The 57,671-nt window shown below is 36.7% G+C and carries 61 protein-coding genes and 1 pseudogene; 54 read left to right on the plus strand and 8 right to left on the minus strand.

The genetic code is table 11. The annotated features are described in order from the left end of the window. From FBT53_RS14420 to FBT53_RS16400, 10 genes and pseudogenes are all read left to right on the plus strand, one after another. Positions 1-446 (plus strand): recombinase family protein (locus tag FBT53_RS14420; protein ID WP_136951895.1); only part of this gene is annotated, 446 nt, incomplete at its 5' end. A gap of 51 nt (positions 447-497) precedes the next feature. Further along, positions 498-2,309 carry a class I SAM-dependent DNA methyltransferase gene (locus FBT53_RS14425; protein WP_136951896.1) on the plus strand — a complete coding sequence of 604 codons (1,812 nt, stop codon included), beginning with the start codon at positions 498-500 and terminating at the stop codon, positions 2,307-2,309. After that, the gene (locus FBT53_RS14430; RefSeq protein WP_136951897.1) at positions 2,310-3,650 is read left to right on the plus strand and encodes a restriction endonuclease subunit S; all 1,341 of its coding nucleotides are present in this window, start codon (positions 2,310-2,312) and stop codon (positions 3,648-3,650) included. Positions 3,651-3,655: 5 nt separating this feature from the next. After that, entirely contained in the window at positions 3,656-5,317 is a 1,662-nt protein-coding gene (locus FBT53_RS14435) for an RNA-binding domain-containing protein (protein WP_136951898.1), read from the plus strand. A 49-nt stretch (positions 5,318-5,366) separates the two neighbouring features. Then, positions 5,367-8,375 carry a type I restriction endonuclease subunit R gene (locus tag FBT53_RS14440; RefSeq protein ID WP_136951899.1) on the plus strand — a complete coding sequence of 1,003 codons (3,009 nt, stop codon included), beginning with the start codon at positions 5,367-5,369 and terminating at the stop codon, positions 8,373-8,375. Positions 8,376-8,497: 122 nt separating this feature from the next. Continuing rightward, positions 8,498-8,968 carry a hypothetical protein gene (locus tag FBT53_RS14445; RefSeq protein ID WP_136951900.1) on the plus strand — a complete coding sequence of 157 codons (471 nt, stop codon included), beginning with the start codon at positions 8,498-8,500 and terminating at the stop codon, positions 8,966-8,968. Positions 8,969-9,027: 59 nt separating this feature from the next. Further along, positions 9,028-9,447, plus strand: coding sequence for a TIR domain-containing protein (locus tag FBT53_RS14450; RefSeq protein ID WP_136951901.1), 420 nt, complete (start codon positions 9,028-9,030; stop codon positions 9,445-9,447). A 5-nt stretch (positions 9,448-9,452) separates the two neighbouring features. Then, complete coding sequence (locus FBT53_RS14455; RefSeq protein WP_136951902.1) at positions 9,453-9,872, plus strand: TIR domain-containing protein; 420 nt, start codon at positions 9,453-9,455, stop codon at positions 9,870-9,872. Between the two features lie 4 nt (positions 9,873-9,876). Next, positions 9,877-10,473, plus strand: a pseudogene (locus tag FBT53_RS16395) (caspase domain-containing protein); the annotation flags it as partial. Between the two features lie 224 nt (positions 10,474-10,697). Then, positions 10,698-10,775, plus strand: coding sequence for a hypothetical protein (locus FBT53_RS16400; protein ID WP_363317941.1), 78 nt, complete (start codon positions 10,698-10,700; stop codon positions 10,773-10,775). Positions 10,776-11,016: 241 nt separating this feature from the next. Here FBT53_RS16400 and FBT53_RS16140 read toward each other — a convergent pair whose 3' ends face one another. Continuing rightward, positions 11,017-11,298 (minus strand): PH domain-containing protein, encoded by a 282-nt coding sequence (locus tag FBT53_RS16140; RefSeq protein WP_169630372.1) that lies wholly within the window; start codon positions 11,296-11,298, stop codon positions 11,017-11,019. 826 nt (positions 11,299-12,124) lie between these two features. Here FBT53_RS16140 and FBT53_RS14470 point away from each other — a divergent pair. The 7 genes from FBT53_RS14470 (at position 12,125) to FBT53_RS14500 (ending at position 16,989) form a co-directional block, all read left to right on the plus strand. Continuing rightward, positions 12,125-12,946: a hypothetical protein gene (locus FBT53_RS14470; protein WP_136951905.1), complete on the plus strand. Its 822-nt coding sequence runs from the start codon at positions 12,125-12,127 to the stop codon at positions 12,944-12,946. A gap of 70 nt (positions 12,947-13,016) precedes the next feature. Next, positions 13,017-13,391, plus strand: coding sequence for a hypothetical protein (locus FBT53_RS14475; protein WP_136951906.1), 375 nt, complete (start codon positions 13,017-13,019; stop codon positions 13,389-13,391). 3 nt (positions 13,392-13,394) lie between these two features. After that, positions 13,395-13,712 (plus strand): hypothetical protein, encoded by a 318-nt coding sequence (locus tag FBT53_RS14480; protein ID WP_169630373.1) that lies wholly within the window; start codon positions 13,395-13,397, stop codon positions 13,710-13,712. 232 nt (positions 13,713-13,944) lie between these two features. Next, positions 13,945-14,280, plus strand: coding sequence for a single-stranded DNA-binding protein (locus FBT53_RS14485; protein ID WP_136951908.1), 336 nt, complete (start codon positions 13,945-13,947; stop codon positions 14,278-14,280). Between the two features lie 239 nt (positions 14,281-14,519). Next, the gene (locus FBT53_RS14490) at positions 14,520-15,278 is read left to right on the plus strand and encodes a ParA family protein (RefSeq protein WP_136951909.1); all 759 of its coding nucleotides are present in this window, start codon (positions 14,520-14,522) and stop codon (positions 15,276-15,278) included. A gap of 4 nt (positions 15,279-15,282) precedes the next feature. Continuing rightward, a complete protein-coding gene (locus tag FBT53_RS14495; protein ID WP_136951910.1) occupies positions 15,283-15,522 on the plus strand; it encodes a hypothetical protein in 240 nt (79 codons plus the stop codon). 366 nt (positions 15,523-15,888) lie between these two features. Then, positions 15,889-16,989 carry a hypothetical protein gene (locus FBT53_RS14500; RefSeq protein ID WP_136951911.1) on the plus strand — a complete coding sequence of 367 codons (1,101 nt, stop codon included), beginning with the start codon at positions 15,889-15,891 and terminating at the stop codon, positions 16,987-16,989. 635 nt (positions 16,990-17,624) lie between these two features. Here the strand turns inward: FBT53_RS14500 and FBT53_RS14505 are convergent. The 5 genes from FBT53_RS14505 to FBT53_RS14525 all read right to left on the minus strand — a co-directional run bounded on the left by FBT53_RS14505 (position 17,625) and on the right by FBT53_RS14525 (position 20,079). Beyond that, complete coding sequence (locus tag FBT53_RS14505; RefSeq protein ID WP_136951912.1) at positions 17,625-17,837, minus strand: helix-turn-helix domain-containing protein; 213 nt, start codon at positions 17,835-17,837, stop codon at positions 17,625-17,627. A gap of 30 nt (positions 17,838-17,867) precedes the next feature. Then, complete coding sequence (locus tag FBT53_RS14510) at positions 17,868-18,596, minus strand: lytic transglycosylase domain-containing protein (protein WP_169630374.1); 729 nt, start codon at positions 18,594-18,596, stop codon at positions 17,868-17,870. Between the two features lie 118 nt (positions 18,597-18,714). Next, entirely contained in the window at positions 18,715-19,050 is a 336-nt protein-coding gene (locus tag FBT53_RS14515; RefSeq protein WP_136951914.1) for a hypothetical protein, read from the minus strand. 9 nt (positions 19,051-19,059) lie between these two features. After that, on the minus strand, positions 19,060-19,386 hold the full coding sequence (locus tag FBT53_RS14520; protein WP_136951915.1) for a hypothetical protein: 327 nt from the start codon (positions 19,384-19,386) through the stop codon (positions 19,060-19,062). Between the two features lie 3 nt (positions 19,387-19,389). Beyond that, complete coding sequence (locus FBT53_RS14525) at positions 19,390-20,079, minus strand: ParA family protein (RefSeq protein WP_136951916.1); 690 nt, start codon at positions 20,077-20,079, stop codon at positions 19,390-19,392. Positions 20,080-20,382: 303 nt separating this feature from the next. Here FBT53_RS14525 and mobC point away from each other — a divergent pair, with 303 nt between their 5' ends. Genes mobC through FBT53_RS16145 form a run of 3 tightly spaced genes read left to right on the plus strand, consistent with a single transcriptional unit; the run spans position 20,383 to position 24,005 of the window. After that, a complete protein-coding gene (gene mobC / locus FBT53_RS14530) occupies positions 20,383-20,775 on the plus strand; it encodes a plasmid mobilization relaxosome protein MobC (protein WP_136951917.1) in 393 nt (130 codons plus the stop codon). Next, positions 20,772-23,810 (plus strand): relaxase/mobilization nuclease domain-containing protein, encoded by a 3,039-nt coding sequence (locus FBT53_RS14535; protein WP_136951918.1) that lies wholly within the window; start codon positions 20,772-20,774, stop codon positions 23,808-23,810. Before mobC ends, FBT53_RS14535 begins: the two co-directional genes overlap by 4 nt. Before the next feature lie 54 nt (positions 23,811-23,864). Further along, positions 23,865-24,005: a hypothetical protein gene (locus FBT53_RS16145; RefSeq protein WP_167989890.1), complete on the plus strand. Its 141-nt coding sequence runs from the start codon at positions 23,865-23,867 to the stop codon at positions 24,003-24,005. 9 nt (positions 24,006-24,014) lie between these two features. Here the strand turns inward: FBT53_RS16145 and FBT53_RS14540 are convergent, their stop codons facing one another. Both FBT53_RS14540 and FBT53_RS14545 read right to left on the minus strand, forming a co-directional pair. Continuing rightward, a complete protein-coding gene (locus FBT53_RS14540; protein ID WP_136951919.1) occupies positions 24,015-24,461 on the minus strand; it encodes a helix-turn-helix transcriptional regulator in 447 nt (148 codons plus the stop codon). Positions 24,462-24,474: 13 nt separating this feature from the next. After that, entirely contained in the window at positions 24,475-26,811 is a 2,337-nt protein-coding gene (locus FBT53_RS14545) for a type IV secretory system conjugative DNA transfer family protein (protein WP_136951920.1), read from the minus strand. Between the two features lie 74 nt (positions 26,812-26,885). Here FBT53_RS14545 and FBT53_RS14550 point away from each other — a divergent pair, with 74 nt between their 5' ends. The 34 genes from FBT53_RS14550 to FBT53_RS14715 all read left to right on the plus strand — a co-directional run bounded on the left by FBT53_RS14550 (position 26,886) and on the right by FBT53_RS14715 (position 57,523). Beyond that, entirely contained in the window at positions 26,886-28,052 is a 1,167-nt protein-coding gene (locus FBT53_RS14550) for a hypothetical protein (RefSeq protein ID WP_136951921.1), read from the plus strand. A gap of 10 nt (positions 28,053-28,062) precedes the next feature. After that, the gene (locus tag FBT53_RS14555) at positions 28,063-29,475 is read left to right on the plus strand and encodes a toprim domain-containing protein (protein ID WP_136951922.1); all 1,413 of its coding nucleotides are present in this window, start codon (positions 28,063-28,065) and stop codon (positions 29,473-29,475) included. Positions 29,476-29,576: 101 nt separating this feature from the next. After that, entirely contained in the window at positions 29,577-29,816 is a 240-nt protein-coding gene (locus tag FBT53_RS14560) for a hypothetical protein (RefSeq protein WP_136951923.1), read from the plus strand. 3 nt (positions 29,817-29,819) lie between these two features. Further along, positions 29,820-30,140, plus strand: a complete 321-nt coding sequence (locus tag FBT53_RS14565; RefSeq protein WP_136951924.1) for a hypothetical protein — start codon at positions 29,820-29,822, stop codon at positions 30,138-30,140. Next, a complete protein-coding gene (locus FBT53_RS14570; RefSeq protein ID WP_136951925.1) occupies positions 30,112-32,610 on the plus strand; it encodes a hypothetical protein in 2,499 nt (832 codons plus the stop codon). The genes FBT53_RS14565 and FBT53_RS14570 overlap by 29 nt, the downstream gene beginning before the upstream one ends. A gap of 19 nt (positions 32,611-32,629) precedes the next feature. Then, entirely contained in the window at positions 32,630-33,274 is a 645-nt protein-coding gene (locus tag FBT53_RS14575) for a hypothetical protein (RefSeq protein WP_136951926.1), read from the plus strand. Between the two features lie 8 nt (positions 33,275-33,282). Then, positions 33,283-34,161: a hypothetical protein gene (locus tag FBT53_RS14580; RefSeq protein WP_136951927.1), complete on the plus strand. Its 879-nt coding sequence runs from the start codon at positions 33,283-33,285 to the stop codon at positions 34,159-34,161. Positions 34,162-34,185: 24 nt separating this feature from the next. Continuing rightward, positions 34,186-34,830: a hypothetical protein gene (locus FBT53_RS14585; protein WP_136951928.1), complete on the plus strand. Its 645-nt coding sequence runs from the start codon at positions 34,186-34,188 to the stop codon at positions 34,828-34,830. Continuing rightward, a complete protein-coding gene (gene traM / locus FBT53_RS14590) occupies positions 34,827-35,813 on the plus strand; it encodes a conjugative transposon protein TraM (protein ID WP_136951929.1) in 987 nt (328 codons plus the stop codon). Before FBT53_RS14585 ends, traM begins: the two co-directional genes overlap by 4 nt. A gap of 5 nt (positions 35,814-35,818) precedes the next feature. Continuing rightward, the gene (locus FBT53_RS14595; RefSeq protein WP_136951930.1) at positions 35,819-36,802 is read left to right on the plus strand and encodes a DUF4138 domain-containing protein; all 984 of its coding nucleotides are present in this window, start codon (positions 35,819-35,821) and stop codon (positions 36,800-36,802) included. Positions 36,803-36,829: 27 nt separating this feature from the next. Beyond that, positions 36,830-37,369 carry a conjugal transfer protein TraO gene (locus FBT53_RS14600; protein ID WP_136951931.1) on the plus strand — a complete coding sequence of 180 codons (540 nt, stop codon included), beginning with the start codon at positions 36,830-36,832 and terminating at the stop codon, positions 37,367-37,369. A 33-nt stretch (positions 37,370-37,402) separates the two neighbouring features. After that, complete coding sequence (locus FBT53_RS14605; RefSeq protein WP_136951932.1) at positions 37,403-41,659, plus strand: TraQ conjugal transfer family protein; 4,257 nt, start codon at positions 37,403-37,405, stop codon at positions 41,657-41,659. Positions 41,660-41,699: 40 nt separating this feature from the next. Further along, a complete protein-coding gene (locus FBT53_RS14610) occupies positions 41,700-42,275 on the plus strand; it encodes an Ig-like domain-containing protein (RefSeq protein ID WP_136951933.1) in 576 nt (191 codons plus the stop codon). Between the two features lie 204 nt (positions 42,276-42,479). Continuing rightward, entirely contained in the window at positions 42,480-42,956 is a 477-nt protein-coding gene (locus FBT53_RS14615) for a RadC family protein (protein WP_167989859.1), read from the plus strand. Between the two features lie 54 nt (positions 42,957-43,010). Then, positions 43,011-43,217, plus strand: a complete 207-nt coding sequence (locus FBT53_RS14620) for a hypothetical protein (protein WP_136951935.1) — start codon at positions 43,011-43,013, stop codon at positions 43,215-43,217. After that, a complete protein-coding gene (locus tag FBT53_RS14625) occupies positions 43,210-43,413 on the plus strand; it encodes a hypothetical protein (RefSeq protein WP_136951936.1) in 204 nt (67 codons plus the stop codon). Before FBT53_RS14620 ends, FBT53_RS14625 begins: the two co-directional genes overlap by 8 nt. 206 nt (positions 43,414-43,619) lie before the next feature. Beyond that, positions 43,620-43,934: a hypothetical protein gene (locus tag FBT53_RS14630; RefSeq protein WP_136951937.1), complete on the plus strand. Its 315-nt coding sequence runs from the start codon at positions 43,620-43,622 to the stop codon at positions 43,932-43,934. A 94-nt stretch (positions 43,935-44,028) separates the two neighbouring features. Beyond that, complete coding sequence (locus FBT53_RS14635) at positions 44,029-44,226, plus strand: hypothetical protein (protein ID WP_136951938.1); 198 nt, start codon at positions 44,029-44,031, stop codon at positions 44,224-44,226. Positions 44,227-44,923: 697 nt separating this feature from the next. Continuing rightward, the gene (locus FBT53_RS14640) at positions 44,924-45,325 is read left to right on the plus strand and encodes a DUF6876 family protein (RefSeq protein WP_136951939.1); all 402 of its coding nucleotides are present in this window, start codon (positions 44,924-44,926) and stop codon (positions 45,323-45,325) included. Positions 45,326-45,669: 344 nt separating this feature from the next. Continuing rightward, positions 45,670-45,975, plus strand: a complete 306-nt coding sequence (locus tag FBT53_RS14645; RefSeq protein ID WP_136951940.1) for a hypothetical protein — start codon at positions 45,670-45,672, stop codon at positions 45,973-45,975. A 3-nt stretch (positions 45,976-45,978) separates the two neighbouring features. Then, positions 45,979-47,694 carry a DUF4942 domain-containing protein gene (locus tag FBT53_RS14650; protein ID WP_136951941.1) on the plus strand — a complete coding sequence of 572 codons (1,716 nt, stop codon included), beginning with the start codon at positions 45,979-45,981 and terminating at the stop codon, positions 47,692-47,694. Positions 47,695-47,838: 144 nt separating this feature from the next. Continuing rightward, positions 47,839-48,255 (plus strand): ArdC family protein, encoded by a 417-nt coding sequence (locus FBT53_RS14655; RefSeq protein ID WP_136951942.1) that lies wholly within the window; start codon positions 47,839-47,841, stop codon positions 48,253-48,255. A gap of 486 nt (positions 48,256-48,741) precedes the next feature. After that, complete coding sequence (locus tag FBT53_RS14660; protein ID WP_136951943.1) at positions 48,742-48,945, plus strand: hypothetical protein; 204 nt, start codon at positions 48,742-48,744, stop codon at positions 48,943-48,945. Positions 48,946-48,996: 51 nt separating this feature from the next. After that, positions 48,997-49,221 carry a hypothetical protein gene (locus tag FBT53_RS14665; protein ID WP_136951944.1) on the plus strand — a complete coding sequence of 75 codons (225 nt, stop codon included), beginning with the start codon at positions 48,997-48,999 and terminating at the stop codon, positions 49,219-49,221. Positions 49,222-49,428: 207 nt separating this feature from the next. Beyond that, positions 49,429-51,105, plus strand: coding sequence for a ParB/RepB/Spo0J family partition protein (locus FBT53_RS14670; protein ID WP_136951945.1), 1,677 nt, complete (start codon positions 49,429-49,431; stop codon positions 51,103-51,105). Positions 51,106-51,371: 266 nt separating this feature from the next. After that, positions 51,372-51,662 (plus strand): hypothetical protein, encoded by a 291-nt coding sequence (locus FBT53_RS14675; protein ID WP_136951946.1) that lies wholly within the window; start codon positions 51,372-51,374, stop codon positions 51,660-51,662. 64 nt (positions 51,663-51,726) lie between these two features. Further along, a complete protein-coding gene (locus FBT53_RS14680; RefSeq protein WP_169630375.1) occupies positions 51,727-52,005 on the plus strand; it encodes a hypothetical protein in 279 nt (92 codons plus the stop codon). A 143-nt stretch (positions 52,006-52,148) separates the two neighbouring features. Beyond that, positions 52,149-52,787 carry a DNA-processing protein DprA gene (locus tag FBT53_RS14685; RefSeq protein ID WP_136951948.1) on the plus strand — a complete coding sequence of 213 codons (639 nt, stop codon included), beginning with the start codon at positions 52,149-52,151 and terminating at the stop codon, positions 52,785-52,787. Next, positions 52,784-53,158 (plus strand): hypothetical protein, encoded by a 375-nt coding sequence (locus tag FBT53_RS14690; RefSeq protein ID WP_136951949.1) that lies wholly within the window; start codon positions 52,784-52,786, stop codon positions 53,156-53,158. Before FBT53_RS14685 ends, FBT53_RS14690 begins: the two co-directional genes overlap by 4 nt. 15 nt (positions 53,159-53,173) lie before the next feature. Then, positions 53,174-54,061, plus strand: coding sequence for a phosphoribosyltransferase (locus tag FBT53_RS14695; protein ID WP_136951950.1), 888 nt, complete (start codon positions 53,174-53,176; stop codon positions 54,059-54,061). Between the two features lie 309 nt (positions 54,062-54,370). Continuing rightward, complete coding sequence (locus tag FBT53_RS14700) at positions 54,371-54,853, plus strand: hypothetical protein (protein WP_136951951.1); 483 nt, start codon at positions 54,371-54,373, stop codon at positions 54,851-54,853. 414 nt (positions 54,854-55,267) lie between these two features. Further along, complete coding sequence (locus FBT53_RS14705) at positions 55,268-55,654, plus strand: hypothetical protein (RefSeq protein WP_136951952.1); 387 nt, start codon at positions 55,268-55,270, stop codon at positions 55,652-55,654. Positions 55,655-56,774: 1,120 nt separating this feature from the next. Next, positions 56,775-57,218: a hypothetical protein gene (locus tag FBT53_RS14710; protein ID WP_136951953.1), complete on the plus strand. Its 444-nt coding sequence runs from the start codon at positions 56,775-56,777 to the stop codon at positions 57,216-57,218. Between the two features lie 5 nt (positions 57,219-57,223). Continuing rightward, positions 57,224-57,523: a hypothetical protein gene (locus FBT53_RS14715; RefSeq protein ID WP_136951954.1), complete on the plus strand. Its 300-nt coding sequence runs from the start codon at positions 57,224-57,226 to the stop codon at positions 57,521-57,523. The last annotated feature ends 148 nt before the right edge of the window (positions 57,524-57,671 follow it).

The raw sequence follows: 57,671 nt of genomic DNA on the forward strand, positions 1-57,671 counted from the left end.
CAAAGTTGGTAGAAGAGTTTGAACAAAAAGGCGTACATTTCAAGAGTATTCAGGAAAGTTTTATCGACACCACTTCCCCCCATGGTCGATTCATATTTAACATTTTTGCCTCCGTGGCCCAATTAGAAAGAGATATCATAATAGAAAGAACACGAGCGGGCTTGGAAAGCTCCAGGCGTAGGGGCGTTAGAATAGGCAGAAAACCTGGACTAAGCAAAAAGGCAGAACAAAAAGCTATTTTGGCGGAACGCTATTATAGAGATAACGAATTAAGCGTTGAAGAAATCATGAAACTTATTGATGTGGGCTCCAAGAAAACTCTTTATAAATATCTTGCCATTCGTGGACGTAGGACATGTAAAGAATGTGGTTCTTTGTTTTGGGATAAAGAACAAGAATTGGATAATTCCTATTGTAAAGAGCATTTTAAAATTAGGAAGAGTTAAATAAGGAAAACATGTCGCTTAAATGTGATTTTATAAAACTTAGAATTGAAAATGAACTTAGATACACAAAGCTTACAACCAATCATAAATTTCATCTGGACTGTTGCAGATGATGTTCTGATAAACAAATACCTTGAAAATCAATATCAAGACGTAATACTACCAATGACCGTTTTGAGAAGGTTGGATCTCGCTCTAGAAACCACAAAAGACAAAGTGCTGAAAACTCACAACAAGTTTAAATCCAAAATGGACAATTTGGATGGACTTTTAACAAGTGAAACTCACGGTTCTGGATTGGCGTTTTACAACACTTCGCCATACACAATGAAAAAGTTGTTGGATGACCCTAAAAACATTGACAGCAACTTTGAAGATTACCTAAACGGATTTTCTGAAAATGTACAAGACATCATTTCTAAATTTAAGTTTAGAAACCAATTAGAAACTTTGGAAAATGGCGGAATCACTTTTTCGCTCATTGAAAAATTCTGTAACCCAAAAGTAGAATTGCGACCTGAAAAAATATCACCTATGGCAATGGGTTATATGTTTGAAGACTTAATTCGCAGATTTAACGAAAAAACCAATGCAGCAGCAGGACGTCACTTTACACCAAGAGAAATCATTGAGTTAATGACCCATTTGGTGTATTTGCCTGTAAAAGACCAAATACAAAACGGAACGTTTTTAGTATACGACCCTTGTGCAGGTTCTGGTGCAATGTTGACGCAATCTAAAAAATATGCCACCAACCCTGATGGCGAAATAAAATCAAAAGCAACTTTTCATTTATACGGACAAGAGAATACCGGCGAAATGTACGCCACTTGTAAATCGGATATGTTGCTTAAAAATGAAGACCCAGATAAAATAAAATTTGGCTCAACATTAAGCGAATACGGTTTTGAACCCAACTTGAAATTCAACTTTATGTTGACCAATCCACCTTATGGTACAAGTTGGAAGCAAGACATAGAAAACCTAAATGTGGGTACAGGCAAAAAAGTAGAAATAAACGACAGACGTTTTAACCTACCTATTAAAAACTTTAAAGGCGAACTAGAAGAAAAATGCTTGACCTCTCGTAGCAATGACGGACAGTTAATGTTTATGTTACATATGCTCTCTAAAATGAAAGACCCAAAAGATGGTGGTAGCCGCATTGCTTCTGTTCATAATGGTTCTGCACTATTTACAGGAGATGCAGGAAGTGGCGAAAGTGGCATACGCCAATACATTTTAGAAAACGATTTACTAGAATGTATTATACAATTGCCAAACGATATGTTTTACAACACAGGTATTGCCACCTATATCTGGATTTTAAGCAATGTAAAAGAAGATAAACGAAAAGGAAAGGTACAATTGATAAATGCTTCTTCCAAAGATATTTTCACTAAGAAGATGAGAAAAGGTCTTGGAGATAAAAAAGTAGAATTGACTTCTACTCATATTGAAAAGATTCAAAAAATCTATTTTGATTTTGAAGAAAATGAATATTCTAAAATATTTGACAATGAGGATTTTGGCTTTTATCAAATAACTACACATCAACCAGAAAGAAACGAAAACGGAACTATTGTAACCGATAAAAAAGGAAATCCAAAATCGGATAAAGACCTAAAAGATTCAGAGAATGTACCAATGAAAGAGAATATAGACGACTATTTTGCGCGTGAAGTATTGCCTTTTGCAGAAAATGCTTGGTACGACAAAAAGAAAATGAAAGTAGGCTACGATATTGCTTTCAATAAATATTTTTATGAATATGAAAGTCTAAGAAGTCTTGAAGATATTTCTAATGAAATTGTTGCCTTAGAAGCTGAAACAGATGGTTTGTTAAAGGAAATTGTTGAGTAAATGAAGAAACTAAAGCAATATCCAGAATATTATGATTCAGAGGTCGAATGGCTTAGATATGTTCCGAGTCATTGGGAAGTTGTTAAGTCAAAACGAATTTTTGTTGAGACTTCAATTAAAGGTTTTCCAGATGAGGAGTTACTAGCCGCAACCCAAACTAAAGGTGTTATTCCTAAATCGTTATATGGCAATACAACAGTTACTGCTACAAAAAACTTTGAAACCTTAAAATTAGTTGAAAAGGGAGATTTTGTCATTAGCTTGAGGTCTTTTCAAGGAGGTATTGAATATGCTCATTATAGAGGAATTATTAGTCCTGCCTACACTATCTTAAAACCACAAGAAGAAGTTGTTCATAAATACTACAGATACCTTTTAAAATCTAAGAGGTACATTAGTGGACTTACCCTTTTAGTAACAGGAATTAGAGAAGGTCAAAATATTGATACTTCGAAGTTTAAAGATTCCTATTTACCACTTCCACCAAAACAAGAACAAACCATCATAGCCAACTTTCTCGACTACAAAACCGAGAAAATAAACCGTTTTATCAAAAAGAAAAAACAGCTTATCGAATTACTTAATGAGCAAAAAGCGGCCATTATCAACCAAGCAGTTACCAAAGGTATCAACCCAAATGCACCAATGAAAGATTCTGGTATAGAGTGGTTGGGCGAAATTCCTGAACATTGGCAAGTTTCTCGTTTTAAGAATATATGTAAAGTCAGACAAGGACTTCAAATTGCTCAATCAGACAGACTAGATTCAAAAGAGGATAATTGTTATGAATACATCACTATCAAATCAATTAATAATCCAACAAATCCTAAAGAATATATTCAAAATCCAAGCAAAAATGTTATTTGCGCTAAAGATGATATTCTAGTAAGTAGAACAGGTTCAACAGGAGAAATTGTAACTAATGTTGAAGGTGTATTTCATAATAACTTCTTCCTGGTAAATTATTATAGAAATAAGGTAAAAAAAGAATTTCTCTTTTATTATTTGACATCATCTTTAATTAAGGAGCACTTATTACTTGTAGCAGGTACTACAACAGTTTCTGACTTAAATCACGGTGAATTTTACAAAACCCCATTTTTCGAATTTCCGTTAGAAGAACAAAAACAAATCGTCAATTATATTGAAACCGAAACTCAAAAAATAACCAAAACCATTTCAACCATTGAAAAAGAAATCACTTTAGTAGAAGAATACAAAACGGCATTAATAGCAGAAGCAGTTACAGGGAAAATAGATGTAATAGATTTTAAACTACCAACCCAAGAAACACCTTTGGCAATGGTAGCAGAAGAAGCTGCTAATTACAACAAGCGTTAACAAAAATGAGTACCGTACAAAACATACAACACAAATTACAAGAGCTTATAAACCAAGGCTATGAAAATGAGATAGTAGAGTTTAAAGAAGCTAAACGTAACTATGATTTTAGTAAACTGGGCAAATATTTTTCGGCATTAAGTAATGAAGCCAACTTAAACAACAAAAGAGTTGCTTGGTTAGTATTTGGTATGAAGGATAGCGATAAATCTTATGTAAATACTCAGTTTAGAACAAATCCAACAGACCTTTTAAGCCTTAAAGCAGAGATTGCTAACCATACCACAAACCGCATAACATTTATAGAGATACACGAAATCAATGATACCAAAGGGCGTGTGTTATTATTTGAAATTCCTGCCGCACCACAGGGTATCCCCGTAGCTTTTAAAGGGCATTACTACGGTAGAGATGGTGAAGAATTACAACCGCTTAACATAGAGGAGTTAGAACGTATACGTAAACAAGCCATAAATATAGATTGGAGTATCGGCATAGTTGAAAAAGCCACCCTTGCAGATTTATCTGAAGAAGCCATTGCAAAAGCAAGACAATCTTTTAAAACTAAAAACCCAAACCTTATAGATGATATTGATTCTTGGAACGATAAGACATTCTTGAACAAGGCAAAAGTTACTATACAAGGAAAAATTACAAGAGCGGCAATTTTGTTATTGGGAAAACCAGAATCGGAGCATTTTTTAAATCCAGCTACAAGTAAAATAACTTGGATTTTAAAGGACAGAGATAATATAGAGAAGGATTATGAGCACTTTAGATGTCCACTAATTTTAAGTGCAGAAAAAGTGTATGCTAAGATTAGGAACCTTAAGTATCGCTATATTCCAGATGGCACTCTTTTTCCCGAAGAAGTGGACCAGTTTGATCCTTATATTATTCGAGAAGCCTTAAATAACTGTATTGCCCATCAAGATTACACATTGGGCGGGAGAATTACAGTTGTTGAAAACGAAGATGGTGTCCTCATTTTTAGTAATGTAGGAAAATTTATTCCCAAAAATGTTGAGGAAGTTGTTATTAGTGATGCACCAGAACCTAAGTACAGAAATCGGTTTTTAGCAGATGCTATGGTAAATTTAAATATGATTGATACCATAGGAAGTGGCATAAAAAAGATGTTTATCATCCAAAAACGAAAATACTTTCCACTACCAGAATATGATATTTTAGATAATAAAGTAAAAGTTACTATTACAGGTAAAGTAATTGACATTAATTATGCCCGAAAATTAGCTACGGTGAGTGACTTAAGCTTGTCAGATATTATTTCTCTCGATAAAGTGGCAAAAGGGAAGCCTTTAGGTAAGATAGAAATAAAAGAGTTAAAAAAGAAAGGCTTGATTGAAGGTAGAAAGCCAAATTTTCATATTGCTGCTTCTGTAGCTGTAGTTACTGGAGAAAAAGGAAGATATATCAAGCAAAGGGGTATTGATGATGATTATTGCCAAAAAATTATAATTGATTATTTAGAAAAATTTGGCGAAGGAAAACGTTCGGATTTTGAAGGCATACTTTTAGACAAACTGCCGGATGTTTTAGACGAAACTCAGAAGCAAAATAAAGTAAAGAATAATCTACAAAAGCTTAGGAAGGAAGGAGTAATTGAGCCAGATGGAAAAATTTGGAAAATGTCTAAGGCGAAATAGTTTAGACATTTTTTAGACATTTTTTAGACAAAACTTAGACATTCTAAAAATGAGTAAAATCACCAATACAAAAGAAAACGGCTTTGAAAAGCATATTGTTGATTATTTAGTTGACAACAATAACTATGTAGAAAGAGAAAACACCAACTACGATAATATTAATTGTATTGATGAAGCGTTGTTATTTCAGTTTTTAGAAGCTACGCAACCCAAAGCAGTTGAAAAATTAAAACGCTACCATAAAGACCTTTACCAACAAAAAATAGTAAAACGCTTAAACGACCAAATAAAACAAAAAGGCGTTATTGAAGTATTACGCAAAGGCATTGTAGATGGCTTTACAGATACTAAGCTACGCTTGTTTTATGATAAGCCAGTTTCTGCATACAACCAAAAAGCAAACGCACTTTACCAAGCCAATATTTTTTCGGCTATGCGACAAGTGTATTTTTCGCCTCAAAATAAAAAGTCACTTGACATTGTTACGTTTATCAATGGTTTGCCAATCATCAGTTTTGAGTTAAAAAATGAACTTACCAAACAAACGGTTGAACACGCCATTAAACAATATAAAACAGACAGAGACCCAAATGAGGAAATTTTCCGTTTTGGTCGTTTGGTAGTCAACTTTGCAGTAGATACCGAAGAAGTTTGGATGTGTACAGAATTAAAAGGTCAAAAATCGTTCTTTTTACCATTCAATAAAGGCTATAAAAACGGAGCAGGCAATCCGCCAAAAGATGGTATTCGCACAGACTATTTATGGAAAGAGGTATTAACCAAAGATAGTTTAACTAACATCATTCAGAACTTTTCGCAAATCATTACCGAAGAAAAAGAGTATGTAGATTCCAAAGGCAAAAAGCGAATTAAAAAAGTTAAGAAACTCATTTTTCCAAGGTTTCATCAATTAACCGCAGTTCGTCAAATTTTAAAAGATGCTCAAGAAAACGGAACTGGTCAAAAATACTTAATTCAACATTCGGCAGGTTCTGGTAAAAGTAATTCTATTTCTTGGTTGGCGCATCAATTAGTAGGCTTACACAACAAAGCTGGAGACCAGACCATTTTTGATACGGTTATTGTAATTACAGACCGTAGAGTTTTAGATAAACAAATACGAGAAAACATAAAACAATACCAACAAGTAAAAGGTGTTGTAGAAGCCATAACAGAAGGAAGTAAACAGCTAAAAACGGCTTTAGAAGAAGGTAAAAAAATCATTATTACTACTATTCAAAAGTTCCCTCATATTGTAGAAGATATTGCAGATTTACCAGGAAATAATTTTGGAATCATCATAGACGAAGCTCATAGTAGTTTGAGTGGTCAAATGGCTAGAAAACTAAATGAAACGTTAGCCAAAGTTTCAGACGAACAAGAACTACAAGAAGATTTGCAAGACTATGATGAAAATGAAAGTAGCAAAGTAACAGGCGAAGATTTAATTAGAACAATGATTAAATCTAGAAAACTGTTAGACAATGCAAGTTATTTCGCCTTTACTGCAACACCAAAAAATAAGACTTTAGAATTATTTGGCGTTCCTTATCAAGAAGATGGTAAAACCAAATTTAGAGCCTTTCATTTATACTCAATGAAACAAGCTATTGAAGAAGGTTTTATAAAAGATGTATTGCAAAACTATACAACGTATCAAAGTTATTATGCCTTATTAAAACGTATAGAAGAAGACCCAGAGTATGACAAAAAGAAAGCTCAAAAGAAACTAAAAGCTTACGTAGAAAGTCACGAACACGCCATAAAAAAGAAAGCCATTCTAATGATTAATCATTTTATGGATGCTGTTATTGGTCAGAAAAAAATGGGTGGTAAAGCCAAAGCAATGATGGTTACAAGTAGTCGTGCCAATGCTGTAAAATATAAAAAGGCTTTTGACCAATATTTAAAAGACATCAATAGTCCGTATAAAGCAGTTGTAGGTTTTTCTGGAGAAATTGATGGAGAAACAGAAAGTTCATTAAATGGTTTTCCAAGTGCAAACATTCCAGATGAATTTGAAAAAGACGACTATCGTTTTTTATTAGTAGCAAATAAATTCCAAACAGGTTTTGACCAGCCTTTGTTACACACAATGTTTGTAGATAAAAAATTAGGTGGTGTAAATGCGGTTCAAACATTATCTCGTTTAAACAGAAGTCATCCTTTAAAACAAGATACTTTTGTTTTAGATTTTGCCAATACAGCAGAAGAAATTGAAAATGCTTTTAAACCTTATTTTGAAAGCACAATTTTGGGTGAAGAAACAGACCCAAATAAATTGTTTGATTTACAAGATGCTTTAGACAATTATCAAGTGTATTCACGTGAGCAAGTAGAAGAATTTTCAAATAAAATACTTGCTAATGTTCCTGTTGACCAGTTACACGCCTTATTAGATGAATCAAGCGATATTTTCAGAAACGATTTAGAAGAAGAGCATCAAGCAGATTTTAGAGCAAAAGTAAAAACCTATGTTCGTTTGTATATTTTTCTTTCTCAAATTGTGGAATTTGAAAATGCGTATTTGGAAAGACTTTATATTTTCTTAAATCACTTACAAAATAAATTAGGCGGAGATACTTCTGTAGATTTAGCTCAAGGAATTTTGGATAATATTGATATGGATAGTTATCGATTGCAATTGGAATCCACTACCAATGTTGTTTTAGAACAAGGTGAAGATTTAAAGCCTATTCCGACTGAAATGCGTGGTGGCGTAAATGAACCTGAAATTGACCGACTTTCAAGCATTATTCAAACTTTTAATGACAGATATGGAACTGAATTTGAAGATACAGACAAAGTGAGAAAAATGGCTGTGGATATTGCAGAAGGAGTTATGAATAATGAGGAAATGAAAAACTCAATGGCATATTCAGATGAACAGAACGCAAAAATTACGAATGACAAAGTTGTAGCTGACGAAATGCTTAAACATATAAACTCGAATTTCAATTTTTACAAACATTATTCTGACAACAAAGAATTTAAAGAAGATGTGAATAATATGATTTTCGGACTAGTAAAAGAAATGTTGAGAGAAGGACTTCGGTAAGTTTGATATAATTAAATTGAAGACATATGGGATTTATAGCCTGTTTTAAGATTTAGTAGTTTTATACAAAAAAGATATACATTATTACGTATATCCACGAATGATAAGTTTACATCCGTAAAATGACGGATATTCAATTGTTGGTAGTAATTAAAATGACGTGGTTTAAAAACATATTCAAGAAAATGACCTCCAGTAACTACGAAGAAACTTTAGATTTTATCTGGTGTTTGATAGGTAACGCTGTTGAGGAAAGAGAGTATGGCGAAGAAAAAGAATTAAAAAGTGGAACCAAACACTTTAGACCTGGAGCAAAATTATATTGTTTTCCTCCTCTTTGGGGGGATGGTTATGAAAAAATCAAAGTCATTGGACTTCCCAGAAAAAGTAAAAAGAAGATAACTGTAGTAATGAAATCTAACCTGGTTACTAATTGGAGGAAACAAAAGGTATATGATCAGTATATTATTGATACTATGATTGAGAATGGTGGATGGGATTACAGTGCAGATTCCCACAAACGACTGGATATTTTAGTTGATTCATTAAAAAAAAAAATAGAACTACTACCAACACTATGTAAAATGCATTAAAACGCATCTTACATTAAACGTTGTGGTGCATTTAGAGAAACATCCTGCTGAATAAGAATATGGGTTTATTAGATTTTATTTTCGGAGCAGAAAAAGAAAGACGGAAAAGAATTTTTATAAGTTTTGCAATTGAAGATATTGAATATAGAGATTATCTGGTTAGACAAGCGAGAAAAAACAATTCCCCATTTGACTTTATTGATATGTCTGCAAAAAAGGCTTGGAAACAAAGCGAATGGAAACAGAAGTGTAGAACTAAGATAAAAGGTTGCGATGGAGTAATTGCTTTAATAAGTAAAAGAACCTATTTAGCAAGTGGTGCAAGATGGGAAATAAAATGTGCTTTAGAGGAGAAAATACCAACTATTGGTATGCAAATAAAATGGAACGATAAAGGTGCTAAACCTAAAGAATTAAAAAACAGAAAAGTAATCCGATGGACTTGGGATAATATCTCTAATTTCATTGACAAAATTTAAAATATATGTCAAAAACTCACAATTTATTTATTAGCCATTCTTGGCAGTATTCAGATGCTTATGCCAAATTATGCGGACTTTTAGATAATCGAGCTTACTTCGATTACAAGAACTTTTCTGTACCTAAAGACGACCCAATACATACAAATGGAACAGATAAACAATTATTAGAAGCCATAACTAATAAAATGAGACTTAGTCACGTAATTTTGATTATGGCTGGAAAATATTCCACTTATAGTAAATGGATTAATAAAGAAATAGTTGTTGCTAATGAAGGATTTATAAACCCAAAACCGATTATTGGAATTAAACCTTGGGGAAGTACTGTGGTATCAAGTGTGGTAAAAAACAATGCAGTAGAAATGGTTAATTGGAATACAGAATCCATTGTAGATGCTATAAGAAGACATTCAAACGCATAAAATTATGAGAAAAGCACTAATTGTAGGTATAGATTATTATTCAAACGTCTCAGAACTTTATGGATGTGTAACTGATGCTTATTCCATAAAAACTGTGTTAGATAGACATAGTGATGGGACTATAAATTTTGGAACCAAACTTGAAGTAGCGACAAATGAGAAATCTGCAATTACTAGAAAAGAGCTTAAAGAATTATGTATTGAGTTATTTAATGATGATTCAGACGTAGCATTATTTTATTTTTCTGGACATGGTTATGTAGAAAATACTGGAGGATATTTAATTACAAGTGAGTGTTCAGACGGAGATGATGGTTTTCCAATGACTGAACTTTTACAAATAGCGAATGATTCAAAAGCAAGAAATAAAGTCATTATTCTTGATTGCTGTCATTCAGGTTTTGTAGGTAAATCAACTGGAGCGGACACGAACGCATCTTTGAGTGAAGGAATGACAATTCTAACTGCATCAAGTGAAAGTCAATACGCTATTGAAGAAAATGGTTCGGGTGTATTTACAAGTCTTTTAGTTGACGCTTTAAGTGGTGGAGCATCAAATTTAGTTGGAGAAATTACACCTGGTAGTGTATATGCACATATTGACCAATCATTAGGTCCTTGGGAACAACGACCTATTTTCAAAACTAATGTTAGAAGTTTTACAAGTCTTAGAAAAGTTCAACCACCAATTTCATTATCTGACTTAAAACAAATCACAGAATTATTCCCAAACAAAGAAGATATTTTCAAGCTTGACCCAACTTTTGAACCTGAATTTGAAGGACATATTGAAGAAAATACAGAGAAATTTGCAATACTTCAGAAATACAATCGAATAAACTTAGTTATTCCTGTGGACGAAGAGCATATGTATTTTGCTGCAATGAATTCGAAAGGTTGTAAAATGACAATATTAGGGGAACACTATTGGAACTTAATAAAGAAAGACAGGTTATAAAAACGCACCACAACAATGGCTCCTATGAAAAGCCATAGTCCAGTGTCTTAAAGATAGTTAATATGTAATTTTATCTTAAACCACTTTTTTCTTTTTAGTATATTAGAAAGTTTAAAAAAAGGATTTTCTGCCAATTCTCACTTATTACGGACACAACCTCACTAATGAAAATCCCATATTAATGCATTAGCTATCAATTTCATGAACCCGATTTCTATGGCGTTGATCCAAGATGTTTTGTCTTAGGATACCTATGAAATCATTTTTTCTTACGCCTTTAAGTGTGGTGTATCTGGAGAACTTTTGAGAGGTAATCAATTCAACATTCATTACTCCAATAAGACGTAAAAAGAATGGTCTGGATTCTCTAATATCTTTTATTCTGAATAATTCGATTGTTTTCCTTTCTCTGGAAAATACGCCTTTAGTAATGGTTATATAATCTTCGTTGAAATCAAACCTTACCATATAAACTTTAAGAATAAAATATAGGTTAAAAAGGCAAACAAATGCAAAGGGAAATAGTATCGGTATTTTGGCTACAGATGCTATCCTAAATAAAAAGCCCATTAAAAAGAAGGACCCTATATAGATGGGTATACATTTTATAAATGCATAAAGAAAGCTTGGTCGTGCTGAAAAAGACATTGGTGATATTCTTACGATTGTTGGTAGACAATTTAATAATTTATTTCATCCTAAATAATAGTTTTAATGAGATACTATGGAGTAAGTAAAAAAGGTATTTCTATCTAAGAATTATTATTTTTATTCGAAACAGAGAGTTTTCTTATGGCCAATATTTATAATAACGATAAAGACTTTTTAATCATTAAAATGTCTCGGGAAGAGTTCCTATCCATAGGAGGGCTTTCACGATGTGATGGATGTAATACTCCAATGGACGGAGGTTACTATATAGCCGTGCTCAACTATGCCTATTGTGAAAAGGATTTCCATTCATGGTATCAAAGGGCAGAGAGGTTTCCAGAGGATGCTTCTTTTGAAAGAAGAAATTTCAACCGTATGTGCCAAATAATGAACATACACTCCTTAAATTGATTCCCACCCTTTGTTCAATAGGTAGTTACGCCCCATTATAGCATTTTATACACTTCCATTCTCCCGATGGAAGGAAAATCCTATAACGGATCCAGGCGTAAAAGTCTGCTGGTAAGATTTGGGATAGAAAGGAACGTTGCACTAAGCCTTATTAATATTGTGAATTGCTTTCAGTAGTTGTTTTTTATTCGTATATTGAAGTGTTCAAATAAGTTATTTTATACATACAATTATGGAAGAATTAATTAAGCAAAATCAAAATGTTAACGGTGGTGGTTTGGCCATATCTATCACTGGGAGATTTGAAAGTAATCGAAATGCTCTAGCTAGATATGATGTAGATAAACGTACTGCAGGTGAAGTCGCTAAATCTTTAAGAAAAGCAGGTTACTCCATTTACGCAAAAGAAGTTAAACAAGTCTGTGAAGAATGGCACCATGCAGGAGCTTTGCCGAAAGAATTTGGGAGAAGAATGGCAAAAACCTACTACACCCGAAAAACAGATAACACAGTTTTATCAGAACTTAAAGCATTACAAGAAAAATGCGAGAAAGAACATATTGAGAGAGAATTGAGTCCAACGGTATTCACACTCTCCTGGTCATGGTCAAAAGACGGAAAGAGATGGGCTAAAGAAGCTATTTTTGAAACCCAAAAAAAAGTAGATGTAAGTGATAAAACTAGCATCATTTCTCAAGAACAATATAATGAGTTTAAGCACAATCAAGGCATGTTATTTTACGGTTGGGAGGAACCATCTTTAGATAAAATGAAATCCTTATCATGTTTAAAAAAAGAAAGAGAAGAACAAAAACGTTTGAATCGTAACGCTAAAAGAAGATTGACTTATGCAGCTAAAAAACAACAATTAAAACAAGAAGAACAAAGGAATAAAATTAATGTACTGGTAAATGAGGGTGTTGATAATGAAGATAACTTATTGCTGCAATTCTTCACTAATGAATTACATCCTGCGCCCAAGCAGATATTTGATATAAAAGAGAGATTAGGGATATCTTGGAATCAATTACGTAAACAATATAAAAAAGAATAACTTACAAAGAGAGGCTGTCAATAGCATTGGCAGCCTCATTTGTTCAAATAAGTCGTATTATCATACAACTATGGTGCAAAATAAAAAAAATAGTGGAAAGCTTGGTTCCATACCAAATACAAGTATAGAATATAAGGAACCAATTTCTTTAGATGATTTAATGTATGTTTTTAGCGGAAAGAATACTATAGAAGCGCTCTACGGTAAGCTAAGATTAGTTTACGATAGAAGCCTACATCAAAAGAACGATTTAAGCTATACGGAATGGTCAAAAAAAGTGAAGTTATCTACTAGACTTATGCCAGCAATGAAAAAGTTTGGTTATTGTAATGAAGATTCTGAATGGCAATTACCAAATCCACCCAGAAAGGGGGATGCAATAATATTGCAACTAGCAATACGTAAAAGCGAAAGATTAGCTAAAGAGAAATCAAAAGATAAATAAAGGATGACCATGGAAGAATTTGACCTACCCGAATTTATTTTCGGGGAGTTTCCGATAAAGGACGGAGGATTCAACGACGAGCGACAATTTATATTCCACAAAGGAGTTTCCCTTATCGAAATAATAGCGTTCGATGAATTTATACACGTAATCGATAGCTCTAAAATATCCAAACAATATTCGTATTTTGGAGAAGATTTTTCATTAACATACCATACCAATAATACAGAACATCTTGGATTGAACCCTATGGAGGTTTTGGACAAGGCTTGGGAGTTCTATAGAGATTACCTTATATGGGAAGATACAAATGAACATTAAAGTATTTGTATTGTTAACATTTTACTACGAGTAAGATTCGAATAGCTACCTATCCCCCATCCATGTAGCCATCGGTTTATAAGCACACATCCATGGATGACCTATCTGTTAAACTACTATACGAATACCTTTTTAATATTTTTTACATTTTTAGTATTTTTTACATTTTTTACCTTGTTTTATTGTCTTTTTATTACTATATTGTATTAGTAATCAATTAATTATATTTATTATGTCAAGTATTAAAAACAAGGTACAATTAATAGGTAACCTAGGTGGTGACCCTGAAATTGTTAACATGGAGGGCGGTTCTAAACTGGCCAAGTTTACCATTGCTACCAATGAGAAATGGAAAGACGCCAACGGTGAAAAACAAGAGGAAACACAGTGGCACAATATTGTGGCCTGGGGAAAGACTGCAGAGATAGTAGAGAATTATCTAGTCAAAGGAAAGGAAGTTGCTATCGAAGGTAAACTTACACACCGAAGTTATGAGAATGATAAGGGTGAAAAAAGGTATGTAACCGAGGTGCGAGCCAATGAGATATTAATGTTAGGCAAAGCCTAAGAAGTATTAAAGAAGCTCTTCTTTTAAGTAAATACCTTTCTAATGGCTTCTAGACGGGTAGGGACGCCCCCGGTCCAACTCAATTAATCATACTTTTATTAGGACCCGTTTTTTTGTATTGAAACAATAAACATGTATATTCGTTACACATTTTTTACAAGGTATAAAATGTGTGTAATGTTTAAAATATTTATAAGGTAGACAACTTATTAGTTAATAGGATTATTTAATTATATATCATGCCAATTATATCCCTGATGAACCAAAAAGGTGGGGTGGGAAAAACCACAACTACCATTAACTTGGCAGCCCAGTCGGCAATCAAAAACAGAACGTTGATGGTAGATGTCGATAACCAAGCCAATCTTACCAAACAGTTTTTGTCCGAAGAACCGGAAAAGACTGTTGAAGAATTGTTCCATGGTAGATATCTTGAACCTATAGAAATTAAAAAGAACCTTTTTTTATTACCCTCCAGTTTGGAGCTCACAGGAATAGAGAATAAAATTGCCGATAAGATATCAAGGGAATTTTTTCTCAAAAAAGCACTCAAAAAGTATCAAGAAGAATTTGACAATATCTTTATAGACTGTCCGCCAAACGTCAATTTGGTGACCATAAACGCATTAACGGCAAGTGACCACATTATATGTCCTATTATAGCTGATGCCTTTAGTGTGGAAGGTATAGAGGGAATGATAAGCGTTTGTAGTTTATTAAAAGAACAGGTCAATCCAGACTTGAACATATTAGGTATCGTTGTCACCCAATACGATGAACGTCTTAGTATATCTAAACATATTTTAAAGGACTTGGAAGACAGGGGATGGGCCGATGATATCTTCAAGACCAAGGTCCGTGTCAACACGGCCATAAGACAAGGACAATATTATCGTAAGGATATATTCCAATATGACCGTAAATCTCACGGGGCAATGGACTATGCCAAACTTGGACAAGAAGTAATGAAAAGAATTAATAACTATCAAAAATTATAATATCATGGGATTGAACGATATGCTTACAGATAGCAAACGACCATCTAGCAAACCTAATAAGACCAAGAAACAAAAAGTTGAAAAGTCTTATAAGAGCTATCTTGTTTCTGATGAAACCTCTGGCCTTATCAAAAAAGTGACCTACACCTTGAAGATACAAGGGAAGAAAAAAACCACTAGCGACGATATCCTGAACGAGGCCATTACATTGATGGCAAAAAAGTATAAAATAGATGTTGATTAATAAAATGGAAATATTCCTATATTTAGGATTTATTCCATTTTATGAAAGATAGAGAAATCGTGTTCGAGAACAGAGATTGGAAAAAAATAAAGGAACTCTTATTGGAGATAGGCAACTACAGGTATGAATCGGCACTGGAGAACATGAAGCTTTCACATCACAGGCCATTGACCATGAAGTATTTTTTTCTACAAGCAACCGAGCACTGCACCTTTTTATGTATACTTTATCCCTCTGGTTATTCTGCACGACTTATGAAAGTTGATGAATATCGTAACTTACCGAAAGATGGTTGGACCAGAAGGGAAATTAAGTATGGGGTTTAAACGTATTTAAAAGGTTTTCAAAGCCAAAATTTAGAACTGTATGAAAATGGAAAAAAACACTCAAAAAATAACCCGGCATTACACCAGCCGAAAAAAATCGGATATAGTCAATTTTCCGGTTCCATTTAGAAGAAGTGCCTTAAGTGGTGCTGATAAAGGCTTGGCGCAACTTCCGGTTTCTTCCTTTCGTATACTGTTTAAAATTTTAAACGATATAAGCTATGACCAGTTCCATCCAAAAAAGCAAAAACAGCAGCTAAATCTCTTCGAAGAAGATATGCTAACTGAGAATAATACTTTTGCTAGTTTTTCCTTTCCTGCCAAAGAGGTCGACGAACATTTGGATTATAGGGCTATTGAAAAGGGCCTAGAGTCTCTTGAAAATCTAAGCAAAGGATGGCATGAGTCCATTACCTCCAAAGGTAAAAAGGTAAAATCCCTGGGCGGGGTAATAAGTAGTCCCCAACTCTCAGAGGGAAAAGTATCCTTTTTAATGTCTGCTTACTGGATACGCCAACTTATGCAGCTACCACATTATAACAAAGCACTTTTAAGAACCCCATGGGAACTAAGTAAGGGGAAGCACGTATTATTTTATTTATGGCTCTTAGAGTTACCTGATGAAGGTACTAGGGTTAATTTTCATAATTTTCAGACCTATTATGACTATAATTATAAGGATGCACAAAGTTTAGCCAAGTTTGCTTTAAAACCCTTAAAAGCTTTGCTTGACAAGGTTTCAAATCGCTCATTCAATTACAAAACTTCAGGAGACCTTATATTTTTTACTCCATATTATACAAAAGACGTACAAATAGAATTAAAAGATAAAACTGTAACTAACCAACAGATTACTCAAAAGTTACACTATTGGAAGGTCAGACATAAATTAGAAAAAACTCATATCGACACTTTTCGCTCTTTTATAAGTAAGGATAAAGGAAGCTATCAATTGTTTGTAAAAGCCTACGATTTTTTCATAAAATCGTGCAAGAAGGAAAAGATTAAAGCCACAACTTATACAGGAAATGATTTTTTAGCCTTGTTTCAAAACAATATCGAAGAATATTATAACTCAACGGAATTAGGCAAAGTAATTCCAAATGGATTCCCCAAAGTATATACTGATGAAAAAGTATAATCTAAACTTTGGGATTACACCACCATTTTATTCGGGATTACACTACCATTTATTCGGGATTACACCTCTATTTACTCGGGATTACACTACCCTTTGTTCGGGATTACACTACCTTTTACAAAATTGGAAACCCATAAAACAGCTTAAAAGCTTCAATAATTCGGGATTACACCACCTAATGTTTTTCGGGATTACACCACCCTTTGATTTATATAAAAGCATGAAATACAGTAAATTAATGTTTTTGCTTAAGGATTATAAGGTGATTATAAAGGCTAAAAGACCGTTTTTTTTCGGGATTACACTACCATTTCGGGATTACACTACCCCGATATTCGGGATTACACCACCCTAATACTCGGTATTACACTACCATTATGTTCGGTATTACACTACCCCTTAAAAAACAAAATTAGTGCGTTAAATAACTAAATTACAATGAATTAAAATAAGTTTTATGAGGCCGTTAAAACTATATTTAGAACTATTTTAAAACTCTTTTATATAGATCTTACATTAATTAGGTCTTTTAAAAGTCATGATTTTTACAAAAAATCACGCCTTACAAAGGGAAATAAAATATTTGTTTTCGAAATATGGAGCTTACTATAGATAACATCTATTATCAGCTTTTTTTATTTAAAATCGTAGCCATCGATAATTTCGTTTAAATCGATACCGGCTTTACTTAAAAACTTTAAATAAGCAAGAAAGGTAGTGCCCAGAACCCTGCCCGATTCGACCTTACTTATAGTGCCTTGATCAACGCCTAGTTTTTTCGCAACATCGGATTGTTGTAATCCAAGTTTTTTTCTTGCATCCGAAAAGACATTATCTTTCTTTGCCATGTATGCTGATTGCTGGGGATAAATATACTATTATAAACTATAATAGATTGTACCTGAAGGCACCTGCTCTCCGATAAGGTGAGGATTAAGAAATGCAAATACTTCTTTTTTTACTCCCTCTTGAAGTGTGGATTTATGGGCTGTTTGTGTTGTTTTATTAATGCTCATTTTTTGCGGGCTTAATTTGAGCTTCATTGGTTGAATACCGTGGTATTCATAAAAATTAAAAATGTATTGAACCGCTAAAAAGGAAGGAACATAGGTTTTGGTTTCTTTAGGAAGAAATTCCTGCAGCTGCCAAAATGTTTTTTTACCTGTTTTCTTTATCAATTTTAAAAGCCTACCCTCTCCATAATTATAAGCGGTAAGTACCAGTTCCCAATCTTTGAATTTTTTATATAAATATAAGAGATACCTACAAGCGGCATCGGTAGAAGCGATAGGGTCATAAAAAAGTGAAACATTATCAGCATGGTATAATCCATATTGTACGCCAGTACTCGGCATGAATTGCCAAAGCCCCATAGCACCAACCTTACTTTTAGCCCTAGGATTCATGGCCGATTCAATTACAGCCAAATATTTAAGCTCTTCTGGAAGTCCGTATTTACGTAGTTTTTTCTCAAAAAAATAAAAGTAGAAATCCGCTTTACCCATAGTATAGGGCAGGGAAGAAAAGCCCAGGTATCTTTTGACTTGCTTAGCTACAGAAAGGTTTTTTCGGATTTTAATGGTGTTGATGGAATTTATGGTTTCCAAACGTTGGAAATATAATTCTTTTTCCGATTGAGAAACTTTTTGCCCAGGATCAAAACCCTTAAAATCATTTTTATCTTGTTGGCCATTTAAACAAAAGCAGCACAACAAAAAAAAAGTGCTAATCCTCCAACAGCTTTCGAATCTTGTCATCGATGATATCATCATTGTTATTTTCTCCAAAATCAAGAAAATCATTTTCTGTTTTTTCTTCATAAGGCGATGCTATTTCGAAAGATGCTATTTCATTATCTATTTTGTCGGCAGCGGCCATTTCAAAAATATTAGTTTCCATTTCCAATTCTTCTAAAACGGATTTACTTTCGTTACTATCGAAATTGCTTTCACTTTTTTGTGCTGGCTTTTTCTTTATCCAATACTTGGTGACCACTAGGTATACCCCTATGCACATAATTACATAGGCTAACATGATGATGATTATCCTTTCCTGGCTCATGATGTACGATTATTTCAATCCCATTTTTTTAAGACCTTTAGCTATAAACTCATCCACAAGCGAACTATTGCTTATTTTGGTATCTCCTTTCAATTTTTGTTCCAGAACGTATCTTTTGAGCACATCCATAGATTCTTTACTGACATAGAAATGTTCCCTTACTTTCTCTACAGCAGCTACATTAGTTTTAGGTTTATTTGCTATTTTTTTATCCCCTTTGCTTTTTTGTTCAGGTTTCTCCTTTTTGGTTTGTTTTTCGTCGTTAAACATTACACTGTCCAAAGCGTTTTGAGTCAGGTCGGCTGATGTGTCGAAGTCAAATTCTTTTTTAGCCATATCTTATGCCAATTGTTTTAAAAATTCGTTAGCGAAGCTTATATAGCCTCTATCGTGTTCTTTTTCTTCTGTTTTATAGTCCAATGGAGTTATAAAACTTCTTTGTTCTGGATATCTAACTCTTTTTAATATTACACTTTGATAATGTTCGATATCGTGTTTTTCTTTTAGATGCTCTCGTATATCTTCCATTTTATGAAGTATCTGTTTTTCTACTCGGAAGGTTACGGTTTTAATGTTTTTTTCGGGATAACGTTTTTTTATGGTTTTAATAAGCTCCACCGCTTTTCTTATTTCTTCTTCATCTCTGGAGTAGGGCACCACCATGTGGTCCAAGTGTTTTATAATGGGACCAACTTCATCTAAGGCACGTTGGCCAATGTCAATGAAAAGAATATCAAATTTTCCCGAAGCTTTGAATTTTTCTATTAGTGTAGGAACGTCTTTAGAAAATGCTTTGAAGACTTTAATATCGGATTTAGGTTTTTCTTTTTGGGAAAGTTCTTGCTGGTTATTTATTGCATTTTTTTCTTGCTCTTTTACATAGATAGAATAGGTACTCCATTGATGGTTATCGCAATCAATAAGCGCTATTTTTTTTTCATAATACGCATTTAAAAATGATGAAAGCAAAATGGTATTTGTGGTTTTTCCCACCCCCCCTTTGTTGTTGAATATCATTGCCGTTTTCATTCCCTGCTTTTTTATTGTGACTTTGTGCTTTTGTTACAGTGTGTCTTTGTGATAGTGTTCTATGGTGCTATTGTGACGTTGTGCTATTGTGACACTAAGGTATCAATTAATTCTTTAAGGGTATAGTAGTGAAGTTCTATTTTATCTCTTAGGGTTCTTATGTGTAACTATTTTCTTATATTCGTAACTGGCGACTACGCCTTGGCGTAGTTTGCAAGGTGGATAAAAGTAATACTTTTATTAATTTATCACAGATAATCGATTTTGAAACACAAGACCATAAAAAACGTTGGCCGTCCCAAAATGGACGACAACAAGAAATGCAAACGCATATCCTTTACCTGTTCACCTGAACTTTTTGAACAGATAAAAGAGCGTTCTGAAACTTATTTTGGAGGTAAAACCACAAAGTATATTGTCCATAAATTAAGTCAAGACCACAACTCTCAAGCTTTAAATAGTCCTTCTAGAATACGGAATAACCCGGTTGAATTTGACCGTATAGAACTCTATAAGTTAATTAAAGAAGTAAATAAAATTGGAACCAATATCAACCAGATTGCACATAAAACCAATCTGGGTTTCAGGCGTGACCAAGCCTTAAAAGAAGCCCTGGATATTACCCAAGAAAAACTGGACCAGACTGTTTCAACCATTAACCAATTGTTGCAGCTTAACAATCCCAATTTCAAATGATAGCTCAAATTTCACATACATCAAATACGAATGGTATTGTGACCTATCATACTAAAAAGATAGAAGAAGGAGTTGCTGAAATAATCTCAGAACGGCATGTAAATACCAGTACCAAATCCAATATTACCGCCTCTATTAATAGCTACAATGTTTTTTCAAAAACCGAACGTCCTACCGTTCATATTAGTATTAATTTTCCTGTAGGGGATAGAGGTGTGTTAAGCCAAGAAATGTATGTGGAAATAGGGGAGCGTTATCTTAAGGAGTTAGGTTATGGTGAGCAACCCTATGTAATGGTCAAGCATATGGACCAAGCTCACCCGCACATTCATATCGTAACTACAAAAGTTACTGATAACGGTAAGACTATAGCTACCTGGGGAGAGCGGTACCGTTCTCAGAACATATCAAGAAAGATTGAACTTGATTACAATCTTACACAGGTTTCTAGTATAAAAAATAGTCCGGCTCAGCGTCAAGAGGTCTATGAGCAAAAGGACTATAAAAACCTGCTAAGGAACAGTGTCAAAGAGGCGCTTTCCCTCAGGCCGAAACGTTATGAGGATTTAGAGCTTTTACTACGTGAACGCTATGGTATAGCGATTTACCGTACAAAGCAGAATGGAATAGGATTTGCTGCTTTAGGTAATGAGCATGAGCGTTATATAAACGGGTTCGGAACCAAGGGGGTTGCAGGTTCCAATTTGGATAAGGCCTATTCCGGAAAGGCCATAAGGGAAACCCTTTCCAAAAACTTTAAGGAAGCGCCTAAGCGTTACCGCAACCTTAAGGCGACCGAGGACATCCTGGTGGAAAAACTAGCCTATTTCGATTCCATCAGCAGCCTTGACTTTAAGCATATATTCGAACCGTTGGGAAAAGAGCTGCAGGGAGAGGAAAAGTTTATCGTAGTGGACACCAAGGGGAAAAACGTATTTTCTGAGCGTGATTTAAAGCAAGTTGATTTTAAAAAAATTCAACGTACTACTCAACTAAAGCATCCTGTTGGAAGCGGTCTGTTTAAAGTTATAGCGGATGAAACTTTTCGGGTATATAAAAGCAGTACCTCTAGAGCACTTAAAACTTCAAAATTTATATCAGAAATAGCCACAAAGGAGGGACTTTTAAAACACCTGCAGGAATCTAGTACGCTAAAGATTTTTGAACCTTTACTTAGTGAATCACAACTGAAAGAACTCCGTAGTTTTGTTGAGGAGTATTTAGGGGTGTTGAAATCAGAACTGCCAGATATTATTTCCAAGGAAGATTTCTACCAGAATAAGGAAGTAGCATTATTACATGATTTTGCTAAATCCAATGGATTAAACCCTCAAGATTTATTATCCTTATTTCGACTAAATACCTTTCATAAGCAATATGTTCACACCAAGGCAGAACAGAGCGTATTATCCCTAATTGAAAGAACGCTGAATCATATCTCAGGAGAGGATAATCCAAAGAAGAACGACAGGGTAGGGGCTACCACCTTATTTGATGTGCAACGGTTTATATCCTTGTCCAATCTTGTTCCCGAACAACGGGAGTATATGGAGAAGGAGCTTGTTGGCAAATATCTATCCCGAGTATCCAATGAGTTAAAGCGAGAGGTAATAGACCCAAAATCATTAGTAGCGGCTTACAATAAAAAAGGTTTTATGTTATCCCTTGAAACCTCTGGTAATAAGAACATTATTAAAGCAAGAATGATGGATATGGGTAGCGAGCATGTTGTAAAGGGATTGGGGAGTTTTCTAGACAAGCAGCATTTAAAGCAGCAGCAGTTACCAGAGCGTATGGACGATATTCGTTTTAACCATGCGATGGATACCGGTTCCTATGGATGGGCTTATAGCATGATTAGGGATAATATGGTAAGCCCTGGGATACTATCCGAATTCAAGGACCATAAAGCATTCGAACCGTTTAAACAAGAAGAGGCTAATAAGGAGCTCATTGGCAAGCTATTGTACGAATATAAGTTGGAGGGCGGTTATCGATATACTTCTGACCTAAAGGAATATCTTATCGGGGATAAGGAAGATTTCAAAGCCTACCTTAAGGAAAAGGAACAGGTATTGCCGGAAGCCTTCGTGGATGATTTTTTAAAAGGGTATACCTCACAGGAATCACTCAATGAGTCGATACGCTCGGAACGGGAGCGTTTTGCCAATACCCTTAAACTAGCCGAGGGATTTGCAAATCCGAATATGGCAGCACTTTTAGGGATACGTTTCGATTCGAGCGGAAGGGCAATGGACCTTCATGGAAAGTATACGGCGGATACCACCCTTACGGGCAGACAACAGGTACTTTTGGTGAACCTGCAGAAACAACCCTATTTCGAATACTATTCCAATAGCTTCCAACAGGTTACCCATTCTTTATATGGAGACAAACGGGAACTTTCGGATATCGGTTACGACAAGCTTATGGCGTTCGAATTATTCAAGGACCATATTCCCGAAAAGCACAGGGAACGATACCAAGTCAGTTTCGAAAGACCTTATATCGAGCATTTCGTGGAGAAACTGGCTACATTACCAGGGAATCCCTTACAGAAAATTGATTATCTTAACAGTAAAGGAATCCGGGCTGTTGACACCAAGGAGGGAGTACAATTTAAGCTAGGGGGAACTGATAAATTATATTTGCTTAGTTCGAATCACGGAATTGATAATCCTAGCTTAGGAAGTCAGGTATTAACTATGAGGGAGCATGGTTTTACTCAACAAGGTAGTGCTCGTAGCGAACAATACCGTTTTGTCATTGCTATGGAAAAAGGAAATTATAATGAGGCGGCATGGTTATTGTTGACCAATAAAGCGAAAGCCTCTGTTTCTGAATTAGAGCCTATGGCGAATAAAAAACTACAGGAAGAATTAAGTAAATTAAGTGATAAGGGCTTTAAGATGGATGATGTGTTCCAGAGCACCGCTAGATTATTAAAGGATGATATTGGTGGTGATGGACATTATTCTGGTAAGAAAAGCAAAGGAAAGCGAAAAGGCCCAAAACATGGCCCAAGAATCGGATAATGGTTGTTTGTCCCTTTCTTTTGTGAGAACAAACAACAATTAAATTCTAGTATTATGAGAAATGTAGAAATAGTGCCAAAGGACAAAAGAAACGAGTTAAGAACCGTTAAGGTTCCAACTACCCAGAAAAAGAAAAAGAAAGGTTTTCTTTCTCACTTCTTAGGATACTTCTTGTTTTTTAGTCTTTTTGATTAGACCAGAACCTTACGAGGTTATCTGTTTTTTGAAGCGTTCAATAGCCGTATTCGTTTCTTCTTGGATGGCTTTAATATCCTGATTGAGTTGATTAAATGCGTTATCTACATTGGAACGATTTAATATAAACTCAGATTGGTGATTCTTTTTTGGTATAAGTAGATTGTCCTTGCTAATTATCCATAAGGGATTATATCCCATAAGGGTAAAAAAATGAATGATTTTAAATACTACCCTAAAGGAGGTTCCAGCTCTATTATTTTCTAAAGAATTAAAAGCAGCGGCGGACATGCCTAAAGCTTCCGCAAACATTTTTTGGTCGTAAAGGTCTTCTTTTGTTTCCTTTTGTAATTCTCTTCTTATCATTTTGAGCCTTTCCGGAATATATCCGAAATCTTCGTTTTCCATTTGCTTTAGGAATATTGCCCCTTTACCTTCATTTGTCTGGTCGTACATGCTCGCAAAGATATTAAAAAGGCACTTCTGTTAAATCATCAACTTGGAAGTCATTAAGATTGAATAAATCCCCATCGATGGATTCTCCAGTTACTTCTTTGTATTCTTTTTTTATCCAAGTTTCTACCTCATTGTACATGCGTTCTAAATGAGCAGAAAGAAACTGATGTTTTTCATTTTCAATAATGACAGTTTCTAAGCGGTCTGAAAAATACTCCGCCAAGAACTTTTGTTGCGCAAATTTGGAATTATCTTTTATACCTTTTTTACTTTGTTTACCTTTTATACCTTTTTCATGTTGTTCCTTATCTTGTATCTTAGTATTCTGTTGTTGAATAGCGTTATTCTTTTTAATCAAATAATTCAAGTCTTCTTTAGAGAGTCTTAGAAAGCGAATGTAAAAGTTAACACTCTTAGAGATAAAGACCATATCGCCCTTATCTAGTGCATCGATAAAATCTACGAAGAATCCAGTACGCATCATTTCTTTCCAGTGCTCTTTAAAGAGCTCCTGTGCTTCATTGTTCCAAAAATCATGAATCAATGGCATGTTTTTTTGTTTTTTGGTATTGTGGCAATGGTGTTTTTTAAATTTACCCCAGAAGCGTTTTTGTTCAATAGGGTCTTCTAAGGTATCTGCTACCACTCCACAGAACTCTCCTTGTGAGAAATTACTAATGCGGTCTATTGGAATTAATTCGTTCATAAAAAAACTATGGCTTAGGGTTTGTCCTCCTTCAAGGTTTTGATTTAAGCCTGTCTTTTTCTGATTGGTTCGACCAATTCGTTTACTTACTTCGGTTGCTGTTTTAACCCCACTCATCCCACAGATAATCGTACCTTGAATACCAATAATACTATTGGCTTCAGCTCTAGGGTATTTTTTTTCTAATTGTTCCATACCTTGAATGCCTGCAACTAGGGCACAAAGGTTTTCACGACCACTTTCTAGATAATCTACTAATCCACCATAATAAAATGAACTAAGCTCATCCAATATAGCCGCAAAAGGGGCTTTATTTGGTTTGTTGGCTTCCTTTCCTACGGTCTCTACAATCATAGATAGATACGGAGCCATTACTTCCGCTTTATCCTTGTCACAGCCTACGGTAACTACTTTTTTTTGGTCGGGTTGGTTTAGGTCCAACGAAAAGTCACCACTACCTGAAAATATATAAAAGGCGTCGAGTTGATACAACCTTGATAGTTTTTCTTGTAAGGAAGCTGTGATACCTACAAGTTGCTCCATTGCAGCCCCTCCTTCAAAAGCATCCCTAAGGGATGATACCTTCATAATAATGTCTTTTTTGGCTAATAGTAAAGGCAATAGGTATTTAGCTTTAACGGAGGCTAATATGCTCACATGAGGAAGGGAACAGACCTCTAATCCGTGTTTTTCTTCCATTTCTTTGGAAAGGGCGACCAATCCCACAAATAGCCCCATAGCAGTTCCTTTAAAAAAAGCACTTTCACTTTCATCGGGTCTTTTAAGATTGGTCATCACATTATCGCATATTTTTTCAATTTCCGTGATACTGGGAATATATCTGGGTGCAATAGGATTACAGCGATGACTATAACGCATATCGGTTGTGCAAATCTGATAAAAATCAAGCTCTTTAGGTGCTGCTGTTTGATAGTACCCATAGACCTTAGAGGATAAGGACGGAAATTTAAGGTCGTATACCATCATGGAGAAATCCTTTTGTATCAACTCGTAGATGATTGGACTGATAAATGAGAAGGTTTTACCAGATCCCATAATACCCCAAACAAAAACCGAACGAAATATATTTACAAAGTTGAGTTGACCTGTTCTTTTTTTACCGTTTAGATAGAAATCGTATTCCAAAGCAAAATTATACTTCCCTTCATACTTACGTGTGGTTTGTGGAAAGCTCTGGTTTTTTTGATTGAATTGATCCTGTTCTAATCGTTTACTAAAAAACCAAATTGAGAGGCGCATCAATGACCTTATATATAAGAGAAACCCAACTATGATAAGGGGCATACCAACAAGGACAGGTAGATGTACTAAATTTTTGAAGGGATAGAGTATAATTAATAATCCAATTATAGTAAAGGCCAGTGTTTTTTTTACGTTTATCTTTCTATCGGAATAGAAACGATAAAGATAGGCGGCCAATACAGGGGCTACAATGATGACCAATTTTAGATTTTTTTCACCCATGCCCTTTGAAATGAGATAGGCCACTATTGTTTTAAGAAGTGGGGGTTCTTGAATCCATTGTGTTATCCCGCTATCGAAAACGACTCTAAAATACAAGGACATTGCTAAGGTTGCCGCAGCCAGTAAGGTAATGACGAACTGAATCCTATCGTTTTTCATGCCAAATGTTTTAGTATATTTGTGTAAATATAGAATAATATAATTTTTTAAAAAGATAAAGTATTCTTTAGTTTATGATTGTTAAAGATATAATGGCTCTTTTGGGCTTTAAGGAGGGGGAGACCTTACAATCTCGCTTTTTTATGCATTTCCATAAAAATGGGGATAATCATTTATTCCTATACCAGCCTATGGGAAGCAACGCTTTGCGGTTTTGTTCCCCATCGGCAGAATGGGACGGTAATCTGATTGATGTGATTACCTTTTACTATAATGCTGAAAATTCTAGCGAGTTCAACGAAGGAGACAGAATAGCCCTATTTTTAAGGGAAAATAATATTGATTTATCCCAGCTTCATTTTGATGTAGAACTTTCTCCAGTACAACATTTTAATCTTTATCGCATTCTATTGCAGGAGTATGGTTCTTGTAAAGACCTTACCCTAAATAATGCTCTTGAATCCGATTCCCATCTGTATTTTTTCTTTATGGATGAAGATGTGACTCCTGGTAGGCAACATAACATATTAGGGGTAGTAAGTTATGATAAGGCCAAGCAAACTGAACAAACTATTAGTTTTTCTGACCTTGGTCGAAGCATCTATTTTTCCAATCCTTCGATTTCAACCACAGAAGCTGTTGTTTTTGATTCTTTTAGGGAGATGATAGCCTTTAAATCGCGAATGAAGACGGACTATTTTTACCTTGTTTTTAAAGGAGAATTTAATACCAATAAGGCTAAAACGATTTCCTTAATTTGTGGTGCCAAGTCAATTGTACAAACCTTTCTGGCTTTCCCGGACCATTTGGGCGGATATCAGCGCGATATAGAATATCTAAGCGTTCATGCCAATGTAGATTTAAAGAAGAAAACAGGCTATTTAAAATTAAGCGTTCCACAGAGCAAGGATAGTGAGCTATTTATAAGCCGATTGAAAGACCTAAAGACAAGCATCGAAAAGGACCTTGACCAAAACAGTATAAAAAACCTAATCCTTATCAAGGCAGGTAAGGATTTAACGGGAGTACCCGTCTTTATCATTGAGGTAGCCCTAATTGCTAATGTACTAAAGGGGCTTTTGGTTCTAGCCTCTAAACACCTATTATCCGAACGTAATTTCCGCATTATAAAGCCAAAAGGGGTTCATTGGTCTGAGGATAGAGCAAATATTAAAAACGCAGGAAAAGAATTCAAACTCAACATCTACGATACCATAGGAAAAGTTTATCAATACAATTAACCTTCTATTTATGTCTGTTTATACTAGAATCAACGAATTATTTGATATAAAGACCCTATTGCAAACTAGAAATCCTATACGGGAAGCATTAGGTATAACCAAGGTAGAACTAGACAAAGGAAAAGGTTCCAACTCCATACAGCTGCATATTGAAGAACAAACAAGGGGGAGACAGCGCATATTGCTTTATGATACTGATAAGGAAGGAAAGAGTTATGGATATTTCAGGTACGATAACCGTACCTATACCAACGACTCGGGAGATGTTATCCAATTCATCGCTAACCGTTTGAAGAGCAAAAAAACGCATGATGCCATATCTTTTTTAAACCGCTATCACTATAGAAGTCAAGTGGAAGAATGGAAAAAGCATGAAGATTTTGCCATTACAACTAAAAACAGAAATGGTTCGAAAAGTATGCCTCTTCAATTGGATGAGCTCCATAACTTAAGAGATATAAGCCAGACGATACTAGCCGAAGCAGAACATTATTTGGAAACCCATCGAAAGATTGAAAATGACGTTATCATGTCCCCTTTGTTTGTTGAGACTATAATGCTCTATGAGCATACCGTAGAAACAGAAACAGGGCCTATTGTTTTTACCAATACCTTGTTTCCTAAGTTCGATATTCAAACCAATGAAATAAAAGGAGCAGAAGTCAAGACTGCAGCCCGTACCAATAACAACCTTTGCCTTGGCAGAGACGAAATGCTTTGGCATTCCAATAAACCTGAGACAGTAAATAAAATTGTGGTTTGTGAATCCGCTATAGATGCGCTTTCCCATTTTCAGCTCAACCCAAAGGACAATCAAAATACCTGGTACTTTTCTACTAACGGCAATTTCTATCCTTCCCGTCAAGGTTGGTTATACCAATGTATTTCCGCTGAAGGGCTCCATCCTGAGGAATATTCCCTTGTTCTGGCTTTTGACAGAGACCATCAAGGCTTTCAATACGACCTGTCCATGATAAATAAAGTTTTAGAGGATAGGCATCCCTCTACTTCGGTCGGCGTACAGGAGTTCTTTACCTTAGATAATATTGATGGAAAACCCTGTCTTCGTTTTCATTGTACTAACCAAACCACAAATCAAGCCGTTCAGCAGTGGTTTTTTAATATCCAAGACCACTTTAATGAAAACGCATTGGCCAAGAGGGAGAATGGTATGATTCACATTCATAATTCTAATGACCGTTTAAATTTAGTCTTCCCATCTGTAGGTAAAATGAAGGATGTTACCATGCGACTTTCTAGCTCTCTAGTGCGCAATATTCCAATTCTATCCAATTCTAATATTAAAATAGAAAAGGCAAATTTTAAAGGAAAGGGTTTTAAGGATTGGAATGAAGTAGTGCAAAAAAACACCCAAAAACAAAAGGTGGAAGGCAAAAAACAAGCTAGAAGTAAAAAAGTATAATAAATACAGAATACTTTATTTTATATAATATTTATAGTATTCTAGTTTTTTTATTGATTTTAATTTTTATATTTGGCCTGTAACCATTTATAAAAATTATAATGAAAGAACTTCAGAATTTTTTCAGCGAAATGGAATCGGGTCTCGGCTCTATCGCACAAAGCTTTGTTAGTATTATCGAATACTTACTTTTCTTTTCCGCTCTAATCCTAGCTGTAACCATGTTAATCACAGAACGCCGAGGTGATAATATTGGTTTTAATGCAGGAAGATGGGCGCTTATCGTATTTATAGCAGGGGTTTCTATAGCATTAGCTAAAGAGGTTTTTGGAATAGCATAACCTATGAAGACTTATAAAATTTATAAGACTTTACAACGCAATGCGAAGCTTTTTGGAATGGAGCGTACCATTGCGATGCAATACATGGCCAGTCAAGGAGGATTTATCGCTCTTTCCTTCTTTTTATTTGGAGCAAATACCCTAACGGTCTTATTGATTTTTATGTCCTTTCCTTTATTCCTGTTCATTTTCAAATTGCGCGATAGAAGGAATCGGGTACGTAATTTTAAAAAAACCAGCATCAATAAAAAAAAGCCATCAACGGTTAAATACCACTCATTAAAAATCATCCCAAATGAACAAAGCATTATTGATAAAGGATGAAACTTTGCCTATCCATGGCATTGAATCGGATGTTCTAATATCTAAGGAAAAAGGATGTTTATCTTATGGGTTTAAGGTGTCTTATCCTGCTATATACCAGAAAGATATTGGGGTTATTGAACAAATGTCTGAGGTATTGGAAAGTATTTTTTCTGTTTTGGAAAAAGACTATTTGATACACAAGCAAGATTGGTTTTTTAATCAAGATAATTACAATCCTGAACCTTTAGTTAATGAAAGCGCTATGCAGCGTTATAATCGCATTCATTTTACAGGTAGAAAGGTACGAAAGCAATTTTCATATCTATTTATTACCAAGGTTCCATCCAATTATATAGCCTATTCCGCATCCAATACCAATGCTTTCCTATACCGGAAAAAAACAGGAAAAGCTATTGAAAAAGACTATATAACTAAAAAGGAATTGGATGTTTTTATGAGTAAGCGTGATACCATTACTCGTATGCTGCAAAACAAACATTTTAATGCAAAAGAACTTAAAGCAGAGGATTATATTGGAAAAGAACAAGACGTAAACGGCCTTTTAGGTATGTTTAAAGATTTCGACCCAACAACCAAGGGGAGAGACAAAATATTTAAAGACAATAGTATTCTTATAGGGGGACGTGAGCTTCGTTTTTATACCTTACAGAATAATGAACAACTGACAGATGTACTGCAGTCTAGCTCTAATTCTCCAGAGAAAGAAGTAAACGGAAAGCCAATTGCTAAAAGTCTTATAAGCCCCCTTGGTCTTGAATATGATAAGGACCATGTACTTAACCAATACTTTTTCGTTCCCGACCAAGAAAGGGCCTTGGAAGAAATGCAGAAAAAGTTAAATCGCATATTTAACTACACCCACCGATTTAATCCCATTAAAGCCATAGCAGGGGATGAAGAAGTTAAAAAACCTAAGAATCTAGAGACCACAGGTAATGATATCTTTATGAATGATACCTCGGAATTTGTTTCCGAGGTTATTGAAAAAGGTCAGAAGTTTATTTTTTCTCATGTCAATATAGGGTTGCTTGATGGGACCTATACCCGTCCTGATAATTTTAAGCTTGATTTACGGGAAAATACAGTTGACCTGCACGATTTATACTTTGCAAGCTGCCCAGGTAACGCTATAGGGTTGCCTAATGATTTATACATGCCATTAACTAGTGGGGCTGCCGTTTCCCTTGCTTATTTTGAAGATTACTCCAAGGGAAACGCACCCTTTGGTCAAAGGGTTATCGATGTGGCTAGTGGTAATCCCATATATTGGGATTTTTTTACCACCCCTTACAAGAACAAAACCATTACCAATTTAAATGCTTGGGGGGTCGGAAAGTCAGGTTCGGGTAAATCCTATAGTTGGAATAGTATACTGAATCATCAATACGAAATGGGACATCATATTTTCAATATAGATGGTTCCAGTTCTTTTGAACGTGCGACCAAATACCATAATGGGGTTTTCTTTAAAGTCTCCATGTATGAGAAAATAGGTTTTAATCCTTTCCTTTTATCAAGTGGAAATGAAGAAGAAATCAATTCGAAACGGGTTTTTCTAGCCTATTTCTTATGTAATCTTTTGGAAAGTGCCGGAGAGGAATATTCGGGGGAAATACTCTTCGGCATCTTTTCCGCAACGGTAGCAGCTTACTATAAAAACGTAAATCATGACCTTTGTTTTAATAGCTTTTTTGACTTCTTTAAAGTATATGCTCCGAGCTACGTTAAAGACAATGGTATTGAGAGAAGTATAAAACTCAATGAAATCATATTTCTTTTAAGAGAATACTATAAAGGGGGTGTTTACGATTACCTTTTGAATAACAGAGATGAGCGCCTAGCGGAGCTCATGCACCAACGTTACATTACCTTTCAGATAAAGGAATTGAAGGATGACCCAAAACTCTTCACCAATACTACGTTTTTATTAACCAATCTGTATAAAGAAAAGTTATACAATCCAGAACTTTTGAAATGGATTAAGTTCCTTCACTATGATGAATCTTGGACCGCTATGGATAAGCCTGTACTGGCTAATTTTATTCTAGACACCATTAAAACGGTACGCTCCCAAAATGGTTCAACGATATTCACCTCGCAGGACATAGAGGATTTCTTTAAATCACCGATTATAAAAAATACCGTTATCAACAACTCCGAAATTGGATTGATATCGGATTTAAGCACCTATAAGGGAAAGGCTGAGTACGTAAGGGATATCCTTGGTATAACCGATTCCCAAGCCAATCGGATATTCGGATTACATCGAAACATGCCACAAGGTATTAAAGCTAAGGAAATAGCTGTGATATACGCAAAAGAACACTTGCACACCTTTGGCATAGAAACCTCTAGGGAAGAAGCTGCTATTTATGAAAGTAGTCCTACAGAAAAAGAACGCTTAGCTCAGATTGATGCTAACTATCACAGTATGAAACAAACTGCTAAAGCCTTCGCCGGTAATTAATTCATTCTAATACTATCATATGAAACAAATACGACTCATATCCCTTGTAAGCTTATTGGTTCTTCCAGTACTAGCACATGCACAATTTGCTGTAGTAGATGCAACAGCTAATGCGCAATTAGTCAAAGCCAATATTCAACTGGTTAAAGTGAATTCTCAACTCATGGCTCATAATAAGTTACTAACCCAAATGGTGAAAAATCAACAGGTATTACTTGATTTGATTCGCCAGCAGAACAAAATATTAGCACATACAGACCAACTCAAAACAGAGGAAATTGAAACGTATAAAAAAGCTCCTGCAAGTGTTATAGTAGATTATCAATTGCGTGATTTAGAACAGGTAAAGGAAAACATGATACAAGCCGCTAGGGATTTTGTAGATTTTCTTGGTGCTGTAGAGCATTTAAAACCTAGTGATTATGAGGTATACAATGACAGGGTGGTGGGAATAGTTGAGAACACCGTTAGCGCTTGGAAACAAACCAAGCAATTATTAGCCTCTAATGATAAGATAATCCCAGCTGGAGAGCGTCAAGAACTCCTTAAATTGACTATAGAGAATATATCGTCCAACATTTCCAAAATAAGAAGCTACCAAGAACAACTGAAAATGTTGAACGATAACAGAAAAACAGCGAATCGTTTCTTCGGGGAAAACTAAGGATTGGTATGGAGAGTTTCATTTTAACTATAAAGGATTATTTCAACAGTTTTATTTGGGAACAAATAAAACTTGCTATTGAAGTTGCAGGGCCTGTAATGGAAACTTTTAAATATGTGGCCTTTATACTAGTTCTGGCTAAAATAGCTAGAAATTTATATCAAAACCCTTCGGATTGGTGGGGTTATGTGTCTTGGCTGCCTTTAACCCTTCTTTTGTTTGAATACGAAATGATTGTAAAGTTTTTTGTGGAGCTTTCCGCTAGTGCCGACCAATCAGTTTCCTATGCTTCCAATCATAAAATGTATCTGAAAATATTTAAAACCCCAGATATTCCAGATGAATCAGACATCGGTTTTTTTAATATCACTGTGGCTTATATGAATCAAATAATGCGTAATCAATTGGAAGTATTAATTACAAGTCAGTTGATGAATATTGTATCGATGGTTTCCATGCTTATCTATATTTTTTTAAAGATTAAAGCGATGCTGCGTTTTGTAGTACTGGTGTTTTTTGGTCCGTTGAGTATTAGTATAAGCTTTCTTCCAGGTAATGAATTTCAATGGCTCGATTGGGTTTTAAAACTGTTGGAAACAGCCATGTTTATTCCCATGTTAATGCTCATTGATTATTTAGGATTACAAGTATTAGATAAAGCATTTAAACCTATTGTACCTGGTGAAATACTTACCATTGGCGACCAAAATTTTCAGATGTGGCTAGGGATATTCTTTTTTGCCTTGTTAGGGGTTTCTTATCTGTTTGTTCCCTCTATGGTTAAATGGGGAATAGCTAAGGCTAATAGCGGTGTTGGTGGTTCTAAAAAAGCAGCTGCAGCTGCAGCTATGGCGGCCAGAAAAATAATGACTAAAGGACTAGGTTAATAATCATACTAAATAAATATTATCATGTTGATATTGAACAATATAGCAACCAAAGAAAAATTATTTACCATAGGAGCTATGGTGTCCGCCACGGTGTGCATTATCGTATCGGTAGCTGCCATGTTTATTTACCGCTCGGCACTAAAGGAGTCTAATGATAAGAAACGACAAGAAATATATGTAGCCGTAAATGGTTCCATTATAAAGGCGCAGCTTGAAGATGATTTTCAAAGACCTCTGGAGGTTGCTCACAAGGGTTTTCTAGAGCTTTTTCATAACTATTTATGGAGTATGGAACCTAATATTCGCTTTATAGAGCGTAATAAAAAGATGGCAAAAGAAATGGGGGATGCCTCAGTAGATGTTTTGTTTCGACTTTTAGAATCTAAAGGCTACTATTCCAATTTAATAGCTGGAGATTATTCTGTTATTTTTGAGGTAGAAGAAGAACATATCACCATAGACTATACTAAGGAGGTTCCAACATTCAAACTATCGGGAACTTTAAAAACCCTTAGAACAAATGATATCATCGTAAAAAAGGTGGTTACTGTCGGAAAAATTATGCAGAAAAGTTATGAATTTAGCAACTTTACTGGGTTTTACGTCAGGGATTTAGAGGTGTTGGAATTCAGCGAAGTGGAGACGATAAAATACAGGGAACTATGAAAAATCTTACCGAACACCAAAAGAAACTATATCTAGTTATAGCTATGACCGTATTAGGAGGGGGACTCTTATTATGGTTGCAATCTTTTAAGGGTAATGATATCCAAGAAAACACCAAAGAGGAAGCTATCCAGGATAAAGCAAGAGATTTTACCATTACCCTAGATACTTTAAATAAAACGGATAGAAAAGCCTTTTACGAAAAAGAACGCAAGCGCGATACCCTGATTGTTTCTGACCCTTTTAATACCGATAAGGAAGAAAGCAAAGCCCAGCGTATCCTTGATATGACTAAGCTTTTGGAAGAAGAAGAAAAAAAGCAACCCGTCAAAAAAAATACAGTTCGCATTTCTACTGATGAAAGTTTATGGGATATGGGGAAGGAACAAAACAGTGATAATCTTAAACTCTCTACCTCTGGAGAAACTGCCCTTACGGAGGCCGAACGGCGAGCTCAGATATTAGAGGCTAATAAAAAACAAAGAGAACTTTACCTTGGAGGAGGTGATAATCAAATGTCACAGCCCATGGCGTTATCCGTAAAAGCAGCGGTCTACCGTGACCAATTTATTCTTCCCGGTGACCAAGTGGAACTTATCATTACTGAAGATTTCAATTATAAAGAGAAGCTAGTACCTAAAAACACTATTGTTTACGCTATAGCTTCCATAAATCAAAACAGAGTACTGTTGCAAATTAATAATATCAACCATGTCTCTATCGCTTTAAAAGCTAAAGACATCACCGATGGTTTGGAAGGCATACGAAGCAAACGGGCAGGTGAATTATGGGCAGAGGCCTCTAATGATGTTCAAGAAGATGTAATGCGGGATGTTTCCATTGAAGCAACAAGGGAAACAGGGCGTATAGGTAGAAGTATCGGCCGAAGTATCTCCCAATTATTTCGAAGAAAGAACTACAAACAAAAGGATAAGATATTATTAGTAAATGACCATCAAGTTGTCTTGACCAATATTAAATAACTGCTATGAAAACTCACTACATACAAATCACTTTGTTGGCGCTATTATTACCCGTTTTAGTTATTGCTCAATCCACTAAAATAGGACTGGCTAAAAATGGTACTAAATTATTAGTATTCCCTAGTGAGATTGATTTTACCGTTCTAGGAGACCCTTATAATTTTGTGGAAGTTCCTTTTGATAAAAAAGGAAGTAAATACGGCAACTTAATTATTGGACTTCAATTTAGTTTGAGTTCTAATGAGCAATCAGCATCTACCAATTATTCGGTGATTACCGAGGAAGGAACCATTTATGACTTTCAACTTTTTCTGGATCCCAGTGCGGATAATTCCACCATTCGCATACGTCCAGAAATGGGGACTATGAGTATAAATGGAAACCCTGGTAAACGAACCAATTTGCAACAAGCCATTGAGATGGCAGAGCAAAACGACTCGATTCTACCCCCAAAGCATTACTACAAGGAACACTCCCCAAAAAAAGAGGATAGCGATGTTCAATCTTACCAAGGTGACCAGCAACCTTTGACACAAGAACTCTATGAGTCCGATAAAGAAGAATACATCAGAAGAAAATGCTATTACAATCAGTTTAACAAAGGTTCGATAGTTCGTTACTTTTCAAGGAAGGATAACATTTTTTTATGGCTAAAGGAGGTGTACTATGACCATGATGAACTATACCTTCTTTTTCGATTGGATAATGAGGAAACCATAGATTACGACGTAAAACTTATACGTACTAGTATTGGAACGAATTACCGAAAGAGTAGCAGCAATCAAAAAACACCGTTTCCCGCAGACCATCGGTATAAAATACCTAAACGTGTTAAGGGGAATACTTCCAATCATTTTTTTCTAGTCTATGATAAGTTTACCCTAGATAAGAACAAGAATCTAGTGGTACAGCTAGATGAAATCAATGGTAACCGAAACATCACTTTGGAAATCGATAGAAATCAAATCAACAGACCTAAGAAATTTTAAATCCACTACAAGACACTATATCACATCATGAGAACACTATTTATATTAACCACTATTCTATTGTTAGGCCTTAGTGTCCAAGGACAGAATTATGCTTCATCCGTAGGACTATCCGGGGGGTATGTGGAGGATGGTTTTGGAGGAAATGCAACCTTCAACTTCCATATGAACCGCTACTCTTATATTCAAATAGGGATATTTGCTAGTTTTTCAAACGAGGAATATGCAGGTAGCGAAATACCCTATAATGTGTTTGCATTTCAACCAGGATATTACCGTAGGATAGCAGTACTTAATACCCGGAATCCGATTAGCTTTTATATTGGGGGAGGTGCTATTGGCGGCTACGAAATCATAAATAACGGGAAGAGCGAGCTTCCTTCTGGAGCCTTAATAACCGCAAGAAGTCAATTCATTTACGGAGGTTTTGCAGGTGGGGAAATAGAATTTCAACTTAAAGAAAACCTATCCTTGGCTATAAAGGGACAGCAGCACTATCATGTGAATTCTGATATCGGAAAGATGTACCCCTTTATTGGGGGAAGCATTCGCTATTATCTTTATTAATCCACCTCTATAGAACACTAATACCATAGCAAAATGAAAAAAATCTACTATACCATAGGAATCCTACTGTTATTACTTGCTTGTACCAAGGATTTTGATGATGTTATCCTTGATAGTTTCGAGTTTAACTTCACTGTTATAAGTGAAGATAATGGCTTTATATACGAAGGAAGTAAAACTGATTTTAGGGTTGTTCCTGAGCGAACCATAACTACCACAAAGTTCATGTTTAATTATGTCATAGAGGAAGGTGACGGCTTTTTTCAAGACCCTAATGGCAAAGTCCTAGAACAACACGAGGACTTAGAATTAGATGAACTTTTATGGGATTTAAATTATATTCCAACCACCACAGGCACCCATCGGATAACGGTTAAAGCAAAGGACCAAAAGGACAACGAAAAAACGGAAGTTATTGTCTATCAAGTAGATTATGCACCTTTTACTACCTTATTTAATAAAGGCGCAAATAGTTTTATTGTAAATCAAGAAAATGATTTGAATCTTACGGTAGTCTCTGAAACTAATACCGAGTTATATGAAACCTTAAGCATTGAAGATGTAGACCCTTCCTATACGTTAAGTTTTACAGTAGAAGGAGGAACAGGGACATTTATTATAAATGGTGAAAGTTATGACCCTGGGCAGAACGTAAGCATAGGGGAAGGAACATTAGAGTTTGATTATATTCCAAGCACGGTGGGGGAACACGTAATTACCCTTATTGCTACAGCACCAGATGGTGCTATTAGAGAACAACAAATTGTTGTACTCGTTGAGAATGTTCAGTTTTTTATATTGGCAAATACACCTTCCAATACCTTGCCAATAGGTGAAACTATTGATGTTAGTATATCTCTACAGTCCTCTGATAGTAGCGATGAAATCGATTATGACCTTGCATTTTTCTATGCCACAGATTCTGAAGGTGTGGGCACACTAATGGATGAAAACGGAAATCCACAAACCGCAGGACAACCTAGAGAAATAGAACCAGGAAATTATACCTATTCTTTTACCTCTAACGTATTGGGTCAAAAGAAGCTTTATTTTGATGTCTCCGATAGTAATAATCAAGTAAAAAGGGATAGTATTCTTGTCAACGTGACAAGTATTCCATTTTCCTTTAGTGGCCAACCCTCGGCACCTTCTAGTGGGATAAACCAATCGTTGGAGATAAATCTTTCCCTCTCTACCAATGCACCAGAGGGCAGCTCTATAGATTATAACATCAGCTTTGAACAAAACGAAGGTAACGGCCAATTAAAAGACCTTGATGACCAGATAATACCACCTAATACAGCTTATGATGTAACCCCTGGAGTATTTAAGTTGGTATATATTCCTTATACCCTTGGGGAGCATATCCTGACCTTTGTTGCCACCGATAGCTATGGACAGAGTATTACCAGTGAGATAGATATTATGGCAACTAATGCCCAACTTAGTTTTACCGCAGCGGCCACCAATGGCGAAATCATAATGGGCAATAGCAATACCATAAGCGTAAACCTTGGAGAACAGGGAAATACCGGGGGATTGAGCTATGAAATGAATTATTTTGTTACAGGGGGAACAGGCACGTTATATGAAAATGGAGATTCCATATCGCCGTCCACCTATTTTGAAACAACACCAGGAAGTAGAACCTTTAGTTTTACTCCTGACCTGCCTGGTAACTATACAGTTACCTTTATGCTAAGGGACAGTAATGGTCAAATACTAGAAGCTCCAGTGAGCTTCGTGGTCAGCAATACCAATTTCCAGTTTACCGCCAATGAGGCCAATGCAGAAGTAGGCTTGGGACAGAACAACAATATCAACTTTAATATCGTTCCGGGAACTACCAATAACGGAACATCCTATACCATGACCTATGACAGTAGTGGAAATGGAACATTGAGTATCAATGGGGTTCCCTATGGACCGGGGCAGACCATAACCGTGTCCGAGGGTTCCTTTCAAGGTATCTATAACCCGACAAGGACAGGGGATTATACTTTGGATTTTACCGTTCAGGATTCTAATGGCGTAGTACGTACCGATAGTTCTAACTTTAGTGTTAGCAATTCTGATTTTGTAGTGAATGCAGCGGCAAGTCCTAGCCAGATAAATGCAGATGCTTCTAGCACTATCAATATCGATGTGAGCCAAGTGGTACCCAACCCATCAGCCAGTTATGAAATGAGTTACTCGGTACAAGGAGGGTCAGGTCTTCTAAGCGGTCCGAACGGACAATTGCAACCAGGTGTGTTTACACCTATCGGGACAGGTTCATCGAGTTGGGTATATACACCATCCACAGAGGGTTCACATGCTATAACCATCGTGGTACGCGACAATGGGGGAACGGTAAAAGATGAAACCGTTATTGTTACCGTAGCTGGTAGGGACTTTAATTTCTCTGCAGTTGCTACCGGAAATAATTCAAATATTGGACAGGGTGTTCCTGTGAACTTGAACATTGATGAAATCGGTGGAAATGGGGGTACTTATGATATTATAGTAGCTACAACTGGGAATGGTCGTATAAGTTATAATGGAAATTCCTATACTGCAGGAGAACCCTTTACTGTAAACGGAGGGTCTTCAAGTTTTACCTATATTGGAGAAAACGAGGGCGCTCACAATCTTACGGTTACCGCTACGGCAAGCTATGGACCAACGAAAACGGCGAATACATCGATTAACTTTAATTCCTTGGAGTATACCTTTACGGCCGCTGCCCAGAACCCATCAATAACCGTTGGAGAAACTACCCTGGTCAATTTCAATATAAGTGAATCCGTAGGTAATTCAACCTATCAAATAAGGTACGCCTTATCCGGACAAAATGCCTCCATGGCACAGAACGGGGCACAGCGAAGCCCAGGGAACCTTTACCCTGCAAGCTTGGGCAACTTTAGTTGGACCTTGACCGGGCAAGAGGTCGGAACGGTCAACATAACATTTACCGTTATAAATGCCAATGGACTAGAAAGAACACAGACCGTTCAGGTAAATGTGGTTTCTAGGGATTTTAACTTTACTGCAACAGAGGCACAGACAAGTGCGAACCTTGGGGAATTAGTCAACATCAATTTTAATATAATAGAAACAGTTGCTGGAGATACTTATACAGCTACATACACAGGTGATAAAAATGGAGAGTTAATATATAACGGTAATATCTTAATACCTGGTCAAAGTTTTACTATTCTTCCTAATTCTTCAACTGCAGTTTATGAAGCTCTAGAAGATGGGGAGCATATACTTAATTTTACTGTGTTGAGTTCTTCTTCTGTAGAAAAAGAAGATTCAGCAAGGATTAGCTATGATTCAAACCAATTTACCTTTACGGCAACTCCCCAAGATGCGAATATTGATATTACTGATATAGGCGTCGTAAATTTTCAAATTGATGAAACTATTCCTAATATCGAAACTTACTCTGCCATTTATACCAGTTCAAACAATGGTGAGCTTTCTTATAATGGTTCTATTATCAACCCAGGACAAACTTTTATTATTCAAGCTGGAGCAAGTTCTGCTTCTTATGCCACGGTTAACGGTGGTGCTCATACTTTGGACTTCACTGTAACAAGCAGTTCAGGTCAAGGAGAGGAAGATGATGCTACTTTCACATTTACTTCCAATGAATTTACATTTAGTGCAACAGCGCAAAATGGGCAACTTTTTCTTAATGAGTCAGGTACTATAAATTTTGATATAGAGGAAACAGTACCAGGTTTCGATACATATACAGCTACCTTTAGTAATAACAATAATGGTGTTTTCTCCTATCAGGGTCAAACTATTTCTCCAGGAGAAACATTTACCATTATGTCAGGCTCTTCATCTGGGAATTATACAACAGACAATCTAGGTCAACACACTCTGGAATTTTCTGTATTAAGTTCTTCAGGTTCTAATCGTTCAGATAATGCTTCTATAGAATTTGTCCCGAAACTTCCCGTTTTAGATGAAGATGCGTCTAGATACAATATGGATATTTACCGGGATGGGAGCCCTCAAAGTGGTTTTGTTACTAAAAGTACTTTTTATCTGAAGGCTATTATTGACTTTGACGGTGCATCTGTTCAGAATTACCGTATAGCTAACCTTATTACTGGTGATGAATATTATAACGGTGTGTTCAGAGAAACCTATCAACAGACCTTCACAGGAGCACTTAACAATCTAAAAATTAAGATTATTGTAACAATGGAAGACGGAATCATTTTTGAACATATTTTTGATGAATTTAATTGTTTTTCAACAGCACCACGACCTTCTTGTTTTTATAATTAAACGTATTTTTGCTTAACCGTTAAAATTAAATTTACCTCAAATGAGAAATATTAAATTCTTCTTACTATCAAGTGTTATTATTCTTTTTGTTTCATGTGAAAATGAATTAGAAATAAATACTGATGATTTGAGATTAAATGGTAATGATTTATACTTAGATATTGAAGAAACTTTCAACTCAAAGATATTGCCAACAAATGCTACTATGTTAAATTCTACATGGGAATCTATGAATCCAGATATAGCCTCAGTTGAAAAACATACAGGTGTAATTACAGGTGTTTCTAATGGAAAAACAACTATTTCAGTGGTTCAAAATGATGGATATTTTACCGGTGAATTAATTGTTACTGTTGGATATGACCGAATAACTGATATAAGTATTTACCCTATTCCTGATTTACCAATAGATAGCAACTATATAGCTGAAACAAATGTTATTGAGGACAATCCTACGGAAACTGTTATATGGGAATCTATGAATCCGGAAATAGCAACCGTGGACCCTGTTAGCGGAAATATAAGTGCCATTTCTGTTGGGAACGCAAATATTAGGGCAACATTAGAATCCAATACTAATATATTTGATGACAGGATAGTTTCTATAATTGATTAGTTTTAAAGTAATTAATACTCCTCACTTATTTATTTTGTACTCTTAGCAATCTAAGAGTTAGCTGTTACTATGTTTATTTGGGTTGTGTACCCCTACGGTTTTAACTAGGCAAATTTGGTCCTGAATCAATACGCAATATCGCAAGCTCATTGCTTTATTGCTCCCTTTCGGACCATTTGATGCGCCATGTTAAAACCGTACATTATGAGCACACAAAACAAATTCACTAGAATTAGAACCTTTAAAGATTACGTAGGTGAACTAACTGTAACCTATAGAAGAACCAAAGAACTAACCACCAATATCACCTGCAGTAAAGATGCAGCAGATTACATGAGGTATCATTTCGATACCTGTATGGATGACCATGAAGAATTTAAAATATTGCACCTAAACAATGCCAATAAAGTCGTTCACGTTGACCACATTTCAGTCGGTACAGAAGTTGGAACACTTGTAAGTATTCGAAGGATAATACGTAATGCATTAATGACCAGTAGTAAGGCTTTTTTGTGTTTTCACAACCATCCAAGTTCTAAATTAAAACCTTCTTTGGCTGATAAACAAGTAACTAAAAAAATAGCCGATGCTGCAGCTTTAATGGATATGAAAGTTCTAGACCATATCATACTTACACGAGAAGGGTACTACAGTTTTGCCGATGAAGGAATCATGCCCTGATTCCTTATTTTTATTCTATTTGTTTAAATGTACGCTTAAGCGTACATTTGTGTTATGAGCTATAAAAATCATCACCTTAGAACATGGTTTGTAGAACATCCATGTATCTCCCTGCAGTGCGTAGAAAAACTCGCTAATGTGCCTAAAGACACCATACGCCTTTTCGTAAAAGAACATCGCGAATCCCTACCCCAAAAACACTTTAAGTCCATAATTGAAGTTGTATCCCATTACGGCTATATACCCATGGATGATGAGTGATAAACAACCTAATACTATTCAACTTTATCTAAGTTTTGATGAAGACCAGATGCAAGACCTTTTTACCTGTCTTAAAGACGTGTTTTGCTACTATACCAAAAACGATGACCTTGATGGCCTTTTGCGAACCAAATCCGTCTTAGAACGCTTTACTATGAATAACAGCTCATTGTTTCCTAATGATGGTCTGTTTTAAACCATATACTAAATAGCATAATCACAAAATTTAGTTACGGTCATAGCTTATAGTGAACAAATTTCATTGCAAATCTAGGTCAAGCTTTTAATTGGTTCAGTCCCACACCCTACGGGCACGCGCGCAAGCTTATGTGGAACTACCATATAAAAGTCTATTTGACCTTTTCATTAGCATGAAATTTAAGTTCAACTAAAACATTTACTATGAACCGTTACCTAATGATTTTTTCCTTTTTCCTTTTAGCTATTTTAATCTTAGCTTTTTCCTTCGACCAGAAACCAAAACAATTTGAATACAATGAACAATACCAAACCATTTTCATTGCTGATTCTAATGATTACTACACCGCAACATTTACAACTAAAGGCGTTACCTATCAAGTTGATGTCAATCAAAACGGCATCGTAGATATTCACTTTCTACCAAAAGGTAAATACATTATGCGAATCTATGGCGCCAATGAAAAATTTATACGGGCACGTATCAATAAAACTATTGCCCCAGAGTGGGATTTTTGATGTTTGGTTGAATTTGTTTTTTACCGCTCCACCTAAAGGTCGAGCGGTTTTTTTGTGCTATATTGCCCACCCGAAAACACTAACATACAACACCTTGGACAACCAAGAATCCTACGTGCTGCTCTCCGAATTCAATACCTATTTCGTTGAATACCTACTAGGGGAACTCGTAATTACAGACCATATCTCTGAAGCTGCTGTCTTTAAAGACCAAAACCAAGCTAAAAAATTTAAAGAATACCTCTTTGAACACTGTCATATGACCTTTAGCGTGAATACTTTTATTCAATAATTGCATATCCTTTTACGGATACACCCTCACTAATCATTCTCACTTATTACGGATTGACCCTCACTAATTAATTAAATATATATGTATGCTGTTTTTCTAAATTGAACATATATGTATGCTAGAATGTTAAATTCTCACTTATTACGGACACAACCTCACTAATGATATCTATTGCTTTTTTTGCCCTTTTATGGTTATGTATTGACTCCCTATTTATATGTTATACATTGTTTACGTTATATAAAATATTTACATTGTAAAAAAGGTGTTTTAGGTTTGTAATGATTGCCTAGTCCATGCTCTTTATTTCTATGGGTTTACTCCAAATATTTTAAGTAACAGTAAGCTTTATTTTTTTACCCTTTGCTTTAGCAGTATAGCTTTTTCTTTAATTCTCTGTCGGATAGCTATCTTATGGTTAATGCTTTTTATTTTTTGGTCTTGGGCATCCGAGACGGCGGACTTAGCTCCAATATCCCGATGGCAAACTAACCTTATCTATTCGAACCAGGGGGCTACCGCCTCCTTTTCGAAATGCGCTAAGCTTGCCAACGGGAGGATTTCCGCTTGCCCCCTGATGCAAAAAAAACCAATTCATAGGCATACGGATAGGGATTTGTCAGTTTCCATGGATGCCGATTAAAAATTCATTCCGTCCTAGGGTTGAGAACGAATTTTTAACCTTAAAAGCATCCTTATGGAAACTACATTGACAGAATCCCAAATCCGCGAACAACTTAGAATGAACACCGGAACAACACAGTACTTTCACCATCCATTTTTCAAGAACATCAACTACACCGATGGCATTAGAGACCTTTACCAAAAATGTGAGAGCCTGTGGCTGGTAATCGATATTCTAGCTGTCTTAACCACTAAATTCATTAACAAAGAATTCATTACCATTTACCTACACAAGAAAAAAGAAGAAGACAGCTGCTATATCACTTTTCACGGCTATGATGGTAATGAAATCTATCAACAACAATACGCCATTACAGATTTTCCGCTGAATGACTATACCGAAAACGAGAGACACTATCCAGCATTGAAACTCTACTATGCATCACGGGTATTGTACCTGCCAAGTGAGCATTAAAACTTTTTACGCTTTTCGGTTGGGAAGTCAAGAACCGAAACAACTAAGCAAGATACGAGTCAAATACAGTAAAACGAAGCCACCCTTCCAAGGGAGGTAAACGGGCAGTCGGGCAGTCGCATTTTGTAGTTTTTAACCATAGGCATTATCGTTTTTATGCAAAGATGGTAGTCCCCTTTTATCGAATCAAGGTTGGACCATTTCGCAAAGGAGGCAAGCCGATGGATACGCCCAATAAAATCACAGTTTCCACCCCGTTGGTGTGGACCCTCTGAGATTTTATCTGCTTAATCCATCCCACAACTTGCCGTCCCCGCTTCATGTTCAACCTTAATTTATACGATATGGAGAATACTCATTCAACTTCCACTTTTACAACACAGCGCTACATGAACGTACTGTTGAGTTGCGACCAATGGAAATCCCACAACGGTGCTACACCATTATTAACCTTTGAGTCCGATAACGAAATACAAGTTTTTGACCACATCAAAGCCAACCTGAAACTATTCTTCGATGGCTCTAAAAAGACCAGGGAACATAAGTTCCACAACTTTTTTATGGATACCATCGAAAAGAATACCCTAGCGGAAGCTATCAACGGCAATCCCGATATCCTAGCAATGGTCCAACAAATCCCTAATCTATAAGCTATGTTTGGAGAACAATTCTACCCAACACCAGAGCACGTTATCAAAATCATGCTCGAACCCTATTCCGGAAAACACTGGAAAGGCGGAATCAACGGACGTTATGCCGATTGCCCCTGTGGCGACCTACACGATAAGACCATTCTGGAGCCATCTGCAGGGAAAGGCGATATCATCAACTACATCAAAAAGAATCTGTACGACCATGCTAGACAACAGAATGAAGATATCTATGCCATAGAACTCGACCCCAGTCTAGCCAGCATCCTAAAGGACAACGATATCAGCGTTATAGGTAGCGACTTTTTGACCTACCAAAACGATATCTATTTCGATGTGATTGTAATGAATCCACCTTTTAAAAATGGTGATGCGCATCTACTTAAAGCCATCGAAATTGCACACGACACCGATATCGTATGCTTACTAAACGCCGAGACGCTGTTGAATCCACATACCGATAGGCGTAAGCTACTACTGCAGAAAATTGAGCAATATGGCAGCTATGAAATCCTTGGTCCCGTGTTCAGTACCGCCGAACGCAGGACCGATGTCAACGTTGCCCTAGTACGCCTACATGTCAAGGATGAATCCAAAAGCTTTGATTTTGACTTTACAGGATATGAACCCCATACGATAGCATTCGATGAGAGCTTCATCAAGGATGAAATCGCACGAAAAGACCTAATCGGGAACATGATGCTGCAGTTAGAACGCTCCAAAGCTGCATATAAGGAATACATCGAGGCGGAAGCCAAGTGGCACCATGTTTCCAAACCCTTATTATCTCAATACCAAAAGCCTGATGATGTGGACAAAAAATCCCTGTCACCCATCAAACGCTACAACAATTTCAATAACCGCATCAAGGCGAACCTTTGGAGAAATGTTATTACCGAACTGCAGCTGGAACGCTATATGACCTCTAGTATCCGACAGAATTTCCAAAAGTTCGTACAACAGCAGAGCCACATGGCCTTTGACCGAGAGAACGTCAAGGCACTGTTCGATATGCTAATGCTTAACAGTAATACCATATTGGAACAATGCATCACCGAGGTATTCGACATGCTAACAGCCAATTACTACAGCGAGAACCGTATGTACGTGGAAGGCTGGAAAACCAACGACCGCTATAAGGTCAACCGAAAGGTCATAGCCCCCTGTTACGTGACCTATGGCGAATATACCAGTGCCCAATACCTCAAGGAAACCGGTTCCCGTTTTAGCATGTCCTACAGTGGTCGTGACCAATACACCGATATCGATAAGATGCTGTGCTACATCAGCGGTAAACCATACGAACAAATCATCACCATCCAGCGCGCACTGGAAAACAAGTTCGATATCCTTGGATATGTACGTACCGGGGAAAAATTCGACAACACCTGCAAGAGCACCTTTTTCGATATCAAGTTTCATAAGAAAGGCACCGTACACCTGACTTTTCGCGACAAACGCCTATGGCAGGAATTCAATATGCGCGCCTGTAACGATAAGAACTGGTTACCCGATAACGAACGCACCCAATGGGAAGCCAAACAAAAGGCAGCTCGAGAAAACGATACCAATACCAAATCCCATACTACCACAGCACAACTTGTTGAAAACACTAGAGTTGCAAAACCCAAAAAGAAAGCCGTAAAGGCCAAGCAAACCAAGAAGCAACCCTCTGAATTTCAAAACCAACTATTGGAACTCTTCCTTCCGGATTGCTGATGCCCTTTCAAGGGAATACCCCCACGGCGAAAATTGGGGCGGTACCGTGAAATGCCAAATGCAAGATTTGGCGTATTCACCCCAATAATCCCGCCCCTTAGATACCGCCTGTGGGGCCAATCCCACCCTTAAAACAATAACATCATGGAAACAATCTCAGCGAACAAGATTACCAAATCCGATTTTTATCAAAAAATCTTTTCTGCTTCCGGCATGGAAGAAAAACGTGACATTCTAAAGGAACTTAGCGCCACAGCCAAAGCATTGATGGAGTTTAGCCCACATGTGCATGAAGTACGGGTAAACGACGTGATTCTTGAACACATGTACAAAGGTGATGAGCATACCGAGTTCCATACCTTCAAAGGATGGAAGGAACTAGGCTTTAAGGTAAAGAAAGGTTCCAAAGCCTTCTTTATCTGGTCACAGCCAAGGAAAGTGACTAAAAAACAAGAAGATGCCAAAGAAGACGAGTCGCAAGAAAAGCAATACAAAATGTACGGTATCGCACATCTGTTCTCCAATGCCCAGGTGGAACCCATCGATGAAAGCACCGAATAAAGCATACGACACGAATTATCACAGGGGTTCCCTCTCGGGAATCCCTTTTTTTATACAATACTTAGGGTCACGGGAGTACTTATTTCAATAGGTAAAGCCCCTTAAAGGCACCTTGGAATTACCAAATCGTGTTGGTGGGGTATACCGACCCCACTTTTTTGATAGCGTAAAAACGGGAATATTTAACATCAACCTTTAGTTCGAATAGGTGTTCAAACTTGGTGATAGGCCATCGCCTTTTTGGTCTACTTTCCATGTGAACTACTCGGTTGCTGTGCCCTGTGGTGTATTCAAATCATTCCATACTTATTTAAACACAAATTTTAAATGCTGTCAAAAGCATCTTTATCAGGAAGACAAAAAAAATTTAGATGCCCTTGGCCCATAATTTTTTTTGCGTGGTCGTAAACTTCTCTTCCTGGATCCTTTTGCCTTTCTGCATTCCAATTACAGCGTGTAAATAAGTTTAATTTAAATACAAACATCATGGCTTTTACAGCAACAAAAAGAGTAGTTCAAACCGTAGGAAAGTACACAAACTCAAAAGGCGAGGAAAAAACACAATACCAAGACCTTGGAACGGTATTCGAAAACGAGAAAGGTTACGAGAGCATTAAACTTACCGCTCTACCCTTACCCAACGAAAAAGGTGAAGTCTGGATAAACCTTTACCCAATCGACAAAAAATAATAATCCCGGTAAGGCCCCTTTAAGGGGCTTTACCTTTTTAAATCTCAAAACATGGAAACAAGATACTACATATTGACCCCTGAAGGATTTCCGATAGATGAAGAAATCGACCACGAGACCCCTAACCAAGCATGGAACGAGTTCGAGGATTGGAAAAAAAAATTCGAGCGTCAAGGATATTATTCCACCGTTTCGAGGGGTGAGCGCATCAAAATTCCATTGAATAAATTAAAAGATTGCTGCGAATTGCGCACACGTACCCGGTTCCCCGATTAAAAACCCACCCAATCCCGAACGATAAGCCGTTCGGGATTTTTTTTACTTTTTTTTAGCATCAATACTTGGCAAAGGTCAACTCGGTAAATGTTTGTCGGAAAAGGGACGGCATAAAACCGCAAGCTATTTATTCCGTTTCCTTTACACTCCAAAATTTTCACTTCCGTTGGTAAGTCCGCCAGTATTAATCTTAAAATCCAAAGAATCATGGAAGTACAACAAATCCCATTATCCGAAATTCAGTTAGACCCAACCCAACCAAGAAAGAGCTTTTGCGAAAAACGCCTGCAGCTGCTCAGTGAAAACATTGCTGAAATGGGTGTGCTGCAGCCCATAACCGTTATGCCCAGCGAGAATGGGCACGTTATCGTGATGGGCGAAAGACGTTTTAGAGCATCCAAAATGGCCAAGCTGCAGACGATTCCTTGTATCGTTCGCGAGTTCGACAAGGATACCAAAAGCGAGGTGCAAATCGTAGAGAATTTACAACGTGAAGATGTTGAACCCTTGGAAGAGGCTGAAGCGATATTGTTTTTAGCTGGCAAATACTCCCCCGTAGAAATCGGCAAACGTATCGGTAGAACATCGAAGTTCGTACACAGCCGATTGAAACTGGCCCAATTGTCAGAACACTTCAAACCCTTCGTGAAAACCGGTGATATGCCACTTATCACGGCCGTACAACTGGCAACGATGCCTTTGGACGAACAGGAACAACTCCACGAACTCTTGGAGGGACGCTTCGACAAGTGGCGTGTGGAATCCTTTTTGAAGGACCAGTCACAAGACTTGGCAAACGCCCCATTCGACCCCTCTGATAAAGAACTCTATCCCAGCGCTGGAGCTTGTACTACTTGTCCCTTCAACAGTGCCAATACCGGGAACCTATTCGGGGATGACAAACATATCTGTACCAAGAATCCCTGTTTTAGGGCGAAATCGGAACTGTTCTTAAAACGCATCCTTGAGGATTGCAAGAAGGAAAACATCTTAGTAGTGGCTGAACACTCCGATTACGCAAAGGATTGGGAGGATAACGTACATTTTCGCTCCTTACTGCAGTCCCAAGGCCTAAAGGAATACTACCACATGGACTCGGTACGGATAATCCGTAAACCAGAGCAACCCACCATGGAAAAACTTTTGGAGGAATATCCTAACCATGATTGGGAAGAGGGCGAGGCGGAAAACGACCTAAAGGAGCTACTGGAACAATATAGTGAAGACCTTGCAAGATACGAGGCCGCCATCGAGAAAGGCTGCAGGACCGCCATCCTGATGGATACCAAGACCTTTAAATACAAATCCGTGCTGGTCGCCCTGCGTGAAAAGAAAACCGGTACGACCGACGTTTCCGAGGATATTTCCAAGAAGAAAATGGACGAGTGCACAGACGCTGAGAAAATCCTAAAAATAGAGCAGCGTGCCGAGCGTAAAGAACAAATTGAGCGGAACAAGGAGTTCGTCGAACTTTACGATGCCGTAAAGGATGGGGACTACGCCACTCAGACCAAGGCCCTTTCCAAAGAGGAAATGACCGCCTTTTGCATCACCCTATACGAGAACGTTATATCATGGCACAAGAAAAAACTTATTAAGAACTTTTATCCGAAGATGAAAAATACAAGCCCAGAGCAACTCACCGCCAAGTTCCAAGAACGCTTCGATAAGAAGAAGTTCCACCAAATGGCAAGGATACTTATACAGTCCAACCTACATTTTGGTGAGAACAACCACGACAATAACATGACCAACCATAGTTTCTACAAGGCCGTGATGCCCTTCCATAAAGAGGCGTTCCAAACCATAGAAAGCGAATACGCCGATAGGAAAAAACTTCGCCTGGAACGTACTAAGGAACGAATCGACCAGCTGAAAGATTGATTCACTTTTGGTTTTAAGATGGTCCGTAGGCTCAAAAGGCTTACGGACTTTTTTTATATGCTTAAGTTGACGGTACTAGATTCGCCACCGGCGAATCTTTAAGAGATTAATCCATTATTTGTGCAAGTTAAGTTCGCAAAATATTCCCATCAAAAGACTACGGATGAACCAGGCTCACGCTCTTATTAATTCCGTTTCCTTTTGAGCTGAAAATTTTACTTCACTTGATACCATGCCAAATAATTTTTAATCCAAATAACAATTTTATGGAATCAAAACGAATGGCTCAAGTTATTAGCAAATTGCAAGAAAAAGAAAATTTTCCTACCTTAGAAGTAGCCGAATTAATAGACTTAAAGGTGGATTCTGATATGGAAAAAGTACTTAATGCAATTGAAATTATGCAGACTAAAATGGATTCAAAATTTGCCGAGTTAGCGGTAAAGATTGATGAAAATAAAAAAACAACAGACCAAAAATATAACGTACTGTTGTATATGATATCTTTCCTACTAGCCGCTATTACAATAGTAAATATCTATACTCAATTAAAATAGCCCTTGGGCTATTTTTTTTGATTACCCTTTTAATCTTTAATCAGTCAATATTTTGTCATGGTTTTTGAATAACCAAAAACACACGCCAAAGATTAACTATATCAATATGGGTATTTACGAATTTCAACTCCTAAATAAACATGACCAGTGCCAAACACTCTTTAGTCAAGGTACTTTCGTTGATGTGCGCATAGAAAACCATTACCGATATGCTATCTATTCTTTACATCAATTTTGGGTACAAGTCTCCTACAACCAAAACACCAATACCATTGAGCATATCACAGCTTTTATAGCAGGACCGCTATTGGATGCTTTTGCAACAGACCTTACCAATTTATAAGATGTACGTTTATCCGTCTTTTTTTATATCTTGCCAACTGATTCATAAGACCCTATCAACTTTTTTTCTTGGCAAATGTACTACGACACTGCAAAGCGTATTGCAGTTTTTCGTAGCTTGTATTCGCCCGAAAAAAACTACACATGATACAGCAGATGAACATACCACAAGGACATATTCAGCCCAAAAGAGAAGTTCCAAGCTACCTCTCAAAAGGTCTCGACTTTAAGGGGAATAAAGAACTCCTGCAGCACCCTAAAAAAATTGCTATTATTGGCTCAAGAAAACCTACTGCTAAGGGTGAAAAGGCAGCCAAAGAAATTGCCCTTACCATGATTCAAAATAACTGTGTTATCGTTAGTGGTCTCGCTGAAGGAATTGATACCATAGCCCATACGATTACTCTGGATAATCAAGGCAATACCATAGCGGTTATAGGTACACCAATAGATAAGGTTTACCCAAAACAAAATGCAGCACTATCTCAAACTATAGCCGATAAAGGACTTATCCTTTCACAGTTTCCTTTAGGGACACCCGTTAGACCATCCAACTTCCCCCAACGCAATAAAACTATGGCTTATCTTTGCCTTGCTACCTTTATTTGCGATGCTACTGCGAAAAGCGGCACAAGGCACCAAGCCTTAGAAGCTCTAAAACATCATAAATCCGTTTACATCATGGAACATATTATCGATGCGGAAGTACCTTGGGCTTTGAAACTATTAGAGAAGGGTGCAAAAAAACTAACCTTTGATATGATATCTAAATTGAAACCATGACTATAACCCAAAAACCTCCAAAAAACAGTTTTAAGGTCATACTATTTTATTGGGCTGAAGAAGGCGAGCTCTGTATTGACTGCCCACAACTAGGGGTTTTATCCGTCAATCGACTAGAAGAGGGTCAAGAGCAAGAACTTGCTGTTTTGGCTGAAAATCAATTCCATAAAAAACTACGGGAAGACATCAAAAAATCAGGGGGTTCGAAAAATTATTTACGCTCCCAAGTCAAATTCGGAAACGGCAGTCTAACCAAGGATGCGGGTTACCTCCCCAATCCCTTTGAAAGTTTTCAGGAAAAGTATTCCTATATCCAAAGGGTCATTGAACAAGAAGGTTGCCGAAAAACAGAACTTACCATTACCATTTAAAGCATAGCTTTCATAATGGCTATCCAACGCATAAAACTGGCCCATATTGATTATAAAAGTTCCCTGCAGGGAAGTTATGACAAAACCTTCGGCAAAACAAAGGACCGTCTACGCCTAAAAAGGTTTCCTGAACCCGACACCACCGATTTCATCAAGGAAAGGATGGTACCCAAACTATTGGAACGCGTGCAAAGGACGCTCACAAAGGATACGATATTGGTCTGCATGCCCAGAAAGGAGGGCAAGCTAGCCCCCAATGTACTTCCAATAAAATATACCAAACTGCTTTCCGATATCCACAACATACCGCATATCGACCTTAGCGATTACCTTCGGGTAATACAGGAAACGTCCGCCAGAGGTTCTTACTCTGCCGGCGAACGAGCCGATAACCCGTTCAGGATATCCTTCAACGATACCGATACGAAGCAGGAACTCTTGGACAAGCTTTCCAATAAGAAAATCTTATTGGTAGACGATGTAATCACAACGGGGGAAACCTCTGTTGTGATGGCAACGTTCCTAAAAGAGACCGTACCCAATATAGAAATACAAGGGGCTCATGCCCTTGCCGTTGTCAACAACTCGGGACCCACCCCTAGGGACATCATGCGCATCACCGAGAAACTTCATGCCCATTTGCCAAAAATGGACCCCAATAAGATACGGGAGGACGTGCATTTGGCACTAGGTAGCTTTACCCGAAAGAAAGCCATGCGTTTCGAAATAGGTATCAAGGACCTGGCGACTGCCAAAATGAAGTACTACGATATTAAAAAAGATATATCCAAGATACAGAACGGGCTGGGCACATCCATATCGGAACCTGTCGCCAATAAAAGGGCAAATGGCATAAATCAATTAAAAGAAACCAGTACCACTTATAAAAACCGCCGCCATTAATACCCCTACCTTACAATAGGGCAGCCATATCGTTTTGAAGCGAAATAAGCGGGCAAAACTAAAATCCGCACTTAGCGGCACGACACCACACCTTTGGCACGCTCGCAAAGCTCATGAGGTGTCGCCTTAAAGTGCCTTGGATTTTATCCTAAGCCCGTAATTTCAAAACGATAAAACATGGCTATCAAGAACCCAATCGAAAAACAACGGGCACAAAAACAGAACCGTAAACTACAACTTATCGAATCTAAATGCACCGTTAGGGAACACGTCCGTGACGGTATAGCGGCAATCGCCTATACCTACGAAATGGATAACCGGTTCCTAGCAATCGCATACAAAGGCAAGGCAATCAAACCGAAATGGCATTGTTTCTACAAGTCCCCAGAGGACCGAAAAATAGCCATTGAACGCTTTTTCGACAACTTGGCCAACGAACAACAACTAAAGGAGGAACAACGCGAGGGCAAACAAAAGAAACGCTCCGAACTTGCCAAAAAGATAGCTCCCGGAACCCTTCTAAAAGGCTCTTGGGGCTATGACCAAACCAATGTGGACTTCTACCAAATAACAAAGAAGTTCTCACAATTCAAGGTAGGTATCGCCCGTATCGCCGAGGAAGAAGTCCCCAATAGCAGACAATTCGATTCCTGCAGGGTAAGACCCGTAAAGGATAAATTCATATCCCAAGAGGAAATACACATCATTACCAGTTTTGGAATAAAAACTTCCCTATCGACCCTACGTATCATAGAACCCGATAGCGAACATTATAAATCCTGGGGCCGCTAATAACGCTTTATACAACATATACCCTATATAAAAGGTGTGCCATGTTTACCATGTATACACTTTTTTTTATTCCTTGGCGCATTTTCCCATCTATCCCGCTGCGGTAATTGGAAGGTGTCTAACGGACATGCGTAGCCAGTCCGCTCACCACTTACCAAACACCTCGCTCACCCCGTAACCGCTTGAACGCTTCCAAGGCCCATTCCTACGCATAGACCAAAATTTCCCATTCCTATTCCCTTCGATTTTGGATCATGCGCGAAAGCTACCTTGAAAGAACCAAGCCGTTACCCTTGCCCTTGCCCTCTTCTAGGCGTGATTCCCTGTTGGTGAATTCCCTACATAGTGCATAAGATTAAAAATCACACCGTCCCGCGGTGAGTGCAATTTTTAATCTTAAAAACAATTACTATTATGGGATGGACATCATTTCACTACAACGAAACCACACACACCAATTGGTCTGAAAGCCAAGCTAAATCCTTTCTACAAAATGAATTCGAGAACAACGGATATAAAATACCCGTGTTCCATCTGCAGAAAGCAAACACCCAACACGACCATAACGTGCTTTACGTGGTATTCCAACATCCAGACGGCTATAATTTCCTAATGGTGATACTGGTCGATATCAAAGACCAAGAAATCTTTTTCAAGGAGGTTCCAAGTGATTTTGGCCCCGTAGAGGACAAGTGCCCCGTTTCCTTTTTAAACCTACTTCCAGAACCTAAGAGCAATTTCTGCAGGGAATGGCGAAAAAGGGTAATCAAGAACAATGTAGTGCTTAAGGAGATTACTTAATTGCTCTTTAAGAACCTTTTAAAACCATTACTTAACGTAATGGTTTTTTTAATTCTATAATCAATTATTTTAACCTTTTTGATGTAGTTTTTATATACAATAGCTATTAAATTAGCCTATTTAATGTTAATTTGTAACGTATTATTAATGCTATTCGTTACATTTGTACATCAATTAATGTATTAGTATATACTTAAAACACATTAATTATTTGTACAAAAAAAGACCGCTAGTATCGGCCTTTTTATATTTAAAATTTAAGTGTTGTACTCCTTGTACCATCTGTACAGGAAGTCGCATGAACCTAATAAGTAATAAATACTATCAGGTTCCTCAATAAGAAAAAACATTATTTGCGTCATTTTCTTTATGAGAATATGGCATGATTACATCAAGCTGGAAGCTGCAACTTCCGGCTTTTTTATTGGCCTCCCATATTCTAATTTTTAAAGACCAACCGATGATAGGGAACTATTCCCAGATACGAACCTTAATCTTGTCGAACACTTCATACTAGTCAATGCTAGACTCAACGCCAATCCGTCTTTATTTTATATTATAACACCAAACCTATATTAGTGTACTAGTTTTCTCTTATACAAAGTTACTATAAAAACTATTTATTGTTTAGAGATTAATCATTTGTACTATTTATTACTTATTAACAACATAGTTAATACAAATAGCCTTAATTTCAATTGCTTAAAGCCTAAATTAAGCAAAAGATTTTCGTTTTTTTATAGGCTTAATATTTATGGTCATACCTTTATTTTGCATGTTCACTAGATTAGACGATATCCAATAGAACTCCTGAGCCTGCAGCCCAGTCTATACTTACAAATGTAGTTCAATACTACAGTAATTAATTTGTTCTCTACCGTTACGTTTTTAATAATTTTTGACCACAAAAAGGATACATTCTAGATAATACCATGTTCCCCCTGGTTTTTAACTAAACACTTTTGTCTAAGATAAAATGCGATAAACCATTTTTCGGTTTTACAGCTATTTTCATATAGCAAAAAAAGGTGCTGCAGGAACACACCATGGCGCTCACTTATGGTTTTGTTCCTGATATAGCACCGTGCCCCGGCATTATGAAAATGTCTAAACCTTAAAAATGGAATTAAATTTTGATTTTAACAGTAGACCTTCCCTGCCTAAAAGAGGGCTTAAAGTCTACTATGGATGGTCCAAGCTTACACCTAAAGTGATGCGCAAACCTGAGCTAGCCGTATTTTTTGAGAACGCCAACCATAACCCCATGCAGAACCAACGATTTATCGAGCGCCGCATGCACCTAGTACACACACGCAAACAAACCTATGCCGAATCCACCGATTCCTTATATACCAACCGTATGTTCACTAAATATTCCTATCTGATTGAAGAGAAACCTTATCATGGTGACGTGGAACTTGCCCTTGAATACAACTATATTTCCGACGAGAACCATGTTCCCCTTATGCTTAGGGAAATCATTCGCAACAAGCTCCGAAAAACTTTCCCTGAGGCCTATCCCGATTTTAAACACACACCACAAACTTCATTAATCTTTAATTAAATACTATGAAAGCATTTAAAGTAACATTCAGACACACGGATAAAAGCGTTCGACAGGTTCAAGTAGAAGCCTTCAATAAGGAAAGGGCAATTTTGAGATTCAAGGTCAACTGGGGCGAAGAAATGGTCATTCTTAACGTAGTCGATACTAATCAAAGGGTATTCGATATACCCAACGCAATGGAAAGTATTAAGTCCGATTTTGATAATAAGAAAATATCCCTAGAGGAAGCAGCCCTACAAATCCATATTCAAGGTTTCACAAACTATGTAGATATGGATTATGCAAAAGAAAAACTTCTATAATACTACTAACGCTTTTCAGTTGGGAAGTCAAGAACTGTAATTCTAAATAACAGAAAATATATGCCAATCCTTTTTGTCATGGTTTTTGAATAACCAAAAACACACGCCAAAGAAAAATCATCCTTACCTTAATCATTCCTACCAATCA

It is taken from the genome of Flavobacterium sp. ASW18X, from assembly GCF_005144745.1.
Taxonomy (GTDB): Bacteria; Bacteroidota; Bacteroidia; order Flavobacteriales; family Flavobacteriaceae; genus Croceivirga.

What these genes read in the sequence shown, in the direction of transcription:
- FBT53_RS14670 (WP_136951945.1), top strand. Translation starts at nt 49,429, where the DNA reads ATGGAAGTACAACAAATCCCATTATCCGAAATTCAGTTAGACCCAACC.
- FBT53_RS14695 (WP_136951950.1), top strand. Translation starts at nt 53,174, where the DNA reads ATGGCTATCCAACGCATAAAACTGGCCCATATTGATTATAAAAGTTCC.
- FBT53_RS14430 (WP_136951897.1), top strand. Translation starts at nt 2,310, where the DNA reads ATGAAGAAACTAAAGCAATATCCAGAATATTATGATTCAGAGGTCGAA.
- FBT53_RS14505 (WP_136951912.1), bottom strand. Translation starts at nt 17,837, where the DNA reads ATGGCAAAGAAAGATAATGTCTTTTCGGATGCAAGAAAAAAACTTGGA.
- FBT53_RS14455 (WP_136951902.1), top strand. Translation starts at nt 9,453, where the DNA reads ATGTCAAAAACTCACAATTTATTTATTAGCCATTCTTGGCAGTATTCA.
- FBT53_RS14435 (WP_136951898.1), top strand. Translation starts at nt 3,656, where the DNA reads ATGAGTACCGTACAAAACATACAACACAAATTACAAGAGCTTATAAAC.
- FBT53_RS14485 (WP_136951908.1), top strand. Translation starts at nt 13,945, where the DNA reads ATGTCAAGTATTAAAAACAAGGTACAATTAATAGGTAACCTAGGTGGT.
- FBT53_RS14645 (WP_136951940.1), top strand. Translation starts at nt 45,670, where the DNA reads ATGGAGAATACTCATTCAACTTCCACTTTTACAACACAGCGCTACATG.
- FBT53_RS14540 (WP_136951919.1), bottom strand. Translation starts at nt 24,461, where the DNA reads ATGTACGACCAGACAAATGAAGGTAAAGGGGCAATATTCCTAAAGCAA.
- FBT53_RS14650 (WP_136951941.1), top strand. Translation starts at nt 45,979, where the DNA reads ATGTTTGGAGAACAATTCTACCCAACACCAGAGCACGTTATCAAAATC.
- FBT53_RS14500 (WP_136951911.1), top strand. Translation starts at nt 15,889, where the DNA reads ATGAAAATGGAAAAAAACACTCAAAAAATAACCCGGCATTACACCAGC.
- FBT53_RS14515 (WP_136951914.1), bottom strand. Translation starts at nt 19,050, where the DNA reads ATGAGCCAGGAAAGGATAATCATCATCATGTTAGCCTATGTAATTATG.
- FBT53_RS14555 (WP_136951922.1), top strand. Translation starts at nt 28,063, where the DNA reads ATGTCTGTTTATACTAGAATCAACGAATTATTTGATATAAAGACCCTA.
- traM (WP_136951929.1), top strand. Translation starts at nt 34,827, where the DNA reads ATGAAAAATCTTACCGAACACCAAAAGAAACTATATCTAGTTATAGCT.
- FBT53_RS14710 (WP_136951953.1), top strand. Translation starts at nt 56,775, where the DNA reads ATGGAATTAAATTTTGATTTTAACAGTAGACCTTCCCTGCCTAAAAGA.
- FBT53_RS14575 (WP_136951926.1), top strand. Translation starts at nt 32,630, where the DNA reads ATGAAACAAATACGACTCATATCCCTTGTAAGCTTATTGGTTCTTCCA.
- FBT53_RS14600 (WP_136951931.1), top strand. Translation starts at nt 36,830, where the DNA reads ATGAGAACACTATTTATATTAACCACTATTCTATTGTTAGGCCTTAGT.
- FBT53_RS14495 (WP_136951910.1), top strand. Translation starts at nt 15,283, where the DNA reads ATGGGATTGAACGATATGCTTACAGATAGCAAACGACCATCTAGCAAA.
- FBT53_RS14610 (WP_136951933.1), top strand. Translation starts at nt 41,700, where the DNA reads ATGAGAAATATTAAATTCTTCTTACTATCAAGTGTTATTATTCTTTTT.
- FBT53_RS14655 (WP_136951942.1), top strand. Translation starts at nt 47,839, where the DNA reads ATGGAAACAATCTCAGCGAACAAGATTACCAAATCCGATTTTTATCAA.
- FBT53_RS14715 (WP_136951954.1), top strand. Translation starts at nt 57,224, where the DNA reads ATGAAAGCATTTAAAGTAACATTCAGACACACGGATAAAAGCGTTCGA.
- FBT53_RS14560 (WP_136951923.1), top strand. Translation starts at nt 29,577, where the DNA reads ATGAAAGAACTTCAGAATTTTTTCAGCGAAATGGAATCGGGTCTCGGC.
- FBT53_RS14490 (WP_136951909.1), top strand. Translation starts at nt 14,520, where the DNA reads ATGCCAATTATATCCCTGATGAACCAAAAAGGTGGGGTGGGAAAAACC.
- FBT53_RS14660 (WP_136951943.1), top strand. Translation starts at nt 48,742, where the DNA reads ATGGCTTTTACAGCAACAAAAAGAGTAGTTCAAACCGTAGGAAAGTAC.
- FBT53_RS14580 (WP_136951927.1), top strand. Translation starts at nt 33,283, where the DNA reads ATGGAGAGTTTCATTTTAACTATAAAGGATTATTTCAACAGTTTTATT.
- mobC (WP_136951917.1), top strand. Translation starts at nt 20,383, where the DNA reads ATGGACGACAACAAGAAATGCAAACGCATATCCTTTACCTGTTCACCT.
- FBT53_RS14690 (WP_136951949.1), top strand. Translation starts at nt 52,784, where the DNA reads ATGACTATAACCCAAAAACCTCCAAAAAACAGTTTTAAGGTCATACTA.
- FBT53_RS14675 (WP_136951946.1), top strand. Translation starts at nt 51,372, where the DNA reads ATGGAATCAAAACGAATGGCTCAAGTTATTAGCAAATTGCAAGAAAAA.
- FBT53_RS14625 (WP_136951936.1), top strand. Translation starts at nt 43,210, where the DNA reads ATGAGTGATAAACAACCTAATACTATTCAACTTTATCTAAGTTTTGAT.
- FBT53_RS14535 (WP_136951918.1), top strand. Translation starts at nt 20,772, where the DNA reads ATGATAGCTCAAATTTCACATACATCAAATACGAATGGTATTGTGACC.
- FBT53_RS14545 (WP_136951920.1), bottom strand. Translation starts at nt 26,811, where the DNA reads ATGAAAAACGATAGGATTCAGTTCGTCATTACCTTACTGGCTGCGGCA.
- FBT53_RS14525 (WP_136951916.1), bottom strand. Translation starts at nt 20,079, where the DNA reads ATGAAAACGGCAATGATATTCAACAACAAAGGGGGGGTGGGAAAAACC.
- FBT53_RS14475 (WP_136951906.1), top strand. Translation starts at nt 13,017, where the DNA reads ATGGTGCAAAATAAAAAAAATAGTGGAAAGCTTGGTTCCATACCAAAT.
- FBT53_RS14445 (WP_136951900.1), top strand. Translation starts at nt 8,498, where the DNA reads ATGACGGATATTCAATTGTTGGTAGTAATTAAAATGACGTGGTTTAAA.
- FBT53_RS16140 (WP_169630372.1), bottom strand. Translation starts at nt 11,298, where the DNA reads ATGGTAAGGTTTGATTTCAACGAAGATTATATAACCATTACTAAAGGC.
- FBT53_RS14705 (WP_136951952.1), top strand. Translation starts at nt 55,268, where the DNA reads ATGGGATGGACATCATTTCACTACAACGAAACCACACACACCAATTGG.
- FBT53_RS14585 (WP_136951928.1), top strand. Translation starts at nt 34,186, where the DNA reads ATGTTGATATTGAACAATATAGCAACCAAAGAAAAATTATTTACCATA.
- FBT53_RS14470 (WP_136951905.1), top strand. Translation starts at nt 12,125, where the DNA reads ATGGAAGAATTAATTAAGCAAAATCAAAATGTTAACGGTGGTGGTTTG.
- FBT53_RS14700 (WP_136951951.1), top strand. Translation starts at nt 54,371, where the DNA reads ATGGATAACCGGTTCCTAGCAATCGCATACAAAGGCAAGGCAATCAAA.
- FBT53_RS14450 (WP_136951901.1), top strand. Translation starts at nt 9,028, where the DNA reads ATGGGTTTATTAGATTTTATTTTCGGAGCAGAAAAAGAAAGACGGAAA.
- FBT53_RS14550 (WP_136951921.1), top strand. Translation starts at nt 26,886, where the DNA reads ATGATTGTTAAAGATATAATGGCTCTTTTGGGCTTTAAGGAGGGGGAG.
- FBT53_RS14440 (WP_136951899.1), top strand. Translation starts at nt 5,367, where the DNA reads ATGAGTAAAATCACCAATACAAAAGAAAACGGCTTTGAAAAGCATATT.
- FBT53_RS16145 (WP_167989890.1), top strand. Translation starts at nt 23,865, where the DNA reads ATGAGAAATGTAGAAATAGTGCCAAAGGACAAAAGAAACGAGTTAAGA.
- FBT53_RS14620 (WP_136951935.1), top strand. Translation starts at nt 43,011, where the DNA reads ATGAGCTATAAAAATCATCACCTTAGAACATGGTTTGTAGAACATCCA.
- FBT53_RS14605 (WP_136951932.1), top strand. Translation starts at nt 37,403, where the DNA reads ATGAAAAAAATCTACTATACCATAGGAATCCTACTGTTATTACTTGCT.
- FBT53_RS14630 (WP_136951937.1), top strand. Translation starts at nt 43,620, where the DNA reads ATGAACCGTTACCTAATGATTTTTTCCTTTTTCCTTTTAGCTATTTTA.
- FBT53_RS14665 (WP_136951944.1), top strand. Translation starts at nt 48,997, where the DNA reads ATGGAAACAAGATACTACATATTGACCCCTGAAGGATTTCCGATAGAT.
- FBT53_RS14520 (WP_136951915.1), bottom strand. Translation starts at nt 19,386, where the DNA reads ATGGCTAAAAAAGAATTTGACTTCGACACATCAGCCGACCTGACTCAA.
- FBT53_RS14570 (WP_136951925.1), top strand. Translation starts at nt 30,112, where the DNA reads ATGAACAAAGCATTATTGATAAAGGATGAAACTTTGCCTATCCATGGC.
- FBT53_RS14480 (WP_169630373.1), top strand. Translation starts at nt 13,395, where the DNA reads ATGACCATGGAAGAATTTGACCTACCCGAATTTATTTTCGGGGAGTTT.
- FBT53_RS14595 (WP_136951930.1), top strand. Translation starts at nt 35,819, where the DNA reads ATGAAAACTCACTACATACAAATCACTTTGTTGGCGCTATTATTACCC.
- FBT53_RS14565 (WP_136951924.1), top strand. Translation starts at nt 29,820, where the DNA reads ATGAAGACTTATAAAATTTATAAGACTTTACAACGCAATGCGAAGCTT.
- FBT53_RS14685 (WP_136951948.1), top strand. Translation starts at nt 52,149, where the DNA reads ATGATACAGCAGATGAACATACCACAAGGACATATTCAGCCCAAAAGA.
- FBT53_RS14425 (WP_136951896.1), top strand. Translation starts at nt 498, where the DNA reads ATGAACTTAGATACACAAAGCTTACAACCAATCATAAATTTCATCTGG.
- FBT53_RS14615 (WP_167989859.1), top strand. Translation starts at nt 42,480, where the DNA reads ATGAGCACACAAAACAAATTCACTAGAATTAGAACCTTTAAAGATTAC.
- FBT53_RS14640 (WP_136951939.1), top strand. Translation starts at nt 44,924, where the DNA reads ATGGAAACTACATTGACAGAATCCCAAATCCGCGAACAACTTAGAATG.